The organism is Streptomyces sp. NPDC087844, assembly GCF_044742785.1.
Classification (GTDB): domain Bacteria; phylum Actinomycetota; class Actinomycetes; order Streptomycetales; family Streptomycetaceae; genus Streptomyces.
Genome location: NZ_JBIUVD010000010.1, coordinates 1 through 56769, shown reverse-complemented (window position 1 = coordinate 56769; position 56769 = coordinate 1). Strand labels below are relative to the sequence as shown.

General features: G+C 71.3%; 48 protein-coding genes and 2 pseudogenes (1 of these 50 only partly in view). 25 read left to right on the top strand and 25 right to left on the bottom strand.

Annotation, left to right across the window (positions count from 1 at the left end):
- Window positions 1-317 carry the 3' end of a phytoene desaturase family protein gene (locus ACIOKD_RS20705; RefSeq protein ID WP_402085848.1) on the top strand. Its footprint begins 1246 nt before the window's first position, so 317 of the gene's 1563 nt are visible here — the last part of the coding sequence; its start codon lies beyond the left edge, outside the window; it ends in the stop codon at window positions 315-317.
- Window positions 318-479: 162 nt separating this feature from the next.
- On the opposite strand, the gene ACIOKD_RS20700 is transcribed toward ACIOKD_RS20705, so the two are convergent.
- A complete protein-coding gene (locus tag ACIOKD_RS20700) occupies window positions 480-2285 on the bottom strand; it encodes a serine hydrolase (RefSeq protein WP_402085846.1) in 1806 nt (601 codons plus the stop codon).
- A gap of 180 nt (window positions 2286-2465) precedes the next feature.
- On the opposite strand from ACIOKD_RS20700, the gene ACIOKD_RS20695 reads away from it, so the two are divergent.
- The 4 genes from ACIOKD_RS20695 (at window position 2466) to ACIOKD_RS20680 (ending at window position 9002) form a co-directional block, all read left to right on the top strand.
- Window positions 2466-3575 (top strand): NAD(P)H-dependent flavin oxidoreductase, encoded by a 1110-nt coding sequence (locus ACIOKD_RS20695; RefSeq protein ID WP_402085844.1) that lies wholly within the window; start codon window positions 2466-2468, stop codon window positions 3573-3575.
- The gene (locus tag ACIOKD_RS20690) at window positions 3572-5122 is read left to right on the top strand and encodes an acyl-CoA synthetase (RefSeq protein WP_402085841.1); all 1551 of its coding nucleotides are present in this window, start codon (window positions 3572-3574) and stop codon (window positions 5120-5122) included. Before ACIOKD_RS20695 ends, ACIOKD_RS20690 begins: the two co-directional genes overlap by 4 nt.
- A 159-nt stretch (window positions 5123-5281) precedes the next feature.
- On the top strand, window positions 5282-6856 hold the full coding sequence (locus ACIOKD_RS20685; RefSeq protein ID WP_402085839.1) for an acyl-CoA synthetase: 1575 nt from the start codon (window positions 5282-5284) through the stop codon (window positions 6854-6856).
- Between the two features lie 169 nt (window positions 6857-7025).
- The gene (locus tag ACIOKD_RS20680; RefSeq protein ID WP_402085836.1) at window positions 7026-9002 is read left to right on the top strand and encodes a sulfatase; all 1977 of its coding nucleotides are present in this window, start codon (window positions 7026-7028) and stop codon (window positions 9000-9002) included.
- A 41-nt stretch (window positions 9003-9043) separates the two neighbouring features.
- Here ACIOKD_RS20680 and paaK read toward each other — a convergent pair whose 3' ends face one another.
- Window positions 9044-10339, bottom strand: coding sequence for a phenylacetate--CoA ligase PaaK (gene paaK, locus ACIOKD_RS20675; RefSeq protein ID WP_402085833.1), 1296 nt, complete (start codon window positions 10337-10339; stop codon window positions 9044-9046).
- Window positions 10340-10604: 265 nt separating this feature from the next.
- Window positions 10605-12224 carry an acyl-CoA synthetase gene (locus tag ACIOKD_RS20670; protein WP_402085831.1) on the bottom strand — a complete coding sequence of 540 codons (1620 nt, stop codon included), beginning with the start codon at window positions 12222-12224 and terminating at the stop codon, window positions 10605-10607.
- 230 nt (window positions 12225-12454) lie between these two features.
- Between ACIOKD_RS20670 and ACIOKD_RS20665 the strand changes: the two genes are divergently transcribed.
- From ACIOKD_RS20665 to ACIOKD_RS20625, 9 genes are all read left to right on the top strand, one after another.
- The gene (locus ACIOKD_RS20665; RefSeq protein ID WP_402085829.1) at window positions 12455-13255 is read left to right on the top strand and encodes a crotonase/enoyl-CoA hydratase family protein; all 801 of its coding nucleotides are present in this window, start codon (window positions 12455-12457) and stop codon (window positions 13253-13255) included.
- A gap of 166 nt (window positions 13256-13421) precedes the next feature.
- A complete protein-coding gene (locus tag ACIOKD_RS20660; protein WP_402085827.1) occupies window positions 13422-14393 on the top strand; it encodes a Zn-ribbon domain-containing OB-fold protein in 972 nt (323 codons plus the stop codon).
- Window positions 14394-15482, top strand: a complete 1089-nt coding sequence (locus ACIOKD_RS20655; protein ID WP_402085824.1) for a thiolase domain-containing protein — start codon at window positions 14394-14396, stop codon at window positions 15480-15482.
- The gene (locus ACIOKD_RS20650) at window positions 15479-16705 is read left to right on the top strand and encodes a thiolase domain-containing protein (protein ID WP_402085821.1); all 1227 of its coding nucleotides are present in this window, start codon (window positions 15479-15481) and stop codon (window positions 16703-16705) included. The genes ACIOKD_RS20655 and ACIOKD_RS20650 overlap by 4 nt, the downstream gene beginning before the upstream one ends.
- An 83-nt stretch (window positions 16706-16788) precedes the next feature.
- Window positions 16789-17031, top strand: coding sequence for a DUF397 domain-containing protein (locus tag ACIOKD_RS20645; RefSeq protein WP_402085819.1), 243 nt, complete (start codon window positions 16789-16791; stop codon window positions 17029-17031).
- A gap of 325 nt (window positions 17032-17356) precedes the next feature.
- The gene (locus ACIOKD_RS20640) at window positions 17357-18073 is read left to right on the top strand and encodes a CGNR zinc finger domain-containing protein (RefSeq protein ID WP_402085817.1); all 717 of its coding nucleotides are present in this window, start codon (window positions 17357-17359) and stop codon (window positions 18071-18073) included.
- Window positions 18070-18495, top strand: a complete 426-nt coding sequence (locus ACIOKD_RS20635; protein ID WP_402085814.1) for an ACT domain-containing protein — start codon at window positions 18070-18072, stop codon at window positions 18493-18495. The genes ACIOKD_RS20640 and ACIOKD_RS20635 overlap by 4 nt, the downstream gene beginning before the upstream one ends.
- A gap of 705 nt (window positions 18496-19200) precedes the next feature.
- Window positions 19201-19698, top strand: a complete 498-nt coding sequence (locus ACIOKD_RS20630; RefSeq protein ID WP_107019075.1) for a hypothetical protein — start codon at window positions 19201-19203, stop codon at window positions 19696-19698.
- Between the two features lie 91 nt (window positions 19699-19789).
- Window positions 19790-22276 (top strand): glycosyl hydrolase family 95 catalytic domain-containing protein, encoded by a 2487-nt coding sequence (locus ACIOKD_RS20625; protein WP_402085810.1) that lies wholly within the window; start codon window positions 19790-19792, stop codon window positions 22274-22276.
- Here the strand turns inward: ACIOKD_RS20625 and ACIOKD_RS20620 are convergent.
- From ACIOKD_RS20620 to ACIOKD_RS20605, 4 genes are all read right to left on the bottom strand, one after another.
- Window positions 22273-23493 carry a type III PLP-dependent enzyme gene (locus tag ACIOKD_RS20620; protein WP_402085808.1) on the bottom strand — a complete coding sequence of 407 codons (1221 nt, stop codon included), beginning with the start codon at window positions 23491-23493 and terminating at the stop codon, window positions 22273-22275. The two genes, ACIOKD_RS20625 and ACIOKD_RS20620, sit on opposite strands and share 4 nt — an antisense overlap.
- Window positions 23490-25478 carry an IucA/IucC family protein gene (locus ACIOKD_RS20615; RefSeq protein ID WP_402085804.1) on the bottom strand — a complete coding sequence of 663 codons (1989 nt, stop codon included), beginning with the start codon at window positions 25476-25478 and terminating at the stop codon, window positions 23490-23492. Before ACIOKD_RS20615 ends, ACIOKD_RS20620 begins: the two co-directional genes overlap by 4 nt.
- Before the next feature lie 99 nt (window positions 25479-25577).
- Entirely contained in the window at window positions 25578-27443 is a 1866-nt protein-coding gene (locus tag ACIOKD_RS20610; RefSeq protein WP_402085802.1) for an IucA/IucC family protein, read from the bottom strand.
- On the bottom strand, window positions 27440-28621 hold the full coding sequence (locus ACIOKD_RS20605) for an acetyl-CoA carboxylase biotin carboxylase subunit family protein (RefSeq protein ID WP_402085798.1): 1182 nt from the start codon (window positions 28619-28621) through the stop codon (window positions 27440-27442). Before ACIOKD_RS20605 ends, ACIOKD_RS20610 begins: the two co-directional genes overlap by 4 nt.
- Window positions 28622-28907: 286 nt before the next feature.
- Here ACIOKD_RS20605 and ACIOKD_RS20600 point away from each other — a divergent pair, with 286 nt between their 5' ends.
- Window positions 28908-29762 (top strand): (2Fe-2S)-binding protein, encoded by an 855-nt coding sequence (locus ACIOKD_RS20600; RefSeq protein ID WP_402085795.1) that lies wholly within the window; start codon window positions 28908-28910, stop codon window positions 29760-29762.
- Window positions 29763-29800: 38 nt separating this feature from the next.
- Here ACIOKD_RS20600 and ACIOKD_RS20595 read toward each other — a convergent pair whose 3' ends face one another.
- Together ACIOKD_RS20595 and ACIOKD_RS20590 are read right to left on the bottom strand one after the other, a co-directional pair.
- Window positions 29801-31843 (bottom strand): N-acetylmuramoyl-L-alanine amidase, encoded by a 2043-nt coding sequence (locus ACIOKD_RS20595; RefSeq protein ID WP_402085793.1) that lies wholly within the window; start codon window positions 31841-31843, stop codon window positions 29801-29803.
- A 327-nt stretch (window positions 31844-32170) separates the two neighbouring features.
- Window positions 32171-33313 carry an aminoglycoside phosphotransferase family protein gene (locus tag ACIOKD_RS20590; protein ID WP_402085792.1) on the bottom strand — a complete coding sequence of 381 codons (1143 nt, stop codon included), beginning with the start codon at window positions 33311-33313 and terminating at the stop codon, window positions 32171-32173.
- A 232-nt stretch (window positions 33314-33545) separates the two neighbouring features.
- Here ACIOKD_RS20590 and ACIOKD_RS20585 point away from each other — a divergent pair, with 232 nt between their 5' ends.
- Window positions 33546-35045 carry a hypothetical protein gene (locus ACIOKD_RS20585; protein WP_402085789.1) on the top strand — a complete coding sequence of 500 codons (1500 nt, stop codon included), beginning with the start codon at window positions 33546-33548 and terminating at the stop codon, window positions 35043-35045.
- A 66-nt stretch (window positions 35046-35111) separates the two neighbouring features.
- Here the strand turns inward: ACIOKD_RS20585 and ACIOKD_RS20580 are convergent, their stop codons facing one another.
- The 5 genes from ACIOKD_RS20580 to ACIOKD_RS20560 all read right to left on the bottom strand — a co-directional run bounded on the left by ACIOKD_RS20580 (window position 35112) and on the right by ACIOKD_RS20560 (window position 41440).
- Window positions 35112-36584, bottom strand: coding sequence for a PP2C family protein-serine/threonine phosphatase (locus tag ACIOKD_RS20580; RefSeq protein WP_402085785.1), 1473 nt, complete (start codon window positions 36582-36584; stop codon window positions 35112-35114).
- A 189-nt stretch (window positions 36585-36773) separates the two neighbouring features.
- A complete protein-coding gene (locus tag ACIOKD_RS20575) occupies window positions 36774-37529 on the bottom strand; it encodes an HAD family hydrolase (RefSeq protein ID WP_402085782.1) in 756 nt (251 codons plus the stop codon).
- Between the two features lie 74 nt (window positions 37530-37603).
- Entirely contained in the window at window positions 37604-38278 is a 675-nt protein-coding gene (locus tag ACIOKD_RS20570) for a hypothetical protein (RefSeq protein ID WP_402085780.1), read from the bottom strand.
- Between the two features lie 148 nt (window positions 38279-38426).
- Window positions 38427-39524 carry a chemotaxis protein gene (locus tag ACIOKD_RS20565; protein ID WP_402085778.1) on the bottom strand — a complete coding sequence of 366 codons (1098 nt, stop codon included), beginning with the start codon at window positions 39522-39524 and terminating at the stop codon, window positions 38427-38429.
- Window positions 39525-39778: 254 nt separating this feature from the next.
- Complete coding sequence (locus ACIOKD_RS20560; protein WP_402085775.1) at window positions 39779-41440, bottom strand: alpha/beta hydrolase; 1662 nt, start codon at window positions 41438-41440, stop codon at window positions 39779-39781.
- Between the two features lie 325 nt (window positions 41441-41765).
- Here ACIOKD_RS20560 and ACIOKD_RS20555 point away from each other — a divergent pair, with 325 nt between their 5' ends.
- Both ACIOKD_RS20555 and ACIOKD_RS20550 read left to right on the top strand, forming a co-directional pair.
- A complete protein-coding gene (locus tag ACIOKD_RS20555) occupies window positions 41766-42479 on the top strand; it encodes a chaplin family protein (protein ID WP_402085773.1) in 714 nt (237 codons plus the stop codon).
- 62 nt (window positions 42480-42541) lie between these two features.
- Window positions 42542-43039: a hypothetical protein gene (locus tag ACIOKD_RS20550; protein ID WP_402085771.1), complete on the top strand. Its 498-nt coding sequence runs from the start codon at window positions 42542-42544 to the stop codon at window positions 43037-43039.
- On the opposite strand, the gene ACIOKD_RS20545 is transcribed toward ACIOKD_RS20550, so the two are convergent.
- Entirely contained in the window at window positions 43036-44145 is a 1110-nt protein-coding gene (locus ACIOKD_RS20545; RefSeq protein WP_402085769.1) for an acyltransferase family protein, read from the bottom strand. The genes ACIOKD_RS20550 and ACIOKD_RS20545 overlap by 4 nt on opposite strands.
- 250 nt (window positions 44146-44395) lie before the next feature.
- Between ACIOKD_RS20545 and ACIOKD_RS20540 the strand changes: the two genes are divergently transcribed.
- The gene (locus ACIOKD_RS20540) at window positions 44396-45175 is read left to right on the top strand and encodes a GNAT family N-acetyltransferase (protein ID WP_402085768.1); all 780 of its coding nucleotides are present in this window, start codon (window positions 44396-44398) and stop codon (window positions 45173-45175) included.
- Between the two features lie 347 nt (window positions 45176-45522).
- On the opposite strand, the gene ACIOKD_RS20535 is transcribed toward ACIOKD_RS20540, so the two are convergent.
- The 3 genes from ACIOKD_RS20535 to ACIOKD_RS20525 form a co-directional block, all read right to left on the bottom strand.
- Window positions 45523-45789, bottom strand: coding sequence for a GlsB/YeaQ/YmgE family stress response membrane protein (locus ACIOKD_RS20535; protein WP_402085765.1), 267 nt, complete (start codon window positions 45787-45789; stop codon window positions 45523-45525).
- 121 nt (window positions 45790-45910) lie between these two features.
- Window positions 45911-46447 carry a hypothetical protein gene (locus ACIOKD_RS20530; RefSeq protein ID WP_402085763.1) on the bottom strand — a complete coding sequence of 179 codons (537 nt, stop codon included), beginning with the start codon at window positions 46445-46447 and terminating at the stop codon, window positions 45911-45913.
- 26 nt (window positions 46448-46473) lie between these two features.
- Window positions 46474-47031, bottom strand: coding sequence for a GNAT family N-acetyltransferase (locus ACIOKD_RS20525; protein WP_402085760.1), 558 nt, complete (start codon window positions 47029-47031; stop codon window positions 46474-46476).
- Window positions 47032-47462: 431 nt separating this feature from the next.
- On the opposite strand from ACIOKD_RS20525, the gene ACIOKD_RS20520 reads away from it, so the two are divergent.
- Window positions 47463-47735: a hypothetical protein gene (locus ACIOKD_RS20520; protein WP_402085757.1), complete on the top strand. Its 273-nt coding sequence runs from the start codon at window positions 47463-47465 to the stop codon at window positions 47733-47735.
- 92 nt (window positions 47736-47827) lie between these two features.
- Here the strand turns inward: ACIOKD_RS20520 and ACIOKD_RS20515 are convergent, their stop codons facing one another.
- The gene (locus ACIOKD_RS20515) at window positions 47828-48268 is read right to left on the bottom strand and encodes an SPW repeat protein (protein WP_402085754.1); all 441 of its coding nucleotides are present in this window, start codon (window positions 48266-48268) and stop codon (window positions 47828-47830) included.
- Window positions 48269-48486: 218 nt separating this feature from the next.
- On the opposite strand from ACIOKD_RS20515, the pseudogene ACIOKD_RS20510 reads away from it, so the two are divergent.
- Window positions 48487-48606: pseudogene (locus ACIOKD_RS20510) on the top strand (DUF1365 domain-containing protein); the annotation flags it as partial.
- 100 nt (window positions 48607-48706) lie between these two features.
- On the opposite strand, the gene ACIOKD_RS20505 reads toward ACIOKD_RS20510, so the two are convergent.
- The 3 genes from ACIOKD_RS20505 to ACIOKD_RS20495 all read right to left on the bottom strand — a co-directional run bounded on the left by ACIOKD_RS20505 (window position 48707) and on the right by ACIOKD_RS20495 (window position 51173).
- Window positions 48707-49459, bottom strand: a complete 753-nt coding sequence (locus ACIOKD_RS20505) for an anti-sigma factor domain-containing protein (protein ID WP_402085751.1) — start codon at window positions 49457-49459, stop codon at window positions 48707-48709.
- Window positions 49456-50040 carry a sigma-70 family RNA polymerase sigma factor gene (locus tag ACIOKD_RS20500; RefSeq protein ID WP_267024750.1) on the bottom strand — a complete coding sequence of 195 codons (585 nt, stop codon included), beginning with the start codon at window positions 50038-50040 and terminating at the stop codon, window positions 49456-49458. Before ACIOKD_RS20500 ends, ACIOKD_RS20505 begins: the two co-directional genes overlap by 4 nt.
- Window positions 50041-50567: 527 nt before the next feature.
- Complete coding sequence (locus ACIOKD_RS20495) at window positions 50568-51173, bottom strand: sigma-70 family RNA polymerase sigma factor (protein WP_402085747.1); 606 nt, start codon at window positions 51171-51173, stop codon at window positions 50568-50570.
- Between the two features lie 124 nt (window positions 51174-51297).
- Between ACIOKD_RS20495 and ACIOKD_RS20490 the strand changes: the two genes are divergently transcribed.
- A complete protein-coding gene (locus ACIOKD_RS20490) occupies window positions 51298-52422 on the top strand; it encodes a MerR family transcriptional regulator (RefSeq protein ID WP_402085745.1) in 1125 nt (374 codons plus the stop codon).
- Window positions 52423-52471: 49 nt separating this feature from the next.
- On the opposite strand, the gene ACIOKD_RS20485 is transcribed toward ACIOKD_RS20490, so the two are convergent.
- Window positions 52472-53845 (bottom strand): cryptochrome/photolyase family protein, encoded by a 1374-nt coding sequence (locus ACIOKD_RS20485; protein ID WP_402085742.1) that lies wholly within the window; start codon window positions 53843-53845, stop codon window positions 52472-52474.
- A gap of 152 nt (window positions 53846-53997) precedes the next feature.
- A complete protein-coding gene (locus tag ACIOKD_RS20480; protein ID WP_402085740.1) occupies window positions 53998-55530 on the bottom strand; it encodes an SDR family oxidoreductase in 1533 nt (510 codons plus the stop codon).
- Between the two features lie 189 nt (window positions 55531-55719).
- On the opposite strand from ACIOKD_RS20480, the gene ACIOKD_RS20475 reads away from it, so the two are divergent.
- The 3 genes from ACIOKD_RS20475 to ACIOKD_RS20465 all read left to right on the top strand — a co-directional run bounded on the left by ACIOKD_RS20475 (window position 55720) and on the right by ACIOKD_RS20465 (window position 56577).
- Complete coding sequence (locus tag ACIOKD_RS20475) at window positions 55720-55887, top strand: hypothetical protein (RefSeq protein ID WP_402085738.1); 168 nt, start codon at window positions 55720-55722, stop codon at window positions 55885-55887.
- Between the two features lie 200 nt (window positions 55888-56087).
- The gene (locus tag ACIOKD_RS20470) at window positions 56088-56171 is read left to right on the top strand and encodes a putative leader peptide (RefSeq protein ID WP_359948811.1); all 84 of its coding nucleotides are present in this window, start codon (window positions 56088-56090) and stop codon (window positions 56169-56171) included.
- 184 nt (window positions 56172-56355) lie between these two features.
- Window positions 56356-56577, top strand: a complete 222-nt coding sequence (locus ACIOKD_RS20465) for a hypothetical protein (protein WP_402085735.1) — start codon at window positions 56356-56358, stop codon at window positions 56575-56577.
- A gap of 5 nt (window positions 56578-56582) precedes the next feature.
- Here ACIOKD_RS20465 and ACIOKD_RS20460 read toward each other — a convergent pair.
- A pseudogene (locus ACIOKD_RS20460) lies at window positions 56583-56769 on the bottom strand (IS110 family transposase); the annotation flags it as partial.

The following is a 56769-nucleotide window of genomic DNA, read 5'->3' as shown; positions in this document are numbered from 1 at the left end:
TGCTGAAGTCGACCCTGGCGCAGTTGGACGCACACCTCGTCGAACCGATCGTCGACTGCCTGGCGACCGACGGGGACGGCCGCCTGTGCATCGAGGCCAAGACGCCCCTCGACCTGGAGCGTGACCTCCGGCTCCCCGGCGGCAACATCTTCCACCGCGACCTCGCGTTCCCCCACACCCAGGAGGACACCGGTCGCTGGGGCGTGGAAACCGCCCACCCCAACATCCTGCTCTGCGGCGCGGGCGCGGTGCGGGGCGGAGGCGTGAGCGGGGTGCCGGGCCACAACGCGGCCATGGCGCTCCTGGAAGCCCCGTAAGGGCCTCCCCGGCTTTTTCAGGGGCGCGGGGAACTGCGCGGGCAACCCCCACGCGCCCGCAGACGCACCCGCTACCGGTGGGCCAACGGCGGATGCGACTGCGGGTCCTGGGGGTCCGGCCCCAGGGCGCTCACCCCTAGGAGTCCGGGCCCCGCAGGGCGCTCACCCCGAGGACGCCACCCACCCCACGGCCTCGACACGCGCAGAGTCCGCCGGACGGCCGTCGTCGAACAGGACACGGTCGTCGTCGCCGACACGCAGCGCGTCCACATACGCGCCACGCCCCACGTACAGCCGATCCGTCGCGTACCGCCACCGCAGGACAAGCCGCGCGGCAGCGGGAAGGTCCGCGCCGACCCGGTGCCACGCCCGGCCCGACCAGCCGGTCACCGAGCCGGCAGGATGCCCGGCCGGAGCCTGACCGTCGCGGACGGTCGTGAACGGCACCGCCCGCCACGTCTCGCCGCCGTCCGCCGAGGACTCCAGGAAGAGCGCGTCGGCCCGCGGTTCGGTGTCCCACCACAGCGCGCACCGCAGCCGCCCGCCGGCGCCCACGTCCAGCGCGGGCAGCGTCAGCGTCGCGGAGGCCGCGGTCGCCATGCCGGAGAACCAGGCCGTACGCCCTCGCGCGGGCCGGACCGGAACGGCGCGGGCCAGGTTGTCGGCGGCGGCGACGCGGGGAGCGGAACCGGAGCGCCAACTGCGCACGGGATGCACGGAGTTGCCGAGGAGGACGAGGAAGGAGTCGGTCGTCGGGTCGAGGACGAGCGAGGTGCCCGTGAAGCCCGTGTGACCCGCGGTGCGCGGAGTGGCCATCGCGCCCATGTACCAGTGCTGGTAGAGCTCGAAGCCGAGACCGTGCTCGTCGCCCGGGAAGGCCGTGTTGAAGTCGGTGAACATCAGGTCCACGGAGGCGGGCTCCAGGATGCGCGCCCTGCCGTACACCCCGCCGTTGAGCAGCGTCCGGCCGAGGACGGCGAGGTCCCACGCGGTGGAGAAGACACCGGCGTGCCCCGCGACACCACCCAGGCTGTACGCGTTCTCGTCGTGCACCTCACCCCATACGAGCCCGCGGTCGAGCCCGGACCACGGCCTGCGGGCGTCCTCGGTGGCGGCGATCCCCGGCTTCCAGGAGGGCGGCGGGTTGTAGCGGGTGCGGTGCATCCCGAGCGGAGCGGTGATCTCGGTGCGGAGCAGGTCGTCCAGGGCGTGACCGGTGATCTTCTCCAGGACCAACTGGAGTGAGATCAGGTTGAGGTCCGAGTAGAGGTACTTGGTGCCGGGCGGGTTGAGGGGCGCTTCCCTCCAGACGAGCTGGAGCTTCTCCTCGTACGTCGGCGCGTTGTAGAGCGGGATCCAGGCGCGGAACCCCGAGGTGTGGGTGAGCAGTTGCCTGATGGTGATGTCCCGCTTGCCCGCGCCGCCGAAGTCGGGGAGGTACGAGGCGACCCTGCCCTCCAGCTCCAGCGTGCCGCGCTCGATCTGCTGCACGGCGAGGATCGACGTGAACAGTTTCGAGACCGAGGCCAGGTCGAAGACCGTGTCCCCGGCCATCGGGACCTGCCGCTCCGCGGGGAACTCCACGCCGGTGTCGGTCTTCTCGTCGTACGCCGAGTAGCGCACGGCCTTGCCGATCGGCTCGTGCAGGGCGACCGTACCGCCGCGGCCCGCGAGCAGGACGGCACCCGCATACCAGGGGTGCTCGGGGGAGGGGGCGAGGAACGACTCGGCGTCGGTGACGAGTTGGCGCAGCTGGGCGGGGAGCAGTCCGGCGCGCTCGGCGGAGCCGTGCCGCAGGGTGGGGCGGCCGGAGCCCGGCCCGTCGCCCCTGCCCGTGCCGGGCGCCGCCGACGCCGCGGGCAGGGGCGCCAGGATCAGTGCGCCGCCCAACGCCGTCAAGCCGCGCCCCACTTGACGACGGGACGGCCCGCCGTCCGCTCCGTCCCGTCCCGATGGTATCGACGCCATTGAAGAGCCTCCCGTCGCACCGCCTGAAAGTATCTTTCCGCTCGCACCGTGCCCGGTGAAACTTTTGTGTCGGAGGAGGGCGGTGTCAACGGTGGCGCCCGACTCGTCCGCGGTCCAAAAAACTGACGGGTCATCAGGAAAGGTCTTCCCTCGTCCGGAGGACTGCGGCATCCTGCGCCCATGCAGACGGAGCTGAGCAAGAAACTGGGAGTCGAGCACGCCCTCTTCGGCTTCACGCCGTTCCCCGCCGTCGCCGCTGCCATCAGCCGGGCCGGCGGACTCGGCGTGCTCGGCGCGGTCCGCTACACCGACCCCGACGAGCTCAAACGGGACCTCGACTGGATCGAGGCACACGTCGACGGAATGCCGTACGGGCTCGATGTCGTCATGCCCGCCAAGAAGGTCGAGGGCGTCACCGAGGCCGACGTCGAGGCGATGATCCCCGAGGGGCACCGGCAGTACGTCAGGGACACCCTGGCCAAGTACGCGGTGCCCGGACTCGACGAGGGCGAGGCCTCAGGCTGGCGCATCACCGGCTGGATGGAACAGGTCGCCCGCACCCAGCTGGACGTCGCCTTCGACTATCCGATCAAGCTGCTGGCCAACGCGCTCGGCTCGCCGCCCGCCGACGTCGTCGAGCGCGCCCACGACAAGGGCGTGCTCGTCGCCGCCCTCGCGGGCAGCGCCCGGCACGCGCGCAAGCACGCCGAGGCGGGCATCGACATCGTCGTCGCCCAGGGCTACGAGGGCGGCGGCCACACCGGTGAGATCGCCTCCATGGTGCTCACCCCCGAGGTCGTCGAGGCCGTGGCGCCCCTGCCCGTGCTTGCCGCGGGCGGCATCGGCAGCGGACAGCAGATGGCCGCCGCGCTCACACTCGGCGCCCAGGGTGTGTGGCTCGGCTCCCTGTGGCTGACCACCACGGAGGCCGACATGCACTCGCGCGCCCTGACACAGAAGCTTCTCGCCGCCGGATCCGGCGACACGGTCCGCTCGCGCGCGCTGACCGGGAAACCCGCACGGCAGCTGCGTACCGAATGGACCGACGCCTGGGACGACCCGAACGGACCCGGCACGCTCCCCATGCCGCTGCAGGGACTCCTGGTCGCGGAGGCGGTCTCACGGATCCAGAAGCACGAGGTGGAACCACTGCTCGGCACGCCCGTGGGACAGATCGTCGGCCGCATGAACAGTGAACGCGGTGTCCAGGAGGTCGTCGACGACCTCACCCGCGGCTTCGAGGAGGCCGTGGACCGACTCGACCGCATCGCTGGAAGGAGCCACGAGTGAGCCGGCCCCCCAACGGCTTCTGGTCCCAGGCCACCGCCGACCCCGAACGCATCGTGCTCGTCGCGACCGACGGCGAGGAGTGGACCGCCGGACGGCTGCACGCCGAGGCCAACCGCCTGGTCCACGGACTGCGCGCCGCCGGGCTCGAACGCGGCGACTCCTTCGCCGTCGTGCTGCCCAACGGCGTCGAGTTCCTCATTGCCTACCTCGCCGCCTCGCAGGCCGGCTTCTACCTCGTGCCCGTCAACCACCATCTGGTAGGCCCCGAGATCGCCTGGATCGTCGCCGACTCCGGGGCGAAGGCGCTCATCGCGCACGAGCGGTTCGGCGACGCCGCACGCCACGCGGCCGACGAGGCCGCTCTCCCCGCCGACCGGCGGTACGCGGTCGGCACGGTCGACGGCTTCCGGCCGTACGGTGACCTCCTCGACGGGCGGCCCGGGTCCGTGCCCGGGGACCGGACGCTCGGCTGGGTCATGAACTACACCTCCGGCACCACGGGGCGTCCGCGCGGCATACGTCGCCCGCTGCCCGGCAAGCTCCCCGAGGAGACGTACCTCGGCGGCTTCCTCGGCATCTTCGGCATCAAGCCGTTCGACGGCAATGTGCATCTGGTGTGCTCGCCGCTCTACCACACGGCGGTCCTGCAGTTCGCGGGCGCGTCCCTGCACATCGGGCACCGGCTGGTGCTGATGGACAAGTGGACGCCCGAGGAGATGCTCCGGCTCATCGACACCCATCAGTGCACCCACACGCATATGGTGCCGACCCAGTTCCACCGCCTGCTCGCGTTGCCCCAACACACCAGAGGGGCGTACGACGTGTCGTCCATGCGGCACGCCATCCATGGCGCCGCCCCGTGTCCGGACCATGTGAAACGGGCCATGATCGAGTGGTGGGGCCACAGTGTCGAGGAGTACTACGCGGCCAGTGAGGGCGGCGGGGCCTTCGCCACCGCCGAGGACTGGCTGAAGAAACCCGGCACGGTCGGCAGGGCGTGGCCCATCAGCGAACTCGCCGTCTTCGACGACGACGGGAAGAGGATGCCGCCCGGCGAACTCGGCACCGTGTACATGAAGATGAGCACCGGCGGGTTCTCGTACCACAAGGACGAGACCAAGACGAGGAAGAACCGCATCGGGGACTTCTTCACCGTCGGTGACCTGGGGTACCTCGACGAGGACGGATATCTCTTCCTCCGCGACCGCAAGATCGACATGATCATCTCGGGCGGGGTCAACATCTATCCCGCCGAGATCGAGGCCGCGCTGCTCACCCACCCCGCCGTCGCCGACGCGGCCGCCTTCGGGATCCCGCACGACGACTGGGGCGAGTCGGTGAAGGCGGTCGTCGAAGCCGCTCCCGGCTTCGAACCCGGCGAGGCGCTGGCCGCGCGGATCCTCGAACACTGCGCACGGCGACTGGCCGGGTACAAACGCCCGGCGAGCGTCGACTTCATCGAGACGATGCCACGCGACCCCAACGGGAAGCTGTACAAACGACGGCTTCGGGACCCGTACTGGGAGGGGCGTACGCGACCGGTGTGAGGCCTCGGCCCGGACGTGGCCGGGTCCCATGTGGTCGCGGCCCACCTGTGCTCCGGTCCTGTGCGGTCCCGAGCCGTACGGGACCGTCCAGGTCGCCCGTCACGGAGCCCGTGCTGCCCGGCTTGACCTGCGACCTGGACGGAACCAGGATCACGTCCCATGACGCCTGGACACGGCAGCACGGTTGACGGGGTACTGCGACGCAGCGCCCGGCGCACCCCGGCTCGCGTCGCGGTCACCTACCGCGAACGCACCTGGACCTACGCCGAACTCGACGAGGCCGTCTCCCGCGCGGCCGGGGTACTGCGCTCCTCAGGACTCACCCCGGGGGACCGCGTCGGCGCCTACGGGCACAACTCCGACGCGTACCTCATCGGCTTCCTGGCCTGCGCCCGCGCCGGACTGGTCCATGTGCCGGTGAACCAGAACCTCACCGGCGACGAGCTCGCGTACATCGTCGGCCAGTCGGGCTGCACACTGGTCCTGGCCGACCCGGACCTCGCGGACCGGCTCCCCGAGGGTGTCCGCGCGCTGCCGTTGCGCGACGCGCAGGACTCGCTCCTCGCCCGGCTGGAGTCGACACCTCCCTACGACGGCCCCGAGCCGCGCACCGAGGACCTGGTGCAGCTGCTCTACACCTCGGGCACGACGGCACTGCCCAAGGGCGCGATGCTGACCCACCGTGCGCTGGTGCACGAGTACCTGAGCGCGATCACCGCCCTCGACCTGAGCGCGGGCGATCTGCCCGTGCACTCGCTGCCGCTCTACCACTCGGCGCAGATGCACGTGTTCCTGCTGCCCTATCTCGCGGTCGGCGCCTCGAACACCATTCTCGACGCGCCCGACGGGGACCAGTTGTTCGACCTCGTCGAGGCCGGCCGTGCGGACAGTCTCTTCGCGCCGCCCACCGTGTGGATCGGCCTGTCGAACCGCCCCGACTTCGCGACCCGCGACCTGAGCGGACTGCGCAAGGCGTACTACGGGGCGTCGATCATGCCGGTGCCCGTACTGGAACGGCTGCGGTCCCGGCTGCCGAAGCTGGCCTTCTACAACTGCTTCGGCCAGAGCGAGATCGGTCCACTGGCCATGGTCCTCGGGCCGCACGAGCACAGGAAGAAGCGGATGGACTCCTGCGGGCGTCCGGTGCTCTTCGTGGACGCGCGGGTGGTCGACGAGGACGGCAAGGACGTGCCCGACGGCACCTCCGGTGAGGTCGTCTACCGGTCACCGCAGCTCTGCGAGGGCTACTGGGACAAGCCGGAGGAGAGCGCCGAGGCCTTCCGGGACGGCTGGTTCCACTCCGGTGATCTCGTGGTGCGGGATGCCGAGGGATACTTCACCGTCGTCGACCGGGTGAAGGACGTCATCAACTCCGGCGGCGTACTGGTCGCTTCCCGGCAGGTCGAGGACGCGCTCTACACCCACCCCGAGGTGGCCGAGGCCGCGGTGATCGGCCTGCCCGACGAGCGGTGGATCGAGGCCGTCACCGCGGTCGTCGTCCCCCGTGGCGAGGTCACTGAGGAGGAACTGCTCGCCCACGCACGCGAGAAACTCGCCCACTTCAAGGCGCCGAAGCGGGTGGTGTTCGTGGACGAGCTGCCGCGCAACGCGAGCGGGAAGATCCTCAAGCGGGAACTGCGGGACCGGCTCGGGGAGGGCTCCCCGGGGGCGCGCCCCGGTGACCTTGACCCACCGGTGACCGAATCTTTGCCGGGCGGACCGCCGCCCCACTGAACTGAACCCGCCGGTGGCCCGTACCAGTTACGTTACGGCGGTCCGACCACCCGAGTCCGGTCCGCCCAGCCACCACCGGGTTTCGCACGGAAGGACCTTCGGGTTGTCTAGCACCACGAACTCCCACCCATTGCCGGACCAGGACCGGACAACCCCGAAGGAACCCGAGATGCCCGAGGCAGTGCCTCCGGCGGACAGCACGCCCACCGACAAGGCCGGGACGCCCACCGACAAGGCCGGGACGCCCGCCGGGACCGCGGACGCGTCGATCGGCCCGGCGCCCGCCCCGGCTGAGGCCGAGGACGGAGAGGCCCCGGCAGGGGAGGACGAGGCCGCACCCGCCGACGCGGATGCGCCCGTCGTCGCAGGTGGGGGTGCCTCCCCCGACTCGGGCGAGGCAGCGTCCACCGCCGCAGGCAAGGGCACGTCCGTCGTCCCCGACGCCGACGAGGACGCCTCGACCGGCGCCGAGGAGACGGCCGAGACTCCCGCCACCCCCCGCGGCCGGCGCGCCAGGCACCCCGGTGCCGCCCGGACCCTGACCTACACGATCACCTCCCTCGCCGCGGCGCTCGTGCTCTTCGCGCTTCTCATGCCGAACGAGCCCGACCGCTTCCGGCCGGCCGTGTTCCTCCGGCTGCCGGTTGAGGCGATCTTCGGCGCGGCCGTCCTCATGGTCCTGCCGAAGACACTGAGGCTGATCACGGCCGCCCTCGCCGGTCTGAGCCTGGGCGCGATGACCGTCCTGAACCTCCTCGACCTCGGCTTCAACGAATTCCTCGGACGCGGCTTCAACGTCGTACTCGACTGGGTCCTGTTCGACGACGCCCGGACGTACCTTGAGGACTCGATGGGCAAGGCCGGCGCGGTCGGTGTCGTCGTCGCGGTCGTCGTGCTCGTCGTCGCCGTGTTCGCGCTGATGGCCCTCTCCGTCGTCCGGCTCGCCAACCTGCTGGCCCGGCAGAGCGGCCGTGCGACCCGTGCCACGCTGGTCGCCGGCACGGTCTGGGTGGCCTGCTCGGCGCTCGGCGTGCAGTTCGCGGGGGTGCAGTTCGCGGCCCGCAGCACCGCGGGGGCCGTCCAGAACCGGGTGGACCGGGTGCAGGCGACCCTCAAGGACGAGGCGGAGTTCGCCAAGATCGCCAAGAAGGACAAGTTCGCGAAGACGCCACCGGACCAGCTCGTCCCCGACCTGCGCGGCAAGGACGTCATCTTCGCCTTCATCGAGAGTTACGGCCGCAGCGCCATCGAGGACCCGGTCATGGCGCCCGGAGTCGACGCCACGCTCGACGACAAGACGGCGGCGCTGACCGAGGCCGGGTACGCGGCGAGGAGCGGCTGGCTCACCTCGGCGACGTACGGCGGCAGCAGCTGGCTCGGCCACTCCACCTTCCTGTCCGGGCTGTGGATCAGCAACCAGGCCCGCTACCGCACCGTCACCGCGGGCGACCACCTGACGCTCACCGGCGCCTTCCAGCGCTCCGGCGCCTGGCGGACCGTCGGCATCATGCCGGGCATCCAGAAGAACTGGCCCGAGAGTTCGTTCTACGGCCTCGACAACGTCTACGACTCACGGGAACTCGGCTACAAGGGACCCAAGTTCAGCTGGTCGACCATGCCCGACCAGTACGCCCTGAGCGCCTACCAGCGCCTTGAGCACGGCAAGAAGCGCGACAAACCGCTGATGTCGGAAATCATCCTGACCTCCAGCCACCAGCCCTGGGCGCCGATCCCCAGGACGATCCCCTGGGACGAGATCGGCGACGGCTCGGTCTACAAGGACATCCAGAAGGACGGCAAGAAGGCCTCGGACGTCTTCTACGACTCCACCAAGGTCAAGGAGGAGTACGGCAAGTCCATCGAGTACTCGGTGACCAGCCTCATCGACTACGTGGTCAAGTACGGCGACAAGAACACCGTGCTGGTCTTCCTGGGGGACCACCAGCCCCTGGCCAGGGTGAGCGGCGACCACGCCAACCGGGATGTGCCGGTGTCGATCGTCGCCCACGACAAGTCCGTGCTCGACAAGATCGACGACTGGAACTGGACCGAGGGCCTCAAGCCCGACGACACGGCCCCGGTCTGGCGCATGGACGCCTTCCGAGACCGCTTCCTGACGGCGTACGGCTCGACGCCCCACCCCTGAGAACTGTCCCGTACCGAACAAGCGGCGCGGGCCGGCGCGGGCTATCGCGGGCGCAGGTCCACGATGCGTCTGATCTTGCCCACCGACCGTTCCAGCGACTCCGGTTCGACGATCTCGACCCGCGCCGAGACGCCGATGCCGTCCTTCACGGCCGCCGCGATGGCGCGCGTGGCCGCGTCGCGGATCTCCGGAGTGGCGCCCGCGCGCGCCTCGGCCCGTACGGTGAGCGAGTCGAGGCGGCCCTCGCGGGTCAGCCGCAGCTGGAAGTGCGGGGCGACGCCCGGGGTGCGCAGGACGATCTCCTCGACCTGGGTGGGGAAGAGGTTCACTCCGCGCACGATGACCAGGTCGTCGCTGCGGCCGGTGACCTTCGCCATCCGGCGGAAGACGCGCGCGGTACCGGGCATCAGCCGTGTCAGGTCCCGGGTCCGGTAGCGGATCACGGGCATGGCCTCCTTGGTGAGGGAGGTGAACACCAGCTCGCCCTCCTCGCCGTCCGGCAGCACCTCGCCGGTGAGCGGATCGACGACCTCCGGGTAGAAGTGGTCCTCCCAGATGTGCAGTCCGTCCTTCGTCTCCACACATTCCTGGGCCACCCCGGGACCGATCACCTCCGACAGCCCGTATATGTCGACCGCGTCGATGGCGAACCGCTCCTCGATCTCCCGGCGCATCTCCTCGGTCCACGGCTCGGCGCCGAAGATGCCCACGCGGAGCGAGGTGTGGCGCGGATCCACGCCCTGCCGCTCGAACTCGTCGAGGATCGTCAGCAGGTAGGAGGGCGTCACCATGATGATCCCGGGCTTCAGATCCTGGATCAGCTGCACCTGGCGCGCGGTCATGCCGCCGGACGCGGGAACGACCGTACAGCCGAGCCGTTCGGCGCCGTAGTGTGCGCCGAGCCCACCGGTGAACAGGCCGTAGCCGTAGGCCACATGCGCGATGTCACCGGGTCGGCCGCCCGCCGCGCGGATCGAGCGGGCCACCATGTCGGCCCACATGGAGAGGTCGTTCCCGGTGTATCCGACGACCGTGGGGAGCCCCGTGGTGCCGCTGGAGGCATGGATGCGGCGAACACGGTCCCGCGGCACGGCGAACATCCCGTACGGGTAGTTGTCGCGCAGGTCCTCCTTCGTGGTGAACGGGAAGCGGGCCAGATCGGCGAGCGAGTGGCAGCCCTCGGGCCGCAGCCCCGCCTTGTCGAAGGAGTCGCGGTAGAACGGCACGTTCTCGTACGCGTGCCGCAGGGTGGTCCGCAGCCGCTCCAGCTGGAGCGCGCGCAGGCCGTCGGCGTCGAGCCGTTCACCCGCGTCCAGCAGGTCCGTCACATCCGCCACAGGTCTTCCCCCTCGCCTCTTGACCATGACCATTTCGGGCGACCGATCATTCGGTCGTGACCGTGGGGATCAAGTAATCCAGCCGTACGGGCGGCCGTCAAGGCGTGCGGAGGGAACCGGCACCTCCCGTTCACCCCTCTTCCCCGCCGAGGGAACGATCGCTGTCCGACAGCGGAGGGGTACGGGTGCCACGTACGGGGAAGAGGGCCGCCGGGGCGGGAGGGCTGGTCGCCGTGCTGGCACTGACCTGCCTGGAACAGGCCCTTCAGCGTGCCGCCTCCGCCGCCACCGACCGCGCCCACCGGTAGTCCGCCTTGCCGCTCGGGGACCGCTGGATGGAGTCCGTGATCACCAGCCGGCGAGGGATCTTGTAGCCCGCCAGACGCGTACGGCAGTGGGTCTGGATCTCGTCCAGGGAGGGCCGCCGTCCGCCTTCGCGCAGTTGCACCACGGCCGCCACATGGTTGCCCCAGGTCTCGTCGGGCACTCCGGCCACCAGCGCGTCGTACACGTCGGGGTGCGACTTGAGCGCCTGCTCGACCTCCTCCGGATACACCTTCTCCCCGCCGGTGTTGATGCACTGCGAGCCGCGGCCCAGGACGGTGACGATGCCCTCCTCGTCGACGGTCGCCATGTCGCCGAGCAGCACCCAGCGCTCGCCGTCCTTCTCGAAGAAGGTCTCGGCGGTCTTCTTCGGGTCGTTGTAGTAGCCGAGAGGCACGTGTCCGCGCTGCGCGATGCGCCCGGGTTCGCCGGCGGCGACCGGCTCGTACGTCGCAGGGTCCACCACCCGCGTGCGGGAGTTGACCTGGATGCGGAAGCCGCGGTCGGGACCCGAGTCGGCCGTCGCCGTGCCGTTGAACCCGGACTCCGAGGAGCCGAAGTTGTTGAGCAGCATCACGTTCGGTACGAGGGCCTGGAACTGTGCGCGGACCGTCTCCGACATGATCGCGCCCGACGAGGAGACGCTGAACAGGGAGGAGCAGTCGGTGCCCTTCATGGGGCCGTTCAGCGCGTCGACCAGCGGCCGCAGCATCGCGTCGCCGACCAGGGACACGCTGGTGACCTTCTCCTTCTCGATGGTCCGCAGTACCTCCTCGGGCACGAACTTGCTGTGGATCACGATGCGTTGGCCGAAGTGGAAGCCGATGAACGCGGTGAGGGTCGAGGTGCCGTGCATCAACGGGGGCGTGGGGAAGAAGGTGATCCCGTCGCCGCCGGCCGCCACCCGCTCGGCGAGTTCCTCCGGCTTCTTCACCGGCTCTCCGGTCGGCGCGCCGCCGCCCAACCCCGCGAAGAACAGATCCTCCTGACGCCACATGACGCCCTTCGGCATCCCGGTCGTGCCGCCGGTGTAGATGATGAACTGGTCGTCGGCCGAGCGTGCGGGGAACCCCCGCCCGGGGGATCCGGCGGCCTCGGCGGCCTCGAAGCCCAGCGCCGGCAGCGAGGGCGCGTCGAGGGCAGGGGTACCCACCCGCACGAGGAGGCGCAGGGCCGGGGTGTGCGGCAGGGCGGCCGCCACCCGCTCGGTGAACTCCGCGTCGAAGACCAGGGCGGCCAGGTCGGCGTCCTTGTAGAGGTAGATCAACTCTTCTTCGACATAGCGGTAGTTGACGTTGACCGGCACGATCCGTGCCTTCAGGCACCCCAGGACGGTCTGCAGGTACTCGATGCCGTTGTAGAGGTGCAGTCCGAGGTGTTCACCGGGGCGGATGCCGGTGTCGATCAGGTGGTGGGCGACGCGGTTGGCCGCCGCGTCCAGCTCCGCGTACGTCAGGCGGCGCTCGGCTCCCGTACCGGGATGGTCGATGTGGACCAGCGCCTCACGGTCGAGGGCCACGTCGACGACCGACTCGAACAGGTCGGCAAGGTTGTACTCCACCGCTCCTCCAGACCCCGGCAAGCATCGACGGACATCGACGTGCGCCGAGACGAGCATCGGACGCGCATCGATGAATGGACGTGCGTCATCGCTTCGCCGGTCATCAGAGCAAAGCCCGCCACAACTGTGAAGGGTCCGCGCAGAAGAAAACTGACTGTCTGTCAGAAAACCCTTGAACTGCTTCGGCGCCTCCTGCAACCTGTTCTCGTTCCTGAGACGGGAGGACGGCTATGGGTGGGACGGAACACCTCACCGTGCAGCGCGAAGGCGCCACACTGGTGCTCACGCTCAACAGGCCCGAGGCCAAGAACGCGCTCTCGCTGCCGATGCTGGTCGGCCTGTACGACGGCTGGGTCGAGGCCGACGAGGACGACGCCATCCGCTCGATCGTCCTGACCGGTGCGGGCGGCGCGTTCTGCGCGGGCATGGACCTCAAGGCGCTCGCGGGCAAGGGGATGCAGGGGCAGCAGCACCGGGACCGCCTCACGGCCGACCCCGATCTGCACTGGAAGGCGATGCTGCGTCATCACCGGCCGCGCAAACCCGTGATCGCCGCGGTCGAGGGCCACTGTGTGGCCGGCGGCACCGAAATCCTCCAGGGGACCGACATCCGCGTCGCGGGGGAGTCCGCCACGTTCGGGCTCTTCGAAGTGCGGCGTGGGCTGTTTCCGATCGGGGGCTCGACGGTGCGGCTCCAGCGGCAGATTCCGCGTACGCACGCGCTGGAGATGCTGCTGACCGGGCGTCCGTACTCGGCTCGGGAGGCGGCCGGCATCGGGCTGATCGGGCATGTCGTGCCCGACGGGACCGCTCTGGAGAAGGCCCTGGACATCGCCGAGCAGGTCAACGCCTGTGGGCCGCTCGCCGTCGAGGCGGTGAAGGCGTCCGTGTACGAGACGGCGGAGATGAGCGAGACGGAGGGGCTCGCGGCCGAACTGAAGCGCGGGTGGCCGGTGTTCGACACCGCTGATGCGAAGGAGGGGGCGCGGGCCTTCGCCGAGCGGCGGGCCGCGGTGTATCGGCGGCAGTGAGCCCCGCCGCGGCCCGCCGTGGCCCGTCGTGCCCGCCGCTCTGCCCGTTCCGCGGGCGGCCGGTTCGTCGCTGCGGGTCCGTCGTGGCCGGGCGCGCGGTTCCCCGCGCCCCTGACCGGGCGCTGCCCCTGACCGGGGCCGAAAGCCCCCTGTGTGAGGAGATTCCATGCCCGAAGTTCTCAAAGCTCCCCTTGTCGTCGAGTTTCCCTTCACCCGGTCCCTCGGGCCGGTCCAGAGCGCGTTTCTCACCGGGCTGCGCGAGCGGGTCGTGCTCGGGGTGCGGACCGGGGACGGCCGGGTACTCGTGCCGCCCGTCGAGTACGACCCGGTCAGCTCCGAGGAGTTGAGCGAGCTCGTCGAGGTCGCGGCCACCGGGACGGTCACCACCTGGGCCTGGAATCATGAACCCCGTCGGGGACAGCCGCTCGACCGGCCGTTCGCCTGGGTACTGGTGCGGCTCGACGGCGCCGACACCGGGCTGCTGCACGCTCTTGACGCCCCCGGCGGCCCCGACTCCGTGCACACCGGTATGCGTGTCCGGGTCCGCTGGGCCGCGGAACGCTCCGGTGGCATCACGGACATCGCCTGCTTCGAGCCGTCCGAGCCGTCCGAGCAGTACGAGCCGGTAGTGGGGAAGACCTTCGAACCGGCAGGTCACGACGGGCGGTTCGAGAACCCCGTGACGGGCATCGTCGCGCCCGCCCGGCTCGACTACACGTACTCGCCGGGCCGTGCCCAGACCGCCTACATCCACGCGCTCGCCGAGCGGCGGGTCGTCGGGGAGCGCTGTCCGTCGTGCCGCAAGGTGTACGTCCCGCCGAGGGGTGCGTGCCCCACGTGTGGTGTGGCCACAGCGGAACGGGTCGAGGTGGGTCCGCGCGGCACAGTGACGACCTACTGCATCGTCAACATCAAGGCGAGGAACCTCGACATCGAAGTGCCCTACGTCTACGCGCACATCGCTCTCGACGGTGCCGACCTCGCCCTGCACGGCCGGATCGGCGGCATCCCCTACGACCAGGTGCGCATGGGGCTGCGGGTCGAGCCCGTGTGGTCGGACGGGGGTGGCCACCCCGACCACTACCGGCCCACCGGCGAACCTGACGCGGACTACGAGACGTACAAGGAGCTGTTGTAGATGCCCGCACCGAGGCCCGCACCGGGGCCCGCGCCCTTCCCGCTCAGGGACATCGCCGTCGTCGCCTTCGCGCAGACCGACCACCGACGCACCAGCGACGAGCTCTCCGAGGTGGAGATGCTCATGCCGGTCCTGCACCAGGTTCTGGCGCAGACCGGGCTGAAGACCAGCGACATCGGCTTCACCTGCTCCGGCTCCACGGACTATCTCGCGGGCCGGGCCTTCTCCTTCACCATGGCCCTCGACGGCGTAGGAGCCTGGCCGCCGATCTCCGAGTCGCACGTGGAGATGGACGGCGCGTGGGCGCTGTACGAGGCCTGGACGAAGCTCCTCACCGGCGACGCGGACACCGCGCTCGTGTACGCGTACGGCAAGTCGTCCCCCGGCTCCGTACGCGATGTGCTGACCCGGCAGCTCGACCCGTACTACATGGCACCCCTGTGGCCCGACTCCGTCGCCCTGGCCGCCCTCCAGGCGCAGGCGCTCATCGACGCGGGCGACACGGACGAGCCGGCGCTCGCCGCCGTCGCCACCCGCAGCCGAGCCTCCGCCACCGACAACTCGCATGCGCAGCTGAGCGGTTCGGTACCGCAAGGCGAGTACGCCGTACGCCCTCTGCGCACCGGAGACTGTCCGCCCATCGGGGACGGAGCCGCCGCCGTGATCCTCGCCGCGGGGGAGCGGGCCCGTGAACTGTGCGAGCGGCCCGCCTGGATACGGGGCATCGACCACCGCATCGAGGCGCACGGCCTGGGGGTACGGGATCTGACCGACTCGCCGTCGACGCGGCTGGCGGCGGAACGGGCGGGCCTCTTCGAACGGCCTGTGGACACGGCCGAGTTGCACGCTCCCTTCAGCTCGCAGGAAGTGGTGCTGCGCAAAGCCCTGCGGCTGGGCGACGGTGTCGACGTCAATCCCTCCGGGGGAGCGCTCGCCGCCAATCCGGTCATGGCCGCGGGTCTCATCCGGATCGGCGAGGCCGCAGCCCGGATCGGGCGCGGTGACTCCGACCGGGCACTGGCGCACGCCACTTCGGGGCCCTGTCTGCAACAGAACCTGGTCGCCGTACTGGAAGGAGACCCGCGATGAGCCCGGCAACGAGCCCAGCGACAGGCCGCGCGACGGGCCCGGTGAAGGGCCCGGTGACGGGCAAGGAGCCCGTGGCCGTCGTCGGGATCGGTCAGACCAAGCACGTGGCCGCCCGAAGGGACGTGTCGATCGCGGGACTCGTCCGCGAGGCCGCTCAACGCGCGCTCGCCGACGCCGAGTTGACGTGGGCCGACATTGACGCCGTCGTCATAGGCAAGGCCCCCGACTTCTTCGAGGGCGTCATGATGCCCGAGCTGTACCTCGCCGACGCCCTCGGCGCGGTCGGCAAACCGATGCTGCGCGTCCACACCGCGGGCTCCGTCGGAGGCTCCACCGCCCTCGTCGCCACGAACCTGATAGCGGGCCGCGTCCACGGCACCGTACTGACCCTCGCCTACGAGAAGCAGTCCGAGTCGAACGCCATGTGGGGCCTGTCCCTGCCGATCCCCTTCCAGCAGCCGCTGCTCGCCGGAGCGGGCGGCTTCTTCGCCCCGCACGTGCGCGCCTACATGCGACGCACCGGCGCCCCCGACACCGTCGGCTCCCTGGTCGCGTACAAGGACCGCCGCAACGCGCTCAAGAACCCGTACGCGCATCTGCACGAGCACGACATCACGCTGGACAAGGTCCAGGCCTCACCGATGCTCTGGGACCCGATCCGCTACTCGGAGACCTGCCCGTCCTCCGACGGCGCCTGCGCGATGGTCCTCACCGACCGGGCGGGGGCCGCCCGTTCGCCGCGGCCGGCCGCCTGGATGCACGGCGGCGCGATGCGCAGCGAACCGACGCTCTTCGCGGGCAAGGACTTCGTCTCCCCCCAGGCCGGCAAGGACTGCGCGGCCGACGTGTACCGGCAGGCGGGCATCGCGGACCCCCGCCGGGACATCGACGCGGTCGAGATGTACGTCCCGTTCTCCTGGTACGAGCCGATGTGGCTGGAGAATCTGGGCTTCGCCGACGAGGGCGAGGGCTGGAAACTCACCGAGTCCGGGGTGACGGAACTGGACGGCGACCTTCCGGTGAACATGTCGGGCGGGGTGCTCTCCACCAACCCCATCGGGGCCTCCGGGATGATCCGGTTCGCCGAAGCCGCACTTCAGGTGCGGGGACAGGCCGGAGAACACCAGGTCGACGGCGCCCGCAGGGTCCTCGGGCACGCCTACGGCGGCGGCTCCCAGTTCTTCTCGATGTGGTTGGTCGGAGCCGAGCCGCCCACCTCCTGAACTGTCCCCCTTACGTGGCCTGTGCGCGGCAGTGACCGAAAGCTAGGCTGGCCGCGGACGACGAAACCGGGAGGAGCACGGACGTGGCCGAGCGCACCATCCAGCAGCACCCGCTCGCGGGCTGGGACAAGCCGGAGCTTGACCTCAGCAGCGCCGACTGGCATTCGAGCAGCCGTGGGCAGGGGGATGTCCAGATCGCCTTTGTCGAGGGTTTCATCGCGATGCGCAACAGTGGCCGCGCGGAAAGCCCGTCCTTGATCTTCACGCCCGCGGAGTGGGGCGCGTTCGTGTCGGGGGCGCGGGAGGGGGAGTTCGACCTCACCTGAGATCCGATCCCGTCGCGGAGGGGGACACGCGCTCTTCGACCCCTTCCTGGGGTCCTGCCCGAGCAAGGCCGGCCACAGGAAGCGGAAGAAGATGTTCCGGAGGTGGGAAGCTCAGGAACACCCTGCCGGTCATCGCCGCGGTCGATGGATCGGACGACAGCCTGCGCTCTCTCGACTGTGCCCTCGACGCGGCCCGCGGACGCGAGGTGCACGACTCCGCGCTGGTCGCCCCCGAGGGCCGGCATCCCTGGGGCACGGGGTCACGGGGTCCGTGAATTAATGGTTGTAGTGAATTAATGGTTGTAGAGGTCCGTATCATTAGGTCATGACCGACTCGATCAGTCCGGACGCACGGCTCGCTCTGGACCTCGCCCTGACCGTCCGCCATGACGGCCGGGGCGGAGTGGCCGACGATCTCGCCACCGCGCAGGGCCTCACCGCGTGGGTGGCCGAGCACCCGGAAGCCGCTGCGGCCGTATCCGGCGCCGTCGAGAGCGTCGAGAGCGTCGAGACCGCCGGGTCTGCCGAGGCCGCCGGGTCTGCCGGAATCAAGGGCTGCGGGTCCGCCCGGTTTCAGGCCGGCGACGCGGCTCTGGCGGCCGTGCGCGAGGTGCGCGCCGCCGTGCGCGCGCTGTTCGCCCACGCCGTGCGCCCCGGCGAGCCGAGCCCGGCCGACGCGGGCCGGCTGATCCCGTTGCGGGACGCCGTCGAACGGCTCAACGCCCGGGCCGCCCAGGCCCCGACCGTCCCGGTGCTGTCGTGGACCGAGGGCGCCGACCCTGTCGTGCGCCAGGAACCCTTCGTACGCCAGGAACCCGTGCACGACGGTTCGGACCTCGCGCCGGCCCTGGCCCGCGCCGCCATCGCCTTCCTCGCGAGCCCCGAGCGGCAGCGGTTGCGCGCCTGCCACGCCCCGCGCTGCGTGCGCTACTTCCTCAAGGACCACCCGCGCCAGGAATGGTGCGGACCCTCGTGCGGAAACCGTGCTCGTGTCGCCCGCCATCATGAGCGGCGCAAGAAACGGCATAACCTCCTGGCATGAGCGGAGCGAGCGGTGGAACGGGCGCGGAACGTGATCTCGGTCGGCTGCTGAGCGGTATGGAACCCGCCCTGCACCCCGGCCGCTACGTCTTCACCACCGTCCCCGGCAGCACGGCACCCCCCGGTCTCTCACCCGTCGTCACCGTCGTCGAGGACGAGGGCCTCACTCTCGTCGTCGAACAGGAGGACGCCGACGCGGCACGTCTGACCTACGACTACGTGGCCGGGTGGATCACCCTGCGCATCCACTCGGCGCTGGACGCCGTCGGACTCACGGCCGCCGTCGCCCAGGCACTCGCCGAAGAGGGCCTGAGCTGCAACGTCGTCGCGGGCTTCCACCACGACCACCTCTTCGTCCCGCACGAGCGGGCCGCCGAGGCGGTGGCCCTGCTGGAACAGTTGGCGGACCGCTCCGGCCGGTAACGGTCGGACGGACCCGCGGCACTCGCTCCGGCGTAGGGGGTGCGGCATGGGGCGGCAGGGCATGCGGAGCAGCTGAACGCTCTTCGAACGCGAGCGGGAACTCGCCGCTGCGGACGAGGCGTTGGGCGAGGTGTCCGGGCTGCGCGCTTCGCCTGGGCCCGCGCTCTGCTGGGCACCGAGGTCTCCCCGACGCTCGCCGCGGCCGTGGCGAGCCTCGGTTCCGAGGAGGCGGCCGACGCGGCGGACGCGTTGCGCGGCGCCCGTATCCTCACCGGCGCCGGGACGGGCGGGGCCCTCTCGAATACGTCCACCCGCTCATCGCCACCGCCGTCTACCAGGCCATCCCCAGTAACTTCCGCGTCGCACTGCACGGACAGGCCGCCTGGTGGCCCGCGTCTCCCTTCTCGAAGAGTCCGTCGACCATCCGGAGCGCTTCCTGGCGGCATACGAACCGGCCTGTGCGCTCGTCGCCCTCGGCGCGGAGCCGCGCCGCAGCAGCCGCCCCCGGGAGGCCGCCGGGTCGCGGCCCCGCCGCCCGCACGGCGCCGAGACGGACACGCTCACCGCCCGGGAGTGCGCGGTCACGGAACCGGCCGTGCGCGGCCTCTCCACGGCGACCATCGCCGAACAGCCCCGCACCGAGGAGACGACGGTGCTGCGGCTGCCCCACGGCGGTACGCCCTCCGATGCACGTACCATTGCGGCATGTCCTTCCTCCGCCGCCGTAGCGCCACTCCCGCAGGGCCAGACTTCGACGTTCTGGCCATGGATCCGGGCGACTGGCCGGGCAATCTCGGCGCGGGCCTGCTGCCCGCCCCCGATGGCAGCTGCCAGGGTGTGTTCCTGCGTTACGACCTGTTCGGCGGCCGCGGCCCGGCGATGATCATCGGTAATCTGCCGGAGGGCTCCCCGGCCCGGGAGGTCGCCGAGGGAGAGGTCCCGTTCGAGGTGGCCCAGCTGCTGCAGGCGCTGGAGAACGACGAAGAGGTCGTCGTCACCGGCGCCGAGGACATGCCGGTCATGCAGGGGGACAACCTCCTCATCGTGCGCCGCCTGAAGCTCTCCGAGACGCGTATCTCGTGTGTGCAGTTCGACCGCAGCGACAAGGTCCTCGTGACGATCGCCGCCTGGGACCGCCCCATCACCGACGACCTGTACGCGCTTCTGAAGCCGCTGCCCGCAGAGCTGTTCCAGCAGGGCTGAGCCTCCCGGCGGGTGAACCGCTTCCCCACCTCCCTTCGTCTTTGTCATGACCCTTGCCGCTCAGGTGATCGGACCTCTAGCGTCAGGGGTCATGTCGTTTCAGTCACCTGAATCACGCGCTGCGCAGCCGAGCCCTGAACTCTCCCGAAGAGCCACACTAAGGACCGCAGTTGGTGGTGCGGCCGGTATCGCCCTGGGCTCCGGAGCCCTTGCGTCTGCCGGGGTGGCGACTGCCGATGCCCCGGATACATCGGAGGTGTCAACGGTGGCGCCACCACCATCACCCGGACTTTCGTCCCTCTGGTACACCACCCCGGCCGACGACTGGGAGCGTGAGGCGCTTCCCATGGGCAACGGCGCCCTCGGTGTCACGGTCTTCGGGACACTCGCCTCCGAGCGACTGCAGCTCAACGAGAAGACCCTCTGGACCGGGGGCCCCGGCTCGGTGCAGGGGTACGACCACGGCAACTGGCGCGACGCCCGTCCCGGCGCGATCACCGGAGTGCAGGACCGCATCGACGCCGAAACCCGCCTCGACCCCGAGGCCGTGGCCGACGAACTCGGCCAGCCCAAAGCCGGGTACGGCGCCCACCAGACCTTCGGCGACCTCCACATCGACGTTCCGGACGCACCGGCGACGCCCCCGGACACGTACCGACGCGAACTCGACATCGCCGACGCCGTGGCGACCGTCGTCTACACCCACATGCAGGTGCGCCATCGCAGGGAGTTCTTCGCCTCGTACCCCGACGGGGTGATCGTGGGACGGCTGAGCGCGGACCGGCCGGGCAGTGTCTCCTTCACCCTCCGCCACACCTCGCCCCGCGACGACTTCACCGTCACCTCCGTCACCACCGCGGCCGGCGGAAGGCTGACGGTGCGTGGCGCGCTGGCCGACAACGGGCTGCGCTTCGAGGCACAGACACACGTACGCGTGAACGGCGAGAGCGGCACCGTCACCGCGAATTCCGACGGCACCCTCACCGTGACGGACGCCGACAGCGCCTGGTTCGTGCTGGCCGCCGGTACGGACTACGCCGACACGTACCCCGACTACCGGGGCGAGGACCCGCACGCGGCGGTCACCCGTGCCGTCGACGCGGCGTGCAGCGAACGCTACAAGTCGCTGACGGCCCGTCATCTGCTCGACCACCGGGCCCTGTTCGGCCGCGTGACGCTGGACCTGCGCGCCGAGGTCCCCGACATCCCGACGGACCAGCTGCTGGCGAACTACACCGGCGGCGCCACAGCCACGGACCGCGCCCTGGAAGCCCTCTACTTCCAGTACGGCCGCTACCTCCTGATCGCGTCCTCGCGCCCCGGCTCGCTGCCCGCCAACCTCCAGGGCCTCTGGAACAACAGCACGTCACCGCCCTGGTCGGCCGACTACCACGTCAACATCAACCTGCAGATGAACTACTGGCCCGCCGAGGCGGCGAACCTCGCCGAGACCACGGCACCCTACGACCGCTTCGTCGAGGCGCTGCGCGCACCCGGACGCCGTACCGCGAAAGAGATGTTCGGCTCGCGGGGCTGGGTCGTGCACAACGAGACCAACCCGTACGGCTTCACCGGCGTGCACGACTGGGCCACGGCCTTCTGGTTCCCCGAAGCGGGCGCCTGGCTGGCGCAACAGCCGTACGAGCACTACCGGTTCGGCCAGTCCGTGGAGTATCTGCGCTCGACCGCGTACCCGGTCATGAAGGGGGCCGCCGAGTTCTGGCTCGACAACCTGCGTACCGATCCGCGCGACGGCACGCTCGTCGTCACGCCCAGCTACTCGCCCGAGCACGGCGACTTCACCGCGGGCGCGGCCATGTCCCAGCAGATCGTGCACGACCTGCTGACCAACACGCTGGAGGCGGCTCGCACCCTGGGTGACAGCCCCGCGTTCCGTGCTCGACTGGAGAGGACCCTCGCCCGCCTGGACCCGGGTCTGCGTATCGGCTCCTGGGGCCAACTGCAGGAGTGGAAGGCGGATCTGGACGACCCGAAGGACGACCACCGGCACGTCTCCCATCTCTACGCGCTGCACCCCGGCCGCCGGATCGAGCCCGGCAGTGCGTGGGCCGACGCCGCGAAGGTCTCGCTCACCGCACGCGGGGACGGCGGCACCGGCTGGTCCAAGGCCTGGAAAATCAACTTCTGGGCACGGCTGCGCGACGGCGACCACGCGCACCGGATGCTCGCCGAACAGCTCAAGTCCTCGACCCTGCCGAACCTCTGGGACACACACCCGCCGTTCCAGATCGACGGCAACTTCGGAGCGACGTCCGGAATCGTCGAGATGCTGCTGCAGAGCCAGTACGACATCATCGAAATCCTTCCCGCGCTGCCCGCCGCCTGGCGGGACGGTTCGGTCCGCGGGCTGCGCGCCCGCGGCGGCGCCACCGTCGACATCGAGTGGGCCGAGGGCCGCGCGAGCCGCGTCACGCTGAGGGCGTCCCGCACGCGGCGCCTGACCGTCCGCAGCGCCGTGGTGCCGACCGGCGAGACCACGTTCAAGGCGATCGCGGGCCGGACATACGTCTGGGGCGCACAGCCCGGTACCGAGGAGCCCGGTAACGACGGGACCTAGCCCGGCGAGCCCGGCGCACCGATGAAGTGGAAACCGGGTCGCGGGTGCATGAGGAAGTCGTGGTGGGAGATGTTCCACGCGTAGGCACCCGCCAGCCCGAACGCCACACGATCGCCCGCACGCAGCGCCCGCGCGGGCACGTTCCGGGCCAGGACGTCCTTCGGAGTGCACAACTGGCCGCTGAGCGTGACGAGTTCGCCTCGCGCGACCGGCCGGGCCCACGGATGCGGCCAGTCCTCCACCTTGAGCAGGGTGCAGGGCTGGTCGTGTCCCTTGGTCGCCGGAGTGCGCAGGTGATGTGTGCCGCCGCGCACCACGGCGAACTCCTCGCCGTGGCTCGGCTTCACGTCCAGCACCTCGGTCGCGTACCAGCCGCAGTACGCCGTCAGCGCCCGCCCGGGTTCGACACGCAGGGTCAGACCGGGATGCCGCGCCAGCAGTCGGGCGAGCCCGGACCCGTACGCGGCCCAGTCGAAGCGCTCGTCGGGGGCCGCGTAGTCGACCGTCATGCCTCCGCCGACGTTCACCTCCGCCGGCCGCACCCCGTGCCGCTCCGCCAGACGAACGGCCCACTCCACGATGGACTCGGCCACCGCGAGTTGTTCCGGAGCCCGGAGTCCACTCGCCAGATGGGCGTGCCCACCCTTGAGTTCGAGATGCGGGTACGTGCCATCGGTGAGCAGGCCCATGACCGCGTCCGCCTGGGCCGGGTCCAGGCCGAAGGGCGAGGGGCGACCGCCCATGGCGAGGGAACTCGCCGCCAGCGAGCCGGCGGCCACGGGCAGGTTGAAGCGCGGCAGCACCCCCACCCGGCCGTCGGGGCGCACCTGCCGGGCCAGTTCGGCCAGCATGTGCAGTTCGTACTCGCTCTCCACATGGAAGCGCTCCACCCCCAGCTCCAACGCGGCGACGATCTCGGCGGGAGTCTTGCCGGGACCGCCGAAAGCCAGCGGACGGCCGGGCACCGCTTCGGCGACATGGGTGAGTTCACCGCCCGACGCGACTTCGTAACCGTCCACGTACGGGCTCAGCGCGGCCAGGATCTCCGGCTCCGGGTTGGCCTTCGCCGCGTAGTAGAGCTCGACACGCTCGGGCAGACAGGCTCGCACGGCCGCCGCGTGCGTACGTAGCGCCGCCAAGTCGTATATGTAGGCGGGCAGTTCGCCGGAGGACAGGGCGAGCACCCGGTCCCGTACGGCGTCGGTGGGATCGGTCATCGTTTGCCCCCGGCAGCGGCAGCGGCAGCGGCAGCGGTAGCGGTAGCGGTAGCGGTAGCGGTCGTGTGGGGCGGGATGCCTCCGCCGAGCGGCTCGCCGAGTGTCTGGCCGAGCGGCTCGCCGAGCGGCGAGGGCAGACGGACGTATCCGGCCTCGCGGTCGGCCTTGCGTTCCCAGCGGGTCAGGAGGTTCGCCTTGGCGGGCAGGGGCACTCCCGCGAGCAGCGCGGCCAGCGGCGGCGGACAGCCGTATCGGTCGCCGTACGTCCGCAGGGCGCCGCGGACCTCGGCCCACAACGCGGCCTCGGCACGGGGATGCAGGTCGGCGACGGCTGCGAGCAGCTCGGCGACGTGGTTCACCAGCAGGCAGTAGACGACACGGTCCCAGCCGCGCTGCGCGTCGTACGTCATCGGGCCCGCGACCTCGGGCGGCAGCGAGGCGAGGGTCTCGGCATGCCGCTCGGGCACGAGCTTGGTGCCCTCCAGGTCGCGGAAGAGGACCTGGGCGGGCATGCCGTCGCCGTCGACGCAGATCAGCACGTTCTGCAGATGGGGTTCCAGTACGAGGCCGTGGTCGAAGTAGGCGGCGAGTACGGGCGGCACGAGCAGCCTGAGGTAGGCCGCCCACCAGTCGAGTGCGGCCCGCGGCCCGGCCCCGTCGAGGAGATGGGAGATGTGCGCGGGACTGGTGGGGTACTCGTCCGCCACGGCCGCCGCGAGCAGCGCCGTGGTGCCGGGCAGGAGCCGGTGGGCCAGGCCCTCGCGGACGATGACGCCGAAGCCTTCGAGCAGCTCGCGGTCCGGTGTTCCGTCGGGACCGGGCAGGGCGAGGCTGCGGTAGGCGGGCTCGCGGAGCACCGCGCTGCCGGGGAACCGTTCGGCCAGGTCGGCCAGCACCGGACCCAGCACCCGGGTGAGCGCGACGGCGCCGGACAGCTCGTAACTGGCGTTTTTACGAAGGCAGTTGGTGATCCTGATGTTCAGGCTGAACTTCAGGAACGACTCGCCGTCGTACAGGGTTCGGACGGAGGCGGTGGCGGCGAACGGCCTGCCGCCCTGCCCGAGGTCGATGATGTCCCCGCGTCCGAGAGCCGCGCGCAGCGCCGGGTGCTCGCGCAGCATCTCGTACTGCCAGGGGTGCGCGGGCAGCAGCCGGTAGCCCTCGGGGAGGGGGACGGGGGCGGTGTCGGTGGCGTGCCCGTTCTGCCCGGTCCTTTCGGCCGGCCAGTCCTGCGGGAACTGCCGTTGGCGCCCGTCCCGCAGATCACGTCGGCCCAGCCGGTCGAGTGCGTCCAGGGCGCCGGGCTCCGCGGATTCCTCCGCGATCAGGTGCTCGCGCACGGCGAGGTGGCGCAGCGGGAAGACCGCGCCGGCCTCCGGCGCGTAGGCGGGCCAGGAGTCCGCGTCCCCGGTGCGGGCCTTGGGCGTGGGGTGGAAGCGGTGCCCGAACAGCAGCGCCTGCTCGGAGGCGAGGTAGGTGGTGACGGGCGTGTCCGCCGCCGCCGGGCCGGTCCCACGCCGTGCGCGGTGATCCCCTGTCCGTACGGGGAAGGACGCGGCGATACTCCGATGGCTGGAGTCGATCTGCTCCAGGAACTCCTCGTTGCGCACACCGGTCCGCAGGGACAGCTCGTCCTGAGTGTGCTCCGCCAGCCGCCGCCAGCCGATCTCGCTCCAGTCTCCGTCGGCCGTCCGCTCACTCACCGGTCCGGTGAAGCGGTGCGCGCCGAGCATCGACGTGCGGCGCACCGCGACCCGCAGCAGCACACCGCGGCGGGGCAGCCGCAGCACCAGGTGGCGGTCGGTGAGGGCGGTCTGGTGCTCGGGGGCCGACACCTCGCGCAGCAGACAGTTGAGGAGCGTGTGCGCCACGACCTCGTCGGCTGAGGGGAGTCGGGCCTGCGTTCCGGGGTCCGGGGCGTCGCTGGGGGTGCGGCCGGGGGTGGCGAGGGAGGTGCTACCGAGCGACTCGGTCAGCGAGGGCATGTGCGGCTCCAGCAAGTGCGAAGAGAGCGAAGAACGGTCGCGCGTCGAGAGATCCCGGCGTCGGCCGGGGAGGGGGCCGACAGCGCCGCGCCTCGGTACTCACGCCGAAGTCCCTACGCGGCGAAGGTAGTTGGGCCCGCTGGTGTAGTACTTGTTGATGTCCGCCGCGCCCGAGCGTTCCTTGGTGAGGAGCGTTCCTGCGGTGACCATCGCCTTGACCGGCAGGCGCGGCGCGTCCAGCACCCGGGCCCGCAGCACGGCACCGGGCTCGCCCGCTGCGGTCCCGAGCCGTTCGATCGCCTCGGCGAGCCGGTCGCGCACGATCCGCAGCAACACCGGCAGGGGTGCCCGACCGTGCCCCGCCAGCCCGAAGGCGTAGGCGCCCGCGCACAGATGGACCGTGATGGTGGTGAACAGGTCGACGACCGGCCCGTCGCCCCCGGTGAAGGTCCTGACGTCGTCGAAGTCCGCGGGCCCCGGAGCCGCGGCCCCCAGCCGCTCGTTCAGCCGCGCGCTGTTGACGCGCGGCCCGTCGTTGTCCTTCAGCAGCAGGCGCAGCCGTGTTCGGCCGTCGTGCTGCCGGTCGAGGACCAGCGAGATGTTCTGCTGGTGCGACTCAAGCGCGATCCCGTACCCGAACAGGGTGGTCTGCCAGTCGAAGAGCGGGGTCAGGCAGGCGTCCAGCAGTCCGAGGACGTCACCGTCGTAGAAGCGGTCGGCCAGGTGGTCGGCCACCAGTCGTCCGCCGGGTGCTTCGGCGAGGAGCGCGGCCATGGGTACGACGACGGCGTCCTGGAGGCCGTCGTCGTACCGCCGGAACAGCGCGGCGAGCAGTTCGTGCCCGGCATGCGCGTACATGGTCTCGTCGGCGTGCAGGATCGTGCTCCGGAAGCGCGGCTCGCGGTCGATGATCTGCTCGATCAGGCGTTGTCCCGCGGCCCCGTCGAGGAGTGTGCCGGGTTTGATGGTCCGCCGGTTGCGCAGCCCCAGCGTGGCGGTGGCCAGGGGGAGCTTGACGTGCAGGAGCGGCTGCGCGGACAGGGCCACGGTACGCATGGACAGGGTCGGCACGGCTTCGAGGTGGGCGCGGTCGGCGAGCACGGCCCGGTCCGCCAGCCCGGTGGCGCGCAGGGCTCCCTCCAGTGCGGGCCCGACGGTCAACGGGTGTACGGGCAGGGCCACATGTGTGCCGTCGAGGCCGGTGAGCCCGAGCCGCGCGGGGGTGGGCCAGCCGTCCGGAAGCGTTCCGGTGACCGCGTCCCGCGGCAGCGCGAGCCAACGCAGGGCGAATCGTGGTGCGAACTCCGGTGCGTAAGCGCGGAGTTGTCGCTCCCCCAGCCCGGAGCGGCCTCGGGCGGTGGGGTAGACGGGATGGTCCAGACGGGCGGCGAGGGTGTCGTACGCCAGCCCTCCGGTCATCCCCGACCAACGTGCCGGGTTCTGACCGTGACGGTCCGTCAGTCGCTTGACCACCTCGTCGCGGGTCGCCGTGTGCAGCCGCATGGTGGCCAGCGTCTGACGGCACTCCTCGGCGAACGCGTCGAAGCCGTCCCGGTCGAGCGGGTGAGCGAGGCCGCGCAGGGCGGCGAGGATCGCGTCGCACGTGTCGTAGGACACGGACTCGGACCCTCCAGGTCCCTCGACCCCTTCTGTCTCCCCGGGCTCCCCGAACTCCCCCACAAGCAGCGGCAGTCGGGCCGCGTACTCGCACTGGAACCCGTCCTCGACGACCGGCAGCAGGAGAGACCGCCCCTGACCGGCGGCCCGTCGGAGCCAGGCGCCGTCCGGCCGGTGTACGAGCCTGCCGGACGAGCGCAGGCCGACGACGTCCTCGCGCAGCAGTGCGCTGAGCACCCGGATCACCAGTGCGCCCTCGGCGGTGTCGGCCTTGCCGCCCGCGCCACCCTCGCCGGCATCGGCATCGGCATCGGTATCGGTACCGGTACCGGGAAAGGAACCGATCACGGCTGGATCTCCCACCGCTGCCCGGCCAGGAACCCGGTCACCGCCTTGTCGACGTCCTCCTGGACGGTTCCGGTGGCCCTCACCACGCCGAGGAAGTCGCGGTTGGTGCGGTACACCTCGTGCCGCTCACCGATCTCCCGGAGCGGGCGGTAGGTCAACCGCACTCCGCCGACGCTCAGATCAGTCGCGGCGGGAGCGGCGGTCAGCGTTCCCGCGCTCTCGGCGCAGGGATAGTCCAGCCGGGCCACGCCGTCGCACCGCGCTCCGAGCGAGGCGGGCAGGGGCTCACCCAGATGCGTACGCAGGATGTGCTCGAAGAGCGGGATCTCCAGCAGGTGTGCCAGCAGCAGATCGCACTGGTCGCCTATCGCACGGTAGTTGACCTCGATGATCCTCGCCCGGCCCTCGTGCACCACGAACTCGGTGTGACAGGCGCCGAAACCGACGCCGAGAGCGTCGAGTTGAGCGAGTACCTGGGTGACGACCGCTTCGGGATGGGCCGCGACGAAGGTCAGCCGCTCCTCGATGAAGTGCGGCGGCGGGGACAGCTCGGTGTGGAAGCCGCCCAGGACATGGCGGACGTGACCGTCACCGAGCGTCTCCAGGGTGTACAGCTCCCCGGGCAGATACTCCTCGACCACCAGGGCGGCCCCGGGGCGTCGGCCCTGGATCTCCGCGCAGCGGGCCACCAGTTCCCCGGGGCCCTCGACGCGTACGACGTCCTCGCTGGCCACGCCCTCACGCGGCTTGACGACACACGGGTACGGCACATCGAGGGCGGCCACGTCCGTGTCCTCGGTGACGTCCGCCGACCACACCGTGTCCAGGCCGGCGGACGTGAGACGCCGCCGCATCTCCGCCTTGTCCTTGGTGCGCAGGGCGACCCGCCAGTCCTTGCCCGGCAGACCGAAGTAGTCGGCGGCCAGGGCGGTCTGGGTCTGCAGATGATCGCTGTTGGAGAAGACAGCGTCAGGGCGGCCGAGCGTCGAGATACGGGTGACCACGGAACGGAAGTCGCGGACGTCGCACCGCACGCTCTCGATCTCCGGATACACGCGCCGATGGGCGTCCGGCTGGTCGGTGAGCACAGTCACGTCGAGGCCGAGCCGCGCGGCGGCGGGGAGGAACCCTTCGGTGACGGAGTCGGTGGGGTTGCGGGCAAGCAGATACATACGCACGCGGAGCACAACTTCCGCTCGTGGGTGGGCGGGTGAGAACGGCCGGTCGGCCGGTGAGGCGTGATGAGGCAGGGCGCTGCCCGCACAGGCGCGGCCTGTTCGGTCGCAGTCACATTAAGTGATTTCAGGTGAGGCATGTTCTGTTTCTCGACCGGCCATGGAGGTGCTGTGACGTGCGCCTCCCTTGATCGTTGCTCGGGGGTGTCGTCACGCACTGCTGTTAGTGATCTCTATACTAAGGTAAGGCTTACCTCGTTTCTTGCTTTCCCTCTGCACAGGAGTACCGATGACCGTGGCCCTGGAGACCGTGTCGACCGGTGCGCCCGCGACCGTGTCCGGCCTGCTCTCCGACACGTATCGGCAACTGACCGAGGTGTGCCAGGCGTTGACGGTGCGCGTGGCGGATCCGGCGTCGGACTTCACCCGAAAGGGCGTGACCGGCGCGGAGTTGACGAAGGATCAGGCGGCCCTTGAGGCGTTCCTGTCGGCCGAGGACTGCCGCATCCGGGAACGCTACGACCATGTACCGCGCCGTGACGTCGCCGCGTCCCGTGCCCTCCACGACTACGCGTGGTCGGTCGGCCTGCTGATGAGCGGCGTCTGGTACCTCACCGGCCGGGTGCCGCGTGTCCGCCCCGAGGACGTGCGGATCGACCTGTCGTCCGGCACGTTCGAGATCACCCCCGGGCCGGGCCTGGCCTGCCTGCCGAAGGACTCGGCCGGCTCTCTCCCCGGGGTCCTGACGGTGCCGCACGAGGAGGCCCTGCGGGCGGAGTTGAGGGTCGCCGTCGCCGATCACATGGAGCCGCTGCTCGCCGCGATCGCTCCCTACATCCGGCGCGGCCCGCGCGCACTGTGGGGCCTGGTCACCGACGACCTCGTCTCCGGTATCTGGTACCTCGGCCGCATGCTCGGCCGGGAATCGGACTCCGTGAGGGCCGCCACCGCGCTGCTGCCCTCAGCGGTCACACCCTTTCCCGGTGGAGCGGACTTCCGCCACCTCACCGGCGGCGACGGCCGGCAGCACCCGACCCGCACCCGCATGGGGTGCTGCCTCTACTACACGATCCGCCCCGCCGAGGCCTGTGCCACCTGTCCGCGCACCTGCGACGCCGAGCGACTGCGCCGGATCGAGGCCTGAACTCCGGCGCAGCCTGCCCCCTGCCCCCTGCCCCCTGCTCACGCGGACGGCATCACCCGCACGTCGGCGGCCCGTACGAACGCCACGCGGTGTCCGAACTGGATCTCGTAGTACAGGTCCGAACCCCGCACCACCCGGTGCGGTGTCGTGTCGAAGGTCGGCGCGTAGAAGTACTCGCCGGGCACCTTGTCACCGACCGCGTACCTCTGCCCCGCGAGCAGCTTGTACGGCAGCGGCGAGACCGGCTGGACGGGCACACCCTCCGGGTACGCCTCCTTCTCCGGATACGCGCGCCCGTACACGGGGATCTCGGTCAGTCCGGCCTTCGGGGTGATGACGGCACCGGCCGCGTCCACCGCCGTCGGCTGCTCCGCCGGGTTCTTGAACCAGGCCTTCTGGCCGAGGTACCAGATCGCCGTCCAGTCGCCGTCGCGCCCGGCGACCGCGTACCGCTGACCGGTGGAGACCCGTGATCCCAGGTCGTTCACGCCGGTCGTGGAGTCGCCACCGCCCGGCCGCAGACCGATGTCCTTGACCAGCGGGGCGTCCTCGCGCGGCTCGGTGTAGAGGCGTACGGCACTGGAACCGTGGGCCGCGCAGGGCTCGGCCGCCGTGACGCAGCCGGTGAACACCGGCTTGTTCGTGGCGAACTTCGGCGCGACGGTCACCAGCCCGCCCTTCGGCCCCGCCGTGGCGCGCAGGGGCTTGCCGAGCAGCGCGAAGTAGTGCTGCCAGTCCCAGTACGGGCCCGGGTCCGTGTGCATCCCCGGAATGGTCGCGGTCGTCGTACCGGGCACGGTGTCATGGCCGAGGATGTGCTGGCGGTCCAGCGGGATGCCGTACTTCTTGGCCAGATACGTCACCAGACGCGCCGACGACCGGTACATCGCCTCCGTGTACCAGGTGTCTGGCGCGGTCAGGAAACCCTCGTGCTCCAGGCCGATCGACTTGGCGTTGATGTACCAGTTGCCCGCGTGCCAGGCCACGTCCTTGGCCTTTACGTGCTGGGCGATGTGCCCGTCGGTGGAGCGCAGGGTGTACTGCCACGACACATAGGTCGGGTCCTGCACCATGGCGAGGACGCCGTCCCAGGCACCCTCGGTGTCATGGACGACGATGTACTTGATGCTCTGGGCCTTCGGCCGGTCGCCCAGATCGTGGTTGCCGTAGTCGCCGTCCCCGAACTCCTCGTACGGTGCCGGGATCCACTCGCAGGACACGGTCGGCGGACACTCGGTGGTGCCCGCGGCCGGCGCCCGCAGCCCCGCGCCCGTCAGCTGGGCCGTCGCCGGGCGCAAGCGCGGCTGCCCGGCCAGCACGACCCGCTGCCCCGCGTCCGTCGTGCGCTCCGCGCCGCTGCGGATGACGTCGAAGACGTCGTCGGCGTACGTCGCCGCCGTCGCCGTGTCGTCGGCACCCGAGTAGCGCGCCACCGCCCCGTACCAGTCGGCCGCGTCGTCACTGAGCGGTTCGCCGAGCTGCTGCTGGGCCGCCGCCAGCAGCGCCGCACCGCCCGCCACGTTCGCGGCGGCGTCCGTACGCAGCCGCTCCGCGGGAATGCCGCTCAGCTGGGCGGCCTTCGTCAGCGTCTTGAGGCGCGCCGGAAGCTCGGCGTTCTCCGGCACCCGCGTGTCCGAATCCCGCGTGTCGGGCAGACGGGGGCCGCGTGAATCGTCGCCCCGCGGGTCCTCCGTACCGTCGCTGTGGTGCGGTACCGCGGTCCGGGCGATCGCCGTGCGGGCGTCGGTCAGATGCATCGGACCGTAGCCGCCCGTCACGCTCGCCGCCCTCTCGTGCGCGTCCCACCGGGACTGCAGGTAGGAGACGGCGAGGAGCACACTCCGCGGCACGTCGTACGCGTCGGCGGCGTTGGCGAAAGCATTCTGCAGAGACGCGGAGGGCGCGGAGGGCGCAGAGGACGCGGAGGACGCGGACGTCCGGTCGTCGTTGCCGTCGCCGCCGTCGTACGGGGCGGCACCGAGCAGGGGCAGCAGCAGCGCGGCCGAGGCGACGGCACCCGCGGTCCGGCGGACACGCCTGTGCCGGGCGGAAGCGCCGGGGTCGGTGGGGGATCCTCGCAAAGCAGGCCTCCTGGGACGATCGGGCGTGACGGTGCGTACGGGGGCGGGTGTGCGTCAGTGGTACCGGCTCTCCGACGATCCGTCAATCATTCCCGGAGACTTCTCGGAGACTTCCCGGAGACGGACGATTTCCCACGTCAGCGGTGGGGGTTCACCGATTTCGGTGCGGTGGTGACCGGCCTGCGTGGCGTCAGTGGAGTGGACCTCTGACGAAGTGGCGGCCGAAAGGCGGCGGAAGGGCGGCGGAAGGGCTGCGGAAGGGCTGCGGACACGAAGAAGGCCCGCGGTACGCCCTGTCCCTGGGCGTACCGCGGGCCTTCGTCCCCGTCAGCGAGTACCGACCGCCGCGCGAACGGCCTTGCGGGCCATCTGGCAGTCGTCGTGCAGCCGCCTCAGCAGCAGCCGCTGTTCCTCGCCGGACGGCGCGGCGCCCGGGTGGGCCGGTCCCGGTGCCGCCGGGGTCGCCTCGTGCATCGACCGCTGCACGGCTGTCTCGTACGTCCGGATCTCCCTGGTCAGGACGAGCATCAGGTTCACCAGGAACGCGTCACGCGCCGCGGGTCCCGCCGACTGGGCCAGCTGGCTGATCTGCCGGCGGGCGACGGGCGCCTCCCCGAGGACCGCCCAGAGCGTCGCCAGGTCGTACCCCGGCAGATACCAACCCGCGTGCTCCCAGTCCACCAGCACTGGACCGGCCGGTGAGAGGAGCATGTTCGACAGGAGGGAATCGCCGTGACAGAACTGGCCCATGCCCTGGCGGCCGGCCGAATGCGCGATGCCGTGCACCAGTTTTTGCAGGTCACCCATGTCCCGGTCGGTGAGCAGCCCCAGCTCGTGATACCGGGAGATCCGCGCCGCGTAGTCCAGCGGGGCGTCGAACGTCCCCGCCGGCGGCCGCCACGCGTTCAGCCGGCAGATCGCGCTGAGCGCCGCCCTGATGTCCGCGCGGGGCGGGGCCTCCACCGGGTGCCGGTTCAGCGCCGCCACCCGTCCCGGCATCCGCTCGATCACCAGGGTGCAGTTGTCCGGGTCCGCCGCGATCAGCCGGGGCACCCGGACCGGCGGCCGGTGCCGGACGAACGAGCGGTATGCCGCTATCTCGTGCCGGATCCGATCGGTCCACACGGGGGAGTGGTCCAGTAAACACTTGGCGACCGCGGTGCTGCGCCCTGTCGTACCGACCAGGAGCACGGAGCGTCCGCTGCGGCGCAGCACCTGCACCGGAGCGAACTCCGGGCAGATCCGGTGCACCGAGGCGATCGCCGTGCGCAGTTGGGCGCCCTGGGGGCCGGACAAGTCGAGTCTCCCGCTGAGCGGTGGCGTCCCGAGCCCCGGAATACGCCGCGTACGGCCGGCACCGAGCGGGGGAGCCGCCGTGGGACGCGCGGGGTCGAGGTAAGGGCCGCCGCCGGCCGGACGGGCGTGCAGCGACCGGGATGGGGCGGACACGGAGGACGATGCTGTGTACATGGGCGAAACAGATCCCTTCGTGTGCCGGCGAATTGCCGCGCTACCCGCCCCGGTCGCGCCGGTACACCCTGGGGAGTGTCCCTCGGCGACCGGGTCGGGGTGGCGCGTTCCTACCTGACACCCGGCGCCCACTGGCACACCATCTGGCGTGCCCTGGCGAACCCTGGCGAATAGTCGCTCAGCAACTGACAGACGGTTACTGTCAACTCAGCCGAGAACCTGGGGGCTTGACGTGAGCGGACAACCCAATACCCGACTGTCGGACCTGTTCGGCCTGGCCGGCTGGTCCAAGGGCGAACTCGCGAGGACGGTCAACCGGCAGGCGGCGGCCATGGGCCACCCCCAGCTGGCGACGGACACTTCGAGGGTGCGGCGGTGGATCGACACGGGAGAGATCCCGCGCGATCCGGTGCCGCGGGTGCTGGCAGCACTGTTCACCGAGCGTCTCGGCCGTGTCGTGACCATCGAGGATCTCGGTCTGGTCCGGCACGGGCGTACGGGAAAACGGCAGGGCGGCGGGAGTGCGGAACATCCCGACGGTGTGCCGTGGGCGCCCGAGCGGACTGCCGCGGTCCTCACCGAATTCACGGGAATGGACCTCATGCTCAACCGACGCGGCTTGGTGGGTGCGGGCGCCGCGCTCGCCGCAGGATCCGCAATCAGCAGCTCCATGCACGAGTGGCTGCACACCGATCCGGCCCTGGTGGCCGACGCCCCTGAAACCGACAATCTCCTGCACGCCGACCCCGCTGGGTTCGACCGCTACGAGGCCGCCCCCATCGGGTCGCAGGAGATCGAGGAACTGGAGCGCTCGGTCGAGGTGTTCCGGGCCTGGGACGCGGCCCGCGGTGGCGGCCTGCAGAGAAAGGCTGTCGTAGGACAGCTCAACGAAGTGGGAGGCATGCTCTCCTACCGGCACCCCGACCATCTGCAGCGGCGCCTGTGGGGCGTCGCCGCCAACCTCGCCGTCCTCGCGGGCTGGATGTCGCACGACGTCGGCCTGGAGCCCACGGCGCAGAAGTACTTCATCATCGCCGCCCACGCGGCCCGAGAAGGCGGTGACCGGCCCCGCGCGGGTGAGGCGCTCTCCCGGGCGGCCCGTCAGATGGTGCACCTGGGCCGGCCCGACGACGCGCTCGACCTCATGAATCTCGCCAAGTCGGGATCCGGCGACGAGGTCCTGCCCCGTACGCAGGCCATGCTCTACACCATCGAGGCCTGGGCGCAGGCGTCGCTGGGCAAGGGCCAGGCCATGCGGCGCACCCTGGGCGAGGCGGAGGACCTCTTCGTCTCGGACAAGGGTGACGTGCCGCCGCCGAGCTGGATGCAGCTCTTCGACGAGGCGGACATGCACGGGATGCAGGCACTGGCGTACCGGACGCTGGCGGAGCACGACCCGGCCGCGGCCGCCGTCGCGCAGCGCCATGCCAAGGAGGCCCTGGCGCTGCGGGAGAAGGGCCGGGACCGGTCGAAGATCTTCGACCATCTCTCGCTCGCCTCGGCCTGTTTCATCGCCGACGACCCCGAGCAGGCCGACCGGTACGCACGCCTGGCCCTGACGTCGATGGGTTCGAACTCCTCCCATCGCACCTGGGACCGGCTCCGGGAGATGTACCGGCTGACAGGGCAGTACTCCAGCTATCCGAAGATCCACGATCTGCGCGAGGAGATCAAACTGTCGCTGCCGAAGGGTGCGTTGAAACCGAGGGGCAGCAACAGCGCACGGGCGTAGGGGCCGGTGCTCCGAGATCGGTGACCCGGCCGCCCGCCTCAGGATTCCTCAAGTCCTTGGGATTCTTCAGGTGGTGACCCGGGCGACGAGTACGCAGGCGTCGTCCTCGCGTTCCGTCTCCCCGAACTCCTCCACCACTGTCCGTACGCAGTCCTGGGCACTGCGGGCCGCCCGGAAACGGGGTGCCAGGTCGAGGAGGCGGCTGACGTCAGCGGTGCTTTCCACTGTCCCGGTCGCGTCCGGGCGGGCGCACCCCCACCGTGCGGGGACGAGCCCGTCGGTGTGCAGGAGCAGCAGGTCGCCCGGTTCGAGGGGCACTTCGGCCTGCCCGTAGACGGCACCCGGGGTGGCGCCGAGGAGGACGCCGTCCGGCGGAGCCAGCATGCGCCCCGTCCCGTCGCGGAACAGCAGCGGGGCGGGGTGTCCGGCCTGCGCCCAGACCAGGGTCCGGCTCCGAGGCCGGTAGCGGCAGCACACCGCGCTGCCCAGGGCCGGCTGGACGGAGGCGTCCAGTAACTGGTTGAGCCATGCCATGAGCCGGCCGGGTTCGGTGCCCGCCACGGCCATGCCGCGCAGCGCGCCGAGCAGCATCGCCATGCCCGAGGTGACGGTGACCCCGTGGCCGGTGAGGTCGCCGACGCTCAACAGCGTCTGCCCGTCGGGCATGGCGAGGGCGTCGTACCAGTTGCCGCCGATCAGCGAACTGGTCGAGGAGGGCAGATAGCGGGCGGCCAGGTCCAGTGCTCCCGGGCCCCTTTGGGGGAGCGGCGGGGATCCGCGCCACGGCGGCAGGACGGCTTCCTGCAACTCGACCGCGAGACGGTGTTCGGTCTGGGCGGCCTGCCGTTGACGCTGCAGCGAGTCACGGGTCTCACTGACGGTCCGCTGGCTGCGGCGCAGTTCGCTGACGTCCCGCAGGACGGCCCACATCGAGGCGGTGCTGCCGTCAGTGTCGAGGACCGGCTCACCCATCATGTGCACGGTCCGTACGCCGCCGTCGGGCCGCACCATGCGGAACTCCCCGTCGATCGGTTTGCCGTCGATCAGACAGTCCGTGACCATCGAGGTCAGCCTCGGCCGGTCCTCGTCGAGGACGACGGAGGGCAGTTCGTCGAGGGTGAGCGGGGGAGCGGCGGGGTCCCTGCCGAGGATCTGGTAAAGCTCTCCGGACCAAGTCGCCTCGTCCGTCAGCAGGTTCCACTCGGCACTGCCGACCCGACTGATCAGCGAGCCGCGTCCGCGGGGTGAGGGCGGCACGGCCCGTACGGCGGGGGGTGCCGCTTCCTGCCCGGCGGGGGCGGTGGAGGGGCCGTCCCTCAGTTGCGACAGGTGCGCGTCGAGATCGTCGAGCTGATGCATGGCCAGGTCGCACAGGGCGCGCTGCCAGCGCCCCTCCGGGTCCGTGCCGTCGGCCGGCGCGTCGCGTCGGACGGCGTCCATGTCGCCCCGGAGCCGGCGCGTCTGCGAGATGAGCGCGTCGACCGAGCCGCGCGGAGGCGGCTGGGCGGCAGGGTGGTCCGCCGAGAGATGGGACGGCATGACGTACTCCGATACAGGCACGGTACGACCAAGGCAGAGGAAGGACCGTTACGACTGTTGCACAGCCTGCGACGCGCTGTAAGGGATTCGGCAACACACGACAGGGTGGTGCCACCGGCACGTGCCACTGTCCTTCCGAGGGGCCTGACCGGGACGGATCCGGTACGCGGATCGACGGTCGGGTCGTACTCAACAGGGGTGAGTCGAAGGGGTGCGACTCACCCCTGCCAGTCGCAGCACGGCGTCCAGGCCCCGGGGCGCGCCCGGGGCGGCCCCGGCGGGCAGCACGTAGGCGCGGAGCCCGGCGCCCGCCGCCCCGCCGTCCTTCGCCGGATGGTCGCCCACCATCAACGTCTCGGCCGGCGCGACCCCCAGTTCGCGGCAGGCGTGCCCGAAGAGCGCAGGGTCGGGCTTCTCCGTGTCGTGGGCGTAGGAGTGCACCCACGACGAGAAGTGCTGTTCGAGCCCGTGGTGCGCGAACGTCGCCCGCAGATCCCACCCCACGTCACTGACCACGCCGAGGGCGATCCCCTCGTCGTTCAGCCGCGCGAGCGTGGACGCGCTGTCGGCGTACGGCACCCAGTGCTCGGGTGCCTGCAACTGCGCGTAGAGCGCGTCCGCGTGCGGCGCGAGCTCCCGTACCGACGCGTACCACGTGGTGAACGCGTGCCGGTGCGCGCGCGAGGACACATCACGGCCGCGCTGCGCCTCGATCACGTCCGGGTCGGCCAGCCCTTTCTCCAGCCCGTTCAGGAGCTCGTCCATCTCCCGCTCGCCGACACGGCGTCGGAGCGCGGTGCGGATCCGGTCCGCGTACGAGCCCATCTGGAAGAGCGTGCCGCCGAAGTCGAACAGCACGGCCCGGACGGGGGGCGGACCCTGTTCGGAGAGCGTGGCCCGCAGGGGGCCCTCGGGGCCGCAGACCGGGAGCGGGGAGCGAGTCATCCGATCTTCCTAGCCGCTCCGCGCGGCACAGGCAATGGCCGTGCTCAGCCCGGCGCCCTCGGATGTGTGGCAGGTCAGTACCGCTGGGCCTGGGACAGCTTCGGAGTCAGGGCCGGTTCGGCCGGCTTGCGGCTGACGGCGAGCGGCTGGGCGCGTTCGCCGGGCGCGAGGTCCTCGGCACCGACGTACCTGGTCTCCACCGTCTTGCCGGAGGAGTCGAGGAAATCGACCCGCACGGCGTACGAGGCCTCGCTGTCGGTCTTGTTGGTGATGTTCACCAGGACGACGAGCAGGCCGCCGGTCCCGGACCGGGGTTTGCCGGTCGTGGAGACGTCGGACATGGCGTTTCCCCGACCGTCGACGTCCTTGAGCGCCTTCTCCGCGGCCTTGTCGGCCCGCTCCACCTCCGCCGACACGGACGCCTCGAAGGAGGAGGCCGCGGCCGAGGCGGAGGACGCCGCCGCGGAGGCCGCGGCGCGCGCGGACTCGACGACCGACTCCTTCATGGAGGGGGCCCTCCCCGAGAAGGACGCGGTGTCGGGAGGGGAAGGGCGTTCGCTGAACGAGGGGATGGAGGTTTCCGAGTCGCTGTCGGTGCCGCACGACGTGAGGGCGCTCGCGACCGCGGCCAGGGCCGCCACCGCGACGACAGACGAACGCGTGCGGCCGGGTCGGCGGGGCCCGCGGACCCCACGGACCCCACGGACCCCACGGACCTCATGGGCCCCACGGGGCAGTGGTGTGTTCATCGAGTGCTGTCCTCGCTGCCGCTGCCGCTGCCGGTGTCGGTGTCGGTGTCGATGGGTCGGAGAGGCCGGGCGGTCGAAATGCACCGCGTGCCGGGGAACGTACTGGTGTGCTGACGGCCACCGCGCGCGGCACCGGTATCGGACCCGTTCAGTAGCGGAGCACTCCCGCGATGCCCTGCGCGTCGGCCAGCGTCCCGTCCGGGACGAAGCGGACCTGCGCGCCGGTGTCCAGGCACTGTTCGACGATCTCGTCCACGATGTCGTGCCGGGCGTCGAGGTCGTCACCGTCGGCCGGGACGAGATGGTCGCCGCCGTCGTCGCGTACCGTCACGCGGTAGTTCTCCTCGACGGCCAGCAGGCGCACGCGGCCGGCGGTCGCCTTCTGCCACACCTCGTCGACGCCCGCCGCGAACGCCCGGCGGCCCTTGGCGCTCTCCAGCTCGGTCGTCACGGTATCGATGTTCCGGAAGTCCTCGGCCGTGACCAGCGGCCGGACCGACTGCCACACCGCCTCGGCCCCGGCGTGCCCGAGACCGCCGTGCGGGACCTGTACGGCGTCCGCGGCGACGGTGCCGACCTCGCCGAGGAGCGAGAGCGCGGCCTGTTCACCGGCGACGTACAAGGGCCGCGGGGCGGAGCGCAGGACACCGGCGAGCGCGGTGTCGGCGTCCCGCAGGAAGCGGCGCGTCTCCTCGTCGCGGAAGGTGCTCGGCACATCACCGACCCGTTCCTCGCGCTCGACGTCCTGCGGTTCCAGGCTCCGCGTCAGCGGGAATCCCGCCAGGTCGGCCTGGACGACACGTTCTCCGCCACCGCTCCACAGCGCGATCCGGTCGGCGGAGACCGTCAGTACCCAGAACGGGCTCTCGGCGGCCTGGGCGGCGACGAGATTGCGGGTGAGGAACGTGTCGGACAGCACGACGCGCTCCGGAACGGTCCGGGCCAGCGACCACACCTGGTGCTCCCCGGGAGCCGCGAAGATCGCGAGGCCGTCCTGGGAGTGGCTCAAATCGACTTCCGCCAGCGCCTGTTCGAGCTGCTGGACGACGTCCGTCCGCCGCTCACGGGTGACCGCGGGGTCGGCTTCCAGCTGCTTCTTCGCCTCGGCCAGCACATTGCGCAGCCGGACGGGATCCTGCGCGTTGTCGGGCTCCCTGCGGTGGGTCGGCGTCAGCACCGACACCGCCGGGTAGGGCCGAGGTCGACGCAGTTCGGTCAAAGTGGCGGAACTCAGCACATGCTCCATAAAGGAACCATAGGACCGAATCGACGGCGAGGCATTCGGAGGAACCCGGCCGGACAAAAGGGGTGATGCGAGTCGCGCACGCCCGCAGCCGCACTGGCGCTGCCCACGCCGACCACGATGGTCGTCGGTTCCATGGCCGGTGCGGGCGTCTTCTCACTGCCCCGGCGCTTTGGCCACGAGAGCACTTCAAGGGCCAGGCCACGTTCGAGGGCCTCTGCGTGCGCCGCCACGCCCCGTCCCGGGTCGTACGCGGCTCACTCCTCCGAGCCGCACGAGCTGCCGTCGGCCGGCAGTCGCCCGTACAGCAGGAAGTCGTCGATCTTCCGGTGCACGCACTTCGAGGAGGAGTAACCGGTGTGACCCTCGCCCTTGTTGTCGAGCACGACGGCCGACGGACCGAGCCGGTCCGCGGTCTCGGTGGTCCAGCGGTACGGCGTGGCGGGGTCGCCGCGGGTGCCGACGAGGAGCATCTTCGGAGTGTCGACGTCCCGTACCTCGTCGCGGATGTACGAGGTGCCCTTGGGGCGCCCGTAGCACATCAGGGCCTGGGCGAGCCGGTACCGGCCGAAGACCGGCGACGCCTGCTCGTACGCGGCACGCAGCCTGTCGAGGTCTGCGAGGACCTGGTCGGCGGTGGGTCGGTCGGGGTCGTCGGCGCAGTTGATGGCCATGAGAGCGGACGGAAGGTTGTCGAGCGGGATCTCCCCCTCGCCGACGAGACCGCCGTCCTCACTGGGGGAGTCCGGACCGGGAAGGTCCTGACCGGGAAGGTCCTTACGGGGAAGGTCCTCACGGGGGAGCGAGCTGCCGCCGACGTAGAACCCCATGATGCCCCGCGTGTCCCCGTCCTGGACCAGTGAGGTGAGCGCCTGCGAGAGGGCAGGCCACAAGTCCTTGCTGTAGAGGGCCTGTCCGATGGCCCCCACCAGGTCCTGGCCGGAGAACGGTATGCCGAAGTCCGACGGCACCGGGTTCTCGTCCAGCGAGCCGATCAGCCGGAGCACCTCCTCGCGGGCCGCTCGCGGATCCTGGCCGAACGCGCAGTTGACGTCCTCGGTGCACCAGTCGAGGAAGTCCTCCAGGGCGGTCTGCAGGCCCTGGGAGCCGGTGATGCCCTGCTCGCTCAGCGGTTCGGTGAGGGTGTCCACGCCGTCGAGGACCATGCGGCCGGTCCTGCCGGGGAACTGGGCCGCGTACACCGCTCCCAGCCGCGTTCCGTACGAGAAACCGAGGTAGTTGAGCTTCTTGTCGCCGAGGGCCGCACGCATGACGTCGAGGTCGCGCGAGGCGTCGACCGTGCCGATGTGCGGCAGCACCGGCCCGGAGTGCTCGGCGCAGTCAGCGGCGAGCTTTCGCAGTACTTCGAGAGCGGCCCGCGGATCGTCGCTCTCGTCCGCCTGCGCCTGCGCCTCAATGTCCGTGTCCTCGTCCGAGCCGGGGTCGGGGTCGGGGTCGGGGTCGGTGGAGTCCGTCGAGTCGTCCATGCCCTCGCCGCAGCTGACCGGCGAGCTCCGGCCGACGCCGCGCGGATCGAAGGTGACCACGTCGTAGCCGTTCGTGAGACCCATGAAGTCCTTACCGCCGTCGGCGAGTTCGCTGACTCCCGCGCCGCCGGGGCCGCCGAAGTTCAGCAGCACCGAGCCTCTGGACTTGCCGGTCGCCCGGAACCGGGCCATGGCCAGGTCGAGCGTTCCGTCGGCGGGTTTCGCGTAGTCGACGGGGACGGTCACCTTGCCGCACTGCAGGCCGTCGGGCAGTCCGTCGCCCGGGCAGGCCGACCACTTGATCGTCTGGTCGTGGAAGCGGGACAGGTCGGGTCGGTCGTCGGCAGCCGCGGCCACCGACGGCAGCCCTGCTCCCAGCAGGGCCAGTGTCATGGCGCAGGTGAAGGCACGGCGTTGGCGCGTTGACAGCATCAGGCCTCCCGGGACGCCCCGGCCCACGGCCGGGATTTCCCCCTCGATCACGATAAGGGGGCACCCGCGGCCACGCCTCTCGGCGAGCGGGGCGGCGGAACAGGCCTTATCCTGCGCCGCCTGCTCAGCGACCGCCTGCTCAGCGACCGCCTGCTCAGCGACCGCCTGCTCAGTCCGTCCGCTCAGTGCCGTCCGCTCGGCCGCGCTCGCTCGTCGCCAGCTCGAAGGGGGGTGTTTGCCGGATGGGCCATAACCTGAGTGGTTTGCCCGCGTTTAAACGGTGCGGGCGCCTGCTCGCGACCATGTCCTGGAAGGCAGGGAACCTATGAAGCGGGTTGCCCGTAGTGGTTTGATCATCGTGGCCGCCGCCTCCGGCGCAGTGGCCGTGACCATGCCGGTGTACGCGGACTCCGCGGCCGACGGCGGCACGGCCCACTCGCCCGGGGTGATCTCCGGCAACACCATTCAGCTCCCGGTGGACGTACCGGTGAACGCGTGCGGGAACACCGTGAACGTGGTCGGGCTCCTCAATCCCGCGGCGGGCAACAGCTGCGCCAACGAGGGCGGCGACGGCAAGGGAGGCGGCCACGGGGGCGCCGCGGGCGCCGTCGCCGAGGGCGTGGGGAAGGATTCACCGGGCCTGATCTCCGGCAACGGCGTGCACCTCCCGGTCCAGCTCCCCGTGAACGTCTCCGGCAACTCGGTGAACGTGGTCGGCATCGGGAACCCCGCCGTCGGCAACGAATCCACGAACACCTCGGCGGAGAGGCCGCAGCACCCGAACCCGCCGTCCGGCCCGAAGCCTGCCCAGCCGTCGAAGCCGCCCGTGCACCCGGCCGACCCCGCCGACCCGGTGGAGGCCGAGGGGCCGCAGATCCTGCCGCAGGCGGTCCCCAGGGCCGCTCTCGCCCAGACCGGCACGGACCTGATGGGTGCAACGGTCGCCGCGAGCGCCGCGCTGATGCTGGGCGGAGCCGCGCTGCACCGCCGCTTCCGGCCCGCCGCCGTACAGCGGCCGGGGCGCCGGGACGGGCACTGACCTGAAGTCGCCGGCACGCACGGGGCCGGGCCCGAGCCCGGACCCGTGCGTGCCATCGTTCTGTGCGAAGAGAGACCTTCCGGTTCGGCGGAGTCCCGACAGCGGGTGCGGCCACCGCGGCCACCGCCTCCGGCGTTCGCGGCGCGCAGGTGGCCGACCTTGAGGCGGTCATCGCGTACGACAGCGGCTGTCACCCCGCCGAGCGGCCGCGGTTCGTGGAGAGCTGGCTCGGTGGTGCCGGGCATCGCGCCCTGGTCCGTGTGGTCGACGGGCGGCTCACCGGCTACGGCGTGATCCGGCCGGCCGCCGACTCCCTGCGCATCGGCCCGCTGTTCGCGGACACCCCGGACGACGCCCGCGCGCTCTTCGCCGCGCTGATCGGCGAATCCGGCGGCCGAAGGGTCTGTGCCGACATCCCCGAGACGCACAAGATGGCCGTCGCCCTGGCCGAGGAGCACGGCCTCACCCCGTCGTTCGAGACGGCCCGCATGTACACGGGTCCGGTCCGGCCGTACGCCACGGACCGCGTGTACGCGGTCACGACGCTGGAACTCGGTTAGACGTCCTTGGGGGCCCGGTCCGACCGGACCTCGTCGCCGCGGCGGAACATCCACTCCATGCGCGGCTCGACGGCGAACCGGAACACCGTGCGGACCGGGGCGGAGCACAGCGCGGTGATGAGCCCCACGGCCGCCGCGGTGACGGCCAGTTCGCCGAGCGCGGTGTGCAGCCAGGGGCGGTCGTACCAGTCCCAGAAGCGGGATGCCTTGATGACGAAACCGTGCAGCAGATAGCCGTACATCGTGCCCGCGCCCAGCGCCGTGCACCACAGGTGCCGCCCGGGGACCCAGGACAGGAAGCAGGCCGTCAGGACCAGGGCGAGGCAGAACAGTGCCGGGGTGGTGAACAGCCCCACCCAGTTCGGTGCGCCCTGGCCCGTGACACTGCCCCGGTGGTAGAGCCAGCCGGCGCTGAACCAGGGCGCCACCAGGTACGCCGTGACCAGCGCCGCAGCTCCCACCGGCAGCGCGAACAGCCGTACGCGCCAGGTCCGCAGCCGCTCGAAATGCTCGGCGCGCAGCGTCAGACCGAGCACGAAGAACGGCAGGAAGCCCAGGACCCGCTGGATGGAGATGTCTCCGCCCAGATCAGGCGAGACGGCGGCCAGCACGGCCAACCCCAGTGCCACCGGGACCGGGTGACGCAACGTCAGCCAGATCGGCGTGGTGATCCGCCAGATGAAGAGCGCGAGCAGGAACCACATCACATACCAGGGGTCCAGCAGACTCAGTGGGTAACCGGGGTCGTCCTGGGCCCACCGGTAGAACAGCGTGTACGCGGTCTCGAAGACCAGATACGGCACGACGACGCTCGTGAGGAGCCGCCGCACCCGGCCCGGCGCCATGTCGAAACTCCGCGAGAAATAGCCGGAGACGAGGGCGAACGCGGGCATGTGGAAGGCATAGACGGTCAGATACGCGGCGGTCGCGACCCGGCTCCCCTGGGTCAGGGGTTCCCAGGCGTGGCCACAGGCCACCAGTACGATGGTGAGGTACTTCGCGTTGTCGAAGTACGGATCCCTGCGGACGGACGCCGGTTCGGCCGGGGCCGCGGTGAGGCTTTCCCGTGGCGCGGTCGGCGCGAGGGCTGACAGATCGTGCGACACCACATCTCCTGGCCTCGGTGGCGGTGAGCCGATCTCTCCCGCCTGCCCCCTCACGTACGGCTCAGTCGTGTCCCGCGTTCGCCCGTACGTCCGAGGGGCGTTCGGGTGGGAGGGCGGTTCCCGCACGTGGCCACCTCGCTCCGGACCACCGTCTGCAACGCGGGCATCGCGGCCACCCTTCTCTGACACCCGGGGCGCGCGGCCACGAAACTCCGTTGCCCGGCCGGTCCGCGGATGCTGGAGTGGCCGGATGGATCACACAGCGGTACTGGCACTGTTCGACCGGGACATGCGGGAGAACGCGCGACCCTTCGGCACCGGCTCCGTCGTGGAACGCGTCGGCAGGGTGGTCCGACACGTGGGATCGGAGCAGGGCTGGAACGGAGTGCTCTGGTCGGACCTCACGGAGTCCGACGCGGACGCGGCGATCGCCGAGCAGCGGCGATACTTCGCACAGCTCGGCCGCGAGTTCGAGTGGAAGCTGTACGGGCACGACCGGCCGCACGATCTGGGGCAACGCCTGCTGGCCGCCGGGTTCACCCCCGAACCGGCGGAAACCCTGATGATCATCGAGGCCGGGGAGCCGGGTCTCGACGCCGTGCCACCGCCGGGCGTCGAGCTGCGGCCCGTCACCGACGCCGCCGGGGTCGGCCTCATGGTCGACGTCCACGAGCAGGCCTTCGGCGCACCCGGTACCCGGCTGCGCCACCAGCTGCTCGCCCAGCTCGACGAGGCGCCCGACACGGTCGTGGCGGTCGTGGCCCTCGCCGGTGAGGTCCCGGTCAGCTCGGCCCGGATGGAACTCATCCCCGGCACACGGTTCGCCGGCCTGTGGGGCGGCGGCACCGTCGAGGCCTGGCGGGGCCGCGGCATCTACCGCGCCCTGATCGCCCACCGGGCCCGTATCGCCGCCGACCGCGGATACCCGTACCTCCAGGTCGACGCCTCCGACCAGAGCCGCCCCATTCTCCAGCGGCTGGGTTTCGCACCGCTCACCACGACCGTCCCGTACGTCCACGCGGCGCCGTGACATCGCGGTAGGAGTGGGCCGAACAGCCTCCGGCGAGGGCCGGTCGCCCCGGGCGGCGGGAACGAGCCCGTGGGCCCTCCGCCGCGGAGGGGAAGACATACCGGCGGGCCCGGGACCGGTGCGCACGGTGACGCGGTGCCCGCGGTCGTGCCGCGCTCCAGCACGTTCATGCTCGGTGCTCGGTGCTCGGTGCTTCGGTGCTTTGAGCGAACAGGACGTCTCCGCCACGGCCGAGCGCCTACTGCGGGAAGCCCGCAGACGCCGGTCATGACGGAGACGTCCTGCGACAACTCTTCGTACGGTGCCTCGCCGAACGGCGTGCGGTGCGCCGCCGCGGTCCGCTCCCGTCAGCGGCGGCCCGCCTTCGACCGGTCCAGCGCCGCGACACCGATCGCCGCGAGCCCGATCTGGATCAGCCACTCGATCCAGTCCACCCCGTCGGTGTCGCCCACGTCGAACGCGTTCGCGAGCACCGAGCCGATGAGTGCGGCCACGATGCCCACCGCGATCGTCCACAGGATGCCGATCCGCTGACGGCCCGGAACCACGAGCCGGCCCAGCACACCGATGACAATGCCGATCACGATGGCACTGATGATGCCCGAGATCTCCATCTCAGCCCCTCTTCGTCGTACTCCTTACGCATAGGAGTGCCCCCTGGAACCGAGTGCAGTCCCAGCCGTTGCCCAACTCACCGACCGCGGCTCCTCCGGCTCACCGGCCGCCGTCCGCGACTCAGCCCACAACCCAGCCCGTGACCCCCAGTACGTCACGCGCGATGTCCATCACCTCGCGGTCGTCCGTGACCACGCGCAGGGTGTCGGCGGGCACCCGTTCCTCCAGCAGCCGCGCCTTGTTCGCGCTGCCCCGCAGCTCCTGCTCCAGTTCCGAGCCGATCTCACGTCCCTTGAGGCGCTTGGCCGCGGTAGCGTCGGTGGCGGTCAGGAGCACCCGTACGAGTCGTACGTCCTCGCCGATCGCCCGTTCGAACATGCCCGCCGCCTCGGCCAGCACGCACACGGTGTTCGTGTAGACGAGGCGGTGGTGGCCCAACTCGGCGAAGTTCCCCCACACCGCCGCCAGATTGCGCTCGGCGATGCGGGCCCGGTGCGGGTCGTCCTCCGGGGCCGGATGCACCTGTCCCATGAAGTCCCCCTCGATGACGGCATGCGCGACCCCGGCCCTGCGCAGCCGCGCCGACACCTCCCAGCCGACCGTCGACTTTCCGACCCCTGCCCGCCCGCCGATGAGCAGAACCTCTACATGTCCCATCTGAGCAGCCTGCCATTCACCGGCTCTCAAGGAGTGCTGGTGAGACTCCATGTCCGCAGCGCGATCTCGCGTCCTCGTGACATCCGCAGGAGCGGCTCGTCGTCGGTGCGGACGAATCCGGCGCGCAGGGCGACGGCCGCACTCGCCGCGTTGGCCTCCTCGATGCACAGCACCACGCGGCGGGCGCCTGTGTGGCCCAAGACGTAGGAGGAGAGCAGCCGGACGGCCCGGGAGGCCAGGCCCCGGCCGCGGTGGGCGGCGCCGACTCCGTACGCGATCTCGGCGTCCCGCTCGTCGGTCTTGCTGCGGAACAGCAGCACCTCGCCCCGCGGCAGGCCACCGTCCGTGGTGATCGCGAGCTGCACCTTGCGTCCCTGCGCCCGGGCTTCCCGTGCCTCGGCGAGATAGACCCGAGCGGCGGGCGGGTCGAACGGCGAGGCCACCGGCGTCCAGCGGGCCATCTCGGGGTCGTCGTACAGCGCGATCAGCGCGTCCAGATCGTCCCCGGACCATTCGCGCAGGTGAACCCCCTCCCCTTCGAGCCGGAGGTACGAGGGGGCGTCGAGTGTCAGCGGACTGTCCATGGGGCGATCCTGCCCCGCCTACGGGTGGGCGGCCAAGGGCGCGTGGCTCACGCTCACCACGCCTTGGTGCGCCCCGGGTCGGCGAGACTCGGGTCGGGAGCGTCGCACGGCGTACCGCCTCGCGGATCGCGGACGTGGGATCGCCCTGGTGGTGGGCCTGTTCCGACGGTTCGACACCGTCGAGGAACTCCTGGTGGCGGACCGCGGACGCGAGGGGCGCGAGCGGTTCGGCGACGGTGAGGGCACGGGCAGGACCACTGTCCGGAATCCGTCGCCGCCACGCGTCGGCCCAGGCGCGCGTGGCGCTCGCGCGCACCGTTTCGGGCAAAGAGGAGCACAGGCGCAGACCGTCGAGGACCGGGTTGCCCCAGTGTGCGTCGGCGAAGTCGACCACGACCGGAGGCCCTCCGTCGGCACGCCAGTTGGCCGGTGTGCGGCGACGAACCGCCGTACCCCCGAACCGCCGTACCCCCGAGGCGGCGGTCCGTGCCGACGCCTGCCAGCAGTCCTCGCCCGGGATCACCTACGACATCAGGCCGCACGGCGCCATCGTCCGGCTCACCGTCGCCCACGAGGACCTGGCCGCCGAGACCGCGGTCAAGCAGGTCTCCCTCGGTTGGCCGGCCGTCCTGGCCGACCTGCAGTCGCTCCTGGAAACCGGAAAGCCGCTGCCGCGGGAGCCGTGGCTGGTGCCCGAGCACTGACCGCGGGGGCGGAGCGAGGGCCGCGCGTCGGCCGGCCCGCGGCGCCGAGCGCGCGGACCGGCCGACAGTCCTCATCCGTCCTGTCATGCCTTCTAGGTCTGTGGCGTGCTCTTCGCCGAAGCGGTCGCGCACAGGACCCCCATCACCACGGTCAGCACCCCGATGATGATGTTGTTGAGCACGACACCCGCGTCAGGGCTGCTGCCCACGATCCACGGGGAGACGATCATCCACACACCCAGGGCGCACATGGCCCAGCTCAGGCCGTACATCCGTGCCGGATTGACGGTGAAACCGAGAGCCAGCAGGCCGATGGCGATGCCCATGATGAGGTTGTGCGTCACCATGGCGGGCTGGCTCGTCGTGTAGTGGAGAATCCACGGGGAGGCGGCGCAGTACAGACCGAGCAGGAACACCGGTCCGTCCACGAGCGCCACATCGCGACCACCGAGCATGCGGGCGTAGCGATCCCGCATCTCGGGCACATCGGGGTGCCGGGTGATGTCACCTCTGGTGTTCGAGACGTTGGCCATGACTGGACTCCTTTGCCACTGGACGTCACTTGGGTCCAGTCTGCGCTTATTTGTCCCTTATGTGTAGAGGTGATGAGATATATCTGGAGGCCACCCGGTCAATCCGTCGTCGGCCCGGGCGTCGCCGGGCTCACCGCCGCGTACATCCTCGTACGGGCGTACGGGCTGACGCCGGACGCCGGACGACGCCGGGGTGGCGCGCACCGACAAGCGGTTGCGTCTCGCCGTTCTTCCCCGTCGACGGCGTCCACCGCATGCGCCTTCCCGCGCCGGACGGCCGGCTCGACCTGAGCGTGCGGCTGGAGCGAGACTGTGGGCGGCCGTTCACCGCGACCGTTTCCGCCGAAGCGGCGCGGCTGCTGTCCTCCTGCGGGTTCACCCACAACTGACTGTGCCGTTCCCTCCCCCGCCGGGGAGGAAACGGCACAGTCGGTCCGGTCAGGCGGGGAACGTCATCAGGGCCACGGGGTCAGAGGTCGGTTCGGCCGAGCCGCCGGCCGGTTCGACGGTGATGCCCATACCGGACGCCTGGTCCACGGCCCCCTCCAGGAGGACCGCCTCGGCCGTCCGTCGGGGGTCCATCAGCCCGGCGGACCGCATGGTGCCCCCGTCGTCGAACCACAACTGGTAGACCTTGCCGCTCGGCGGGGCCGCCATGCCCGAGGCGATGAAGACCGCCTCGTCACGGCTCTTGGAGACCACGACCGTGCCGCGGGCCCCGTCCGGGAGTTCGGCGCCGGCCGTCCTGGCGTCCGGGGCGGCCAGGACCGAAGCGATCGCGTCCGAGCGGCGTTCCGACTGCCGTGCCTGCTCATGCGCGTCCTGCGCCCGGTCGTACTGCCACACGGTCGCGCCGCCGAACGCGGCCACCCCGGCCACACAGGCGGCCAGCGCCCACCGGGACAGCCTGCGGGCACGCATGCCGCCGCCCGGGGGTCGCGTCAGGGGTACGGCGCGCGGGCTGTCCTGGCGGACCGTCGTGATCCGCCGCATGACCCGGCTCTTGAGAGCCGAGGGGGAGGAGCCGCGAACCGCCAGACCGAGCCGGGCCGCGGTCTCGCTCAGTTCGAGAGCCTCCTGAGCACAGACCTCGCAGTCCGCGGCGTGCCGTTCGAACTCGCCCCGCTCCTCGTCGGAGAGCGCGTGCAGCGCGTACGCGCCCGTCAGCGTGTGCAGGTCGACCGTGCTCATGCGGTCACCCCCAGGCAGTCGCGCAGGCGGATGAGACCGTCGCGCAGCCGGGTCTTGACCGTGCCGAGCGGCAGCGCCAGTGACTCGGCCACCTCGCGGTAGGTCATACCGCGGTAGTACGCCAGCGTCACCGACTGACGCTGCAGTTCCGTCAGTGTGCGCAGACAGCGTCGGACCTGTTCGCGTTCCAGCCGGGCTTCCACCTGTTCCGTCACCTCGTCGTACTCGGGGGCGTGGTCGAGCAGGGCCGCCCTGTGCTCACGTGCGGCGGAGGCCTCGACCGAGCGGACCCGGTCGACGGCACGCTGATGGGCGAGTGTGAGCACCCAGTTGATCACCGAACCGCGTTCGCTCCGGTAGCGGGCGGCGGACCGCCACACCTCGACCAGTACTTCCTGGGCCACTTCCTCCGACTGGGCCTGATCGCGCAGCACGCCGCGCACGACGCCGATGACGGGACCCGCCACGACGTCGTAGAGCCCGGCGAAGGCCTGCTGGTCACCGAGGGCGACACTGCCCATCAGATCCTGCAGATCCGGTTCGGCCGAGGGGTTCTTGCCGATGTGCACGGCTTCTTTCACGGGGGGTCCTCCGGGAGGCGAGCATCGTACGGCTGGAATCCGTTGCCGGGGCGCCGGCGGATTGGTCATGGGCGGATCTCTCTGTCCGCCCGTCTGCCCGTCTGCCCGTCCGCCGGGACGCGTCGGCCGAAGCCCGAGTCCGGGGCGCCGTCGATCGTTCGGGACGGCGCCCCGGACTGCTGGGCCGCACCGGCGGGCCGAACGCCGACGCGGCCTCCTCCTCCCGGGACAGCCGACTGCCCCGGGAGGAGGGTCCGTAGAAGCGGTGTCACGGCTGTCCGTGTCCGTGTCCGCGGCCCGAAGTCCCGGGCCGTGCCGCCCCTTGTCCTCCGTTCTTCCGGCGATACGAGGCATCGGGATGCACCGGAGCGACATCGGTACGTTCCGAAACGAAATAGGCATGCATCGAAACGAAGGAGACAGGAAGTGAAGTGAAATTGGACGGTTTGCGAGGCAGAAGGAGACGTGCATCGTTTTTGCGTCGAACTGGGTCACGGTAGGCGCGTACCCGTTCGATCGCCGTCATGTCAGCCGCTCGCTTCGCGGCGCAGTCCGTGTTTCAACTGGTGCAGCCCACGGCGGGCATGGCTCTTGACGGTCCCCAGCGGCAGGCCGGTGCGCCGGGCGATCTGGGTCTGGGTGAGGTCCTCGTAGAAGGCGAGGCGCAGGACCCGCTGCTGGGGGGTGGGCAGCTTGGCCATCTCGCGTCCCACCAGCACCCGGTCGAGCACGGCCTCGGGCCGCTCCGTCACGGGATCGGCGAGCACCAGGACGGCCCCCGCCGAGGCGACGAGCTCGGCGCGGCGCGTCCGGGCCGCGAGAGCGTCGGCGATCTTGCGCTTGGTGATGCCGACGATCCAGCCGGCGATCGTGCCGCGCTCGGGCCGGTAGCCGTGCCGGCCGCGCCACACGCCCAGGAACACCTGCTGGGTGACGTCCTCGGCCTCCCTGTCGTCGCCCAGCGCCCGCCGGGCGAGCGTGAGCACCAGGGGTGACCACCTGTCATGGGCGGCGGCGAGACAGGCCTCGTCGCCGCGCACCAGGCCCCGGGCCAGCTCCTCGTCGGTGAGTGGTTCCTCCAGCGGCACCCGTCGGGGCAGGGACATCTGCGCGGGCATCGGTTGTCCGGTCATGGCTCACGGCTCCTCGCCTCGGACGACGGCGTCCCGGCCGCGCGGGGCGGCCCGGTGCGGTCATCCTGGGAGCGACGGGGCGCAGGCTTCAAACCGCGTCGATTCTGCGTCGTATAGTCGTTCCATGGATGAGCCGACGGGGGAGCCGGGTCCCCCGGAGCCCGATACGAAGGAGACCGCGGCGGTCGGCACGGGGATGACGACCGGAGGCCTCGCCCGGCGTCTCGGGGTGTCGCCGACCACGCTGCGCTCGTGGGACCGCCGGTACGGAGTGGGCCCCGCGGTCCGCCCCGACGGACGGCACCGCCGCTGGACACCCCAGGACGTGGCGGTGCTTGAGGCGATGTGCCGGCTCACCGCGGCCGGAGTGCCGCCCGCGGAGGCGGCACGCGCGGCCAGGGAGGCAGCCGCCGGAGCGGTGGCCGCCGAGGGCCGCGCCGTGCCGGACGACGCCCGCTCGGCCGCTTCCGGCCGGTCGCCGGACGACCGCGCCTGCACGGCGGAAGAGCAACCGCCCTCGGCCGACGGCGGGCCGTCCGGCAGCGGTCGCCGCCTGCAGGCGGCGACCACGCTGCCCCTCGGCGATGTGCGCCAGGAGTGCCGCGGACTGGCCAGGGCGGCCGTGCGTCTCGACGCCCCGGCCGTGGACGGCCAGCTGACCTCGGCCGTCCAGCGGTACGGTCTCGCCGTCGCCTGGGAGGAGGTGATGGTGCCGACCCTGCACGCTGTCGGCCGCAAATGGGCGTCGTCGGGCGACCGTTATGTCGAGGTCGAACACATGCTGTCCTGGCACATCTCCACCGTGCTCCGCCGTGTCACGCCGGTCTCGCGGACGGCCGTGCCGGACAGCGCGCCGGGGCCCGTGGTCCTGGCCTGCGTACCCGGCGAGCAGCACACCCTGCCCCTGGAGGCGCTCAACGCCGGGCTCACGGAACACGGCATGCCCACCAGGATGTTCGGCGCGGCGGTGCCGGCGGAAGCACTCACCGCCGCGGTGCGCCGGCTGGGGCCCGCCGCCGTCGTCCTGTGGGCCCAGGCACGGTCCACGGCGAGCCTCCCGCTGGCCCGGCACGTCGCCGCCACGCAGTGGGGCGTGCGGGGCGCGCGCCGGCATCCGATGGTGGTGCTCGGCGGCCCCGGCTGGGCAGGCCGTTCGGCCCAGGGCATGCTGCGCCCGTCGAGCCTGAAGGAGGCCCTGTCCCTCCTCACGGCCCGCTACGAGAGCGCCGCACCGGGACCGGTGGGCTGACGGAACGTGCGGGACGGCGGGCCTGTCGGCGGGCGGCCCGGCCGCCGTCTCACTCGCGCTCGCGGGCGTGCTTGAAGCGTGCCAGCGCGTCGGGGAGGTCGACGATGGGCTCGGGATAGTCGTAGGCGGCCCGTTCGGGCCCCTTGAGTTTCCACGGTTCGTGCACGGCGGCCCCGGCGAGCCCTTCGAGTTCGGGCACCCAGCGCCGTACGTACGCGCCCTCGGGGTCGTACCGCTTCCCCTGGATGACCGGGTTGAGGACCCGGTTGGGGCGGCTGTCGGTGCCCGTTCCCGCCACCCACTGCCAGTTGAGCTGGTTGTTGGCGATGTCGCCGTCGACGAGGAGGCCGAGGAAGTGGTCGGCGCCCACCCGCCAGTCGACGTACAGCGTCTTGGCGAGGAAGCTCGCCGTCAGCAGGCGTCCGCGGTTGTGCATCCACCCCTCGTGACGCAGTTGCCGCATGGCCGCGTCGACGACGGGATAGCCGGTCCGCCCCTCCTTCCAGTCCTCGATCTCCCGCCCGGCCGAGTCGGGTGACCGCCACAGGTCGTCGCGGGTGCGGAGGTCCTTCGTGGCCGCCGCGGGCCGCGCTGCCAGCAGCTGGTAGTTGAAGTCCCGCCACGCGAGCTGCCGTACGAAGGCGTCGGCGCCCGGACCGCCCGCCCTGCGGGCCCGGTGGACCAGCTCCACGGCGGACAGCGTGCCGAAGTGGAGATGCGGGGAGAGGCGCGAGGTGGCGTCCCCTGCGAGATCGTCGTGGCCGTCCACGTACGAGTGGATCCCGCTCCGCAGCCAGGCCGTGAGCCGCTTCCTGCCCTCCCGCTCGCCGCCCGTGGCGAGCCCCGCGGACAGGCCGGACAGTTCCGCGCGCGTCGGCAGCCGCCCCGAACCGACGTCCTCCGGTACGCGCACGCCACGCGGCGCGCCGAGCACCTGACGCTGGTGATGCCGTTCCCAGTGCCGGAAGTACGGGGTGAACACGGCGAAGTGGTCCGAGGAGGCCGGCGTCACCGCGCCCGGTGCCAGCGCGGTGACCACCTCGTCGTGCACGTGCAGCCGGCGCCCGTCGCTCTCCAGCGCGGCTCGCAGCCGTTCCTCGCGCCGGTGGGCGTGGGCGGACACCCCGGCGGCCATGTGCACCTCGTCGGCGTCCGTCTCGGCGACCACCTTGCACACCTCGTCGACGAGATCGCCCGAGCGGTACACGAGCCGGCCGCCGCGCTCACGCAGACCCGCGTCCAGGTCCCGCAGACAGTCGGCGAGGAACGCCAGCCGGTTGGGGACGGCGAAACCGGCCCTGTCGACGGCCCGGTCGCGGACGAAGAGGGGCACCACCGCGCGCGAGCCGTCGAGCGCCGCGCACAGCGGCGGATGATCGTGCAGGCGCAGGTCGGAGGTGAACAGGACGACCGAGACGTTCATGACGGGACTCCGGAGCTCCGGGACGGGAAGAGAAGGGGTGAGCCGGACCGTGGTGCCTGCGGCCGTCGAGTACTTCCGGTACTTCCTGGCCGGGACACCCGACGGATGCGGCGGTCGGCGGGATGCGGCGGGGTGGCGGGTGGCGGCCCGCGTCAACGGGCGGGCGCGCGCGACGGCGCGGCCACCGGGGGACCCGTCCTCGCGGCGGTCCGCGCGATGTTGCGGGCCATGCCGCCGAACACGATGGCGTGGAACGGCGACACGCTCCACCAGTAGGCGTGGCCGAGCAGCCCGTGCGGATGGAAGAGGGCGCGCTGGCGGTAGCGGACGCGGCCGTCGTCGTCCGTCTCCGCGTACATCTCCAGCCAGGCCAGGCCCGGCAGCCGCATCTCGGCGCGCAGGCGCAGCAGCCGGCCCGGTTCGATCTCCTCGACGCGCCAGAAGTCGAGCGAGTCGCCGACCCGCAGCCGTGCCGCGTCGCGGCGCCCCCGGCGCAGGCCCACACCGCCCACCAGCCGGTCGAGGAGGCCGCGGGCCGCCCAGGCGAGGGGGAAGGAGTACCAGCCGTTGTCGCCGCCGATGCCCTCGATCACCCGCCACAGGGCCTCGGGCGAGGCGTCGACGACGCGTTCGCGCCGGTCCGTGTAGAGGCTGCCGCCCGCCCAGTCGGGGTCCGTGGGCAGGGGGTCGCTGGGAGCGCCGGGCAGCGAGGCGGACGACCAGCGGGTGGTGACCCGGGCGTCCCGGACGCGTTGCAGGGCCAGGCGCACCGACTCGTCGAAGGGGATCGGCCGGCCCGGCGGGTCGGGCACGTACCGGGCGATGTCGTGCTCGTGGCAGACCACCTCGTGGCGCAGCGACTCGGTCAGCGGGCGCGCGATGGACCGCGGTACGGGGGTGACCAGTCCGACCCAGTGACTGGAGAGCCGCGGCGTCAGGACGGGCACGGGCACGATGAGCCGCCGGGGGAGCCCCGCCACGGCCGCGTACCGCACCATCATCTGCCGGTACGTCAGGATCTCCGGGCCGCCGATGTCGAAGGCCCTGCTGACGTCGTCCGGCATCCGCGCGCTGCCCACGAGTGTGCGCAGGACGTCCCGCACCGCGATCGGCTGGACGCGCGTGTGGACCCAGTTGGGGGTGACCATCACCGGGAGCCGCTCGGTGAGATACCGCAGCATCTCGAAGGAGGCCGAGCCCGAACCGATGATGACGGCCGCCCGCAGCACGGTGGTCGGGACACCGGAGTCCAGCAGGACGCGGCCGACCTCGGCCCGGGACCGCAGATGCGGCGAGAGTTCCCCGTCCGGCACCCCGGCGGGGGTGAGCCCGCCCAGATAGACGATCCGGCGTACGCCCGCCGCGCGGGCCTGCTCCCCGAAGATCCGCGCCGCCCTGCGGTCGGTGTCCTCGAAGCCCTTGCCGGTACCCAGCGCGTGCACCAGGTAGTACGCGACATCGATGTCCCGCATCGCGGCGGCGACCGACCCGGAGTCCGTGACGTCACCGCGTACCACCTCGACCTCACCGGCCCACGGATGGTCCCGGAGCGCGCCGGGGGACCGGGCCACACAGCGCACCCGGTGCCCCTCGGAGAGGAGCTCGGGGACCAGGCGGCCCCCGATGTACCCCGTCGCGCCCGTCACCAGGCAGCGCAGCCCCGCTCCGGCGTCGTCACCGCTCATGGTGTTCCGGCCTTTCTCTTCGGCCCTGTTCGACTCTGGGCAGCTCTGTTCGGTGCCCTCCTCGGGATCCCTTCCCCGTGCCGGCCCTCCGCGGATGCGCCGTCTGGGCCACTTGGGTCACATGCGCGGGGCGATCGGGGGCAGACGGAATTCTGCGGAGACGTCGGTTCACACGGAAGGTCGGCCGTCATGGGTGCGAAGGTGCTGGAGCAGTTTCCCGCGGGAGCCCCGCGTGGGTCGTGGCCCGCGGAGGAGTACGCGGCGCGTTGCCGTGCCGAGGGCGAGCCCGCGGCCGTGGTGATGGATCTGGAGTCGGACGCGTTCCTCGTGGTGGTCCCGGCGCGCGAGAACGACTGACCTACGCGCGGCGGACGGCTGCGCGTCAGGCCGCGTCCCTGACGGCTTCGGTCAGCGTTCCCCCGAGTGCCGCCGCTCGTACCGTGGCCTGTTCAAGGGGCGCCGCCCTGTCACACCTTCGTGGAATGCGCCGGTCCGGGATACGAGACCGATCGGGTATTCCTTGACGGTCCGGACCGCCGGCTGCCACGATCGAGAACATGATGATGCGACTGGACCTCACGCGGCGACGCCATGTCGACCTCGCGCGTGTCTCCAGTGCCGCGTGTTGCTCCGTGGCCTGATCCGCCGGATCCGCCGCACCTCACCATGTTCTTCCACGGCTTCCGGCCGCCGTGCGACGCATTCCGCTGACCTGATGCGACGACTCGCGGTCGAGGCCCTGGCCGACACCGTCGCGGCGCGGGTGGCCGCCGTGCAGGCCCGCGCTCCGATGTCGCCCTGGGGATCAGCCACCGCGTCTTCGAGGTGACCGGCGCCCGCTCCACCACCGACGGCGGCCTCCACCCCTTCTGGCGCGACGTCCGCATCCGCACCCTCCATGACCTGGTCGCCTACCAGCGGCGCGAGGTCGGCCGCTGGGGCCGCGAAGGAGAGCTGCCCGGACCCCGGACACACCTGGCACTCCTGACCGCCCACCTCGGGCGCCTTCCGCTCGCAGGCACCCCCGTCCCGAAAGAGTCTCAATGACGAAGTCAAGCCGCTTGCGTGACCGGTGGGACGGGGGTGAAGACCCGTGCGTCACGCAGCAACGCCCACAGAACGCTCGCTCGTCGGCGGGCGAGGGCGATGACGGCCTGGACGTGTTTGCAGCCCTCGCCGCGCTTCTTGAGGTAGAAGTCCCGGTTCGGTCCTTCGCGGATGATGCTGGTCTGCGCGGAC

Excerpts from the sequence above, each read along its gene's own strand:
- ACIOKD_RS20700 (WP_402085846.1), bottom strand. The coding sequence starts at position 2,285 with ATGGCGTCGATACCATCGGGACGGGACGGAGCGGACGGCGGGCCGTCC.
- ACIOKD_RS20695 (WP_402085844.1), top strand. The coding sequence starts at position 2,466 with ATGCAGACGGAGCTGAGCAAGAAACTGGGAGTCGAGCACGCCCTCTTC.
- ACIOKD_RS20685 (WP_402085839.1), top strand. The coding sequence starts at position 5,282 with ATGACGCCTGGACACGGCAGCACGGTTGACGGGGTACTGCGACGCAGC.
- ACIOKD_RS20680 (WP_402085836.1), top strand. The coding sequence starts at position 7,026 with ATGCCCGAGGCAGTGCCTCCGGCGGACAGCACGCCCACCGACAAGGCC.
- ACIOKD_RS20665 (WP_402085829.1), top strand. The coding sequence starts at position 12,455 with ATGGGTGGGACGGAACACCTCACCGTGCAGCGCGAAGGCGCCACACTG.
- ACIOKD_RS20660 (WP_402085827.1), top strand. The coding sequence starts at position 13,422 with ATGCCCGAAGTTCTCAAAGCTCCCCTTGTCGTCGAGTTTCCCTTCACC.
- ACIOKD_RS20655 (WP_402085824.1), top strand. The coding sequence starts at position 14,394 with ATGCCCGCACCGAGGCCCGCACCGGGGCCCGCGCCCTTCCCGCTCAGG.
- ACIOKD_RS20650 (WP_402085821.1), top strand. The coding sequence starts at position 15,479 with ATGAGCCCGGCAACGAGCCCAGCGACAGGCCGCGCGACGGGCCCGGTG.
- ACIOKD_RS20640 (WP_402085817.1), top strand. The coding sequence starts at position 17,357 with ATGACCGACTCGATCAGTCCGGACGCACGGCTCGCTCTGGACCTCGCC.
- ACIOKD_RS20635 (WP_402085814.1), top strand. The coding sequence starts at position 18,070 with ATGAGCGGAGCGAGCGGTGGAACGGGCGCGGAACGTGATCTCGGTCGG.
- ACIOKD_RS20630 (WP_107019075.1), top strand. The coding sequence starts at position 19,201 with ATGTCCTTCCTCCGCCGCCGTAGCGCCACTCCCGCAGGGCCAGACTTC.
- ACIOKD_RS20625 (WP_402085810.1), top strand. The coding sequence starts at position 19,790 with ATGTCGTTTCAGTCACCTGAATCACGCGCTGCGCAGCCGAGCCCTGAA.
- ACIOKD_RS20620 (WP_402085808.1), bottom strand. The coding sequence starts at position 23,493 with ATGACCGATCCCACCGACGCCGTACGGGACCGGGTGCTCGCCCTGTCC.
- ACIOKD_RS20615 (WP_402085804.1), bottom strand. The coding sequence starts at position 25,478 with ATGCCCTCGCTGACCGAGTCGCTCGGTAGCACCTCCCTCGCCACCCCC.
- ACIOKD_RS20600 (WP_402085795.1), top strand. The coding sequence starts at position 28,908 with ATGACCGTGGCCCTGGAGACCGTGTCGACCGGTGCGCCCGCGACCGTG.
- ACIOKD_RS20590 (WP_402085792.1), bottom strand. The coding sequence starts at position 33,313 with ATGTACACAGCATCGTCCTCCGTGTCCGCCCCATCCCGGTCGCTGCAC.
- ACIOKD_RS20580 (WP_402085785.1), bottom strand. The coding sequence starts at position 36,584 with ATGCCGTCCCATCTCTCGGCGGACCACCCTGCCGCCCAGCCGCCTCCG.
- ACIOKD_RS20575 (WP_402085782.1), bottom strand. The coding sequence starts at position 37,529 with ATGACTCGCTCCCCGCTCCCGGTCTGCGGCCCCGAGGGCCCCCTGCGG.
- ACIOKD_RS20570 (WP_402085780.1), bottom strand. The coding sequence starts at position 38,278 with ATGAACACACCACTGCCCCGTGGGGCCCATGAGGTCCGTGGGGTCCGT.
- ACIOKD_RS20565 (WP_402085778.1), bottom strand. The coding sequence starts at position 39,524 with ATGGAGCATGTGCTGAGTTCCGCCACTTTGACCGAACTGCGTCGACCT.
- ACIOKD_RS20560 (WP_402085775.1), bottom strand. The coding sequence starts at position 41,440 with ATGCTGTCAACGCGCCAACGCCGTGCCTTCACCTGCGCCATGACACTG.
- ACIOKD_RS20555 (WP_402085773.1), top strand. The coding sequence starts at position 41,766 with ATGAAGCGGGTTGCCCGTAGTGGTTTGATCATCGTGGCCGCCGCCTCC.
- ACIOKD_RS20540 (WP_402085768.1), top strand. The coding sequence starts at position 44,396 with ATGGATCACACAGCGGTACTGGCACTGTTCGACCGGGACATGCGGGAG.
- ACIOKD_RS20535 (WP_402085765.1), bottom strand. The coding sequence starts at position 45,789 with ATGGAGATCTCGGGCATCATCAGTGCCATCGTGATCGGCATTGTCATC.
- ACIOKD_RS20530 (WP_402085763.1), bottom strand. The coding sequence starts at position 46,447 with ATGGGACATGTAGAGGTTCTGCTCATCGGCGGGCGGGCAGGGGTCGGA.
- ACIOKD_RS20525 (WP_402085760.1), bottom strand. The coding sequence starts at position 47,031 with ATGGACAGTCCGCTGACACTCGACGCCCCCTCGTACCTCCGGCTCGAA.
- ACIOKD_RS20515 (WP_402085754.1), bottom strand. The coding sequence starts at position 48,268 with ATGGCCAACGTCTCGAACACCAGAGGTGACATCACCCGGCACCCCGAT.
- ACIOKD_RS20505 (WP_402085751.1), bottom strand. The coding sequence starts at position 49,459 with ATGAGCACGGTCGACCTGCACACGCTGACGGGCGCGTACGCGCTGCAC.
- ACIOKD_RS20495 (WP_402085747.1), bottom strand. The coding sequence starts at position 51,173 with ATGACCGGACAACCGATGCCCGCGCAGATGTCCCTGCCCCGACGGGTG.
- ACIOKD_RS20490 (WP_402085745.1), top strand. The coding sequence starts at position 51,298 with ATGGATGAGCCGACGGGGGAGCCGGGTCCCCCGGAGCCCGATACGAAG.
- ACIOKD_RS20485 (WP_402085742.1), bottom strand. The coding sequence starts at position 53,845 with ATGAACGTCTCGGTCGTCCTGTTCACCTCCGACCTGCGCCTGCACGAT.
- ACIOKD_RS20480 (WP_402085740.1), bottom strand. The coding sequence starts at position 55,530 with ATGAGCGGTGACGACGCCGGAGCGGGGCTGCGCTGCCTGGTGACGGGC.
- ACIOKD_RS20475 (WP_402085738.1), top strand. The coding sequence starts at position 55,720 with ATGGGTGCGAAGGTGCTGGAGCAGTTTCCCGCGGGAGCCCCGCGTGGG.
- ACIOKD_RS20470 (WP_359948811.1), top strand. The coding sequence starts at position 56,088 with ATGATGATGCGACTGGACCTCACGCGGCGACGCCATGTCGACCTCGCG.